This window comes from Streptomyces sp. CBMA123 (assembly GCF_014596465.1).
Classification (GTDB): Bacteria; Actinomycetota; Actinomycetes; order Streptomycetales; family Streptomycetaceae; genus Kitasatospora.
Genome location: NZ_MECK01000135.1, coordinates 1 through 54,538, shown reverse-complemented (window position 1 = coordinate 54,538; position 54,538 = coordinate 1). Strand labels below are relative to the sequence as shown.

59 protein-coding genes and 2 pseudogenes (1 of these 61 cut by a window edge) are annotated in these 54,538 nt (G+C 73.8%); 37 read left to right on the top strand and 24 right to left on the bottom strand.

Features of this window, described 5'->3' with window-relative positions; genetic code table 11:
- On the bottom strand, window positions 1-589 hold the 5' portion of the coding sequence (locus tag BG452_RS17420) for an FMN reductase (RefSeq protein WP_188305222.1). 38 nt of this gene lie to the left of the window's left edge; the window shows 589 of its 627 coding nt (coding positions 1-589); its start codon is at window positions 587-589; the stop codon falls past the left edge of the window.
- Entirely contained in the window at window positions 586-1,722 is a 1,137-nt protein-coding gene (locus tag BG452_RS17415; RefSeq protein ID WP_188305221.1) for an LLM class flavin-dependent oxidoreductase, read from the bottom strand. Before BG452_RS17415 ends, BG452_RS17420 begins: the two co-directional genes overlap by 4 nt.
- Window positions 1,723-1,869: 147 nt before the next feature.
- Between BG452_RS17415 and BG452_RS17410 the strand changes: the two genes are divergently transcribed.
- Window positions 1,870-2,631, top strand: a complete 762-nt coding sequence (locus tag BG452_RS17410; RefSeq protein ID WP_188305220.1) for a PP2C family protein-serine/threonine phosphatase — start codon at window positions 1,870-1,872, stop codon at window positions 2,629-2,631.
- A gap of 87 nt (window positions 2,632-2,718) precedes the next feature.
- On the opposite strand, the gene BG452_RS17405 is transcribed toward BG452_RS17410, so the two are convergent.
- Window positions 2,719-3,291 carry a DoxX family protein gene (locus tag BG452_RS17405; protein ID WP_188305219.1) on the bottom strand — a complete coding sequence of 191 codons (573 nt, stop codon included), beginning with the start codon at window positions 3,289-3,291 and terminating at the stop codon, window positions 2,719-2,721.
- A gap of 192 nt (window positions 3,292-3,483) precedes the next feature.
- Between BG452_RS17405 and BG452_RS17400 the strand changes: the two genes are divergently transcribed.
- Both BG452_RS17400 and BG452_RS17395 read left to right on the top strand, forming a co-directional pair.
- The gene (locus BG452_RS17400; protein ID WP_188305218.1) at window positions 3,484-4,080 is read left to right on the top strand and encodes a TIGR03086 family metal-binding protein; all 597 of its coding nucleotides are present in this window, start codon (window positions 3,484-3,486) and stop codon (window positions 4,078-4,080) included.
- A gap of 79 nt (window positions 4,081-4,159) precedes the next feature.
- On the top strand, window positions 4,160-4,618 hold the full coding sequence (locus BG452_RS17395) for a hemerythrin domain-containing protein (protein ID WP_188305217.1): 459 nt from the start codon (window positions 4,160-4,162) through the stop codon (window positions 4,616-4,618).
- A 115-nt stretch (window positions 4,619-4,733) separates the two neighbouring features.
- Here the strand turns inward: BG452_RS17395 and BG452_RS17390 are convergent, their stop codons facing one another.
- Together BG452_RS17390 and BG452_RS17385 are read right to left on the bottom strand one after the other, a co-directional pair.
- Window positions 4,734-5,522 (bottom strand): VOC family protein, encoded by a 789-nt coding sequence (locus BG452_RS17390; RefSeq protein WP_188305216.1) that lies wholly within the window; start codon window positions 5,520-5,522, stop codon window positions 4,734-4,736.
- 122 nt (window positions 5,523-5,644) lie between these two features.
- Window positions 5,645-6,226, bottom strand: a complete 582-nt coding sequence (locus BG452_RS17385; protein WP_188305215.1) for a Uma2 family endonuclease — start codon at window positions 6,224-6,226, stop codon at window positions 5,645-5,647.
- A 220-nt stretch (window positions 6,227-6,446) separates the two neighbouring features.
- Here BG452_RS17385 and BG452_RS17380 point away from each other — a divergent pair, with 220 nt between their 5' ends.
- From BG452_RS17380 to BG452_RS17365, 4 genes are all read left to right on the top strand, one after another.
- The gene (locus BG452_RS17380) at window positions 6,447-7,127 is read left to right on the top strand and encodes a TetR/AcrR family transcriptional regulator (RefSeq protein WP_188305214.1); all 681 of its coding nucleotides are present in this window, start codon (window positions 6,447-6,449) and stop codon (window positions 7,125-7,127) included.
- 163 nt (window positions 7,128-7,290) lie between these two features.
- Window positions 7,291-8,841, top strand: coding sequence for an MFS transporter (locus tag BG452_RS17375; RefSeq protein ID WP_188305213.1), 1,551 nt, complete (start codon window positions 7,291-7,293; stop codon window positions 8,839-8,841).
- Between the two features lie 256 nt (window positions 8,842-9,097).
- Window positions 9,098-10,711, top strand: coding sequence for a cytochrome b (locus tag BG452_RS17370; RefSeq protein WP_188305212.1), 1,614 nt, complete (start codon window positions 9,098-9,100; stop codon window positions 10,709-10,711).
- 27 nt (window positions 10,712-10,738) lie between these two features.
- Window positions 10,739-11,179 (top strand): PPOX class F420-dependent oxidoreductase, encoded by a 441-nt coding sequence (locus BG452_RS17365; RefSeq protein ID WP_188305211.1) that lies wholly within the window; start codon window positions 10,739-10,741, stop codon window positions 11,177-11,179.
- 105 nt (window positions 11,180-11,284) lie between these two features.
- On the opposite strand, the gene BG452_RS17360 is transcribed toward BG452_RS17365, so the two are convergent.
- Both BG452_RS17360 and BG452_RS17355 read right to left on the bottom strand, forming a co-directional pair.
- Complete coding sequence (locus BG452_RS17360) at window positions 11,285-11,488, bottom strand: hypothetical protein (RefSeq protein WP_188305210.1); 204 nt, start codon at window positions 11,486-11,488, stop codon at window positions 11,285-11,287.
- Window positions 11,485-11,754: a DUF1876 domain-containing protein gene (locus BG452_RS17355; RefSeq protein ID WP_188305209.1), complete on the bottom strand. Its 270-nt coding sequence runs from the start codon at window positions 11,752-11,754 to the stop codon at window positions 11,485-11,487. Before BG452_RS17355 ends, BG452_RS17360 begins: the two co-directional genes overlap by 4 nt.
- A 157-nt stretch (window positions 11,755-11,911) precedes the next feature.
- Between BG452_RS17355 and BG452_RS17350 the strand changes: the two genes are divergently transcribed.
- Genes BG452_RS17350 through BG452_RS17335 form a run of 4 tightly spaced genes read left to right on the top strand, consistent with a single transcriptional unit; the run spans window position 11,912 to window position 14,629 of the window.
- Window positions 11,912-12,751, top strand: a complete 840-nt coding sequence (locus tag BG452_RS17350) for a YndJ family protein (RefSeq protein ID WP_188305208.1) — start codon at window positions 11,912-11,914, stop codon at window positions 12,749-12,751.
- Window positions 12,748-13,260 (top strand): DUF1990 family protein, encoded by a 513-nt coding sequence (locus BG452_RS17345; RefSeq protein ID WP_188305207.1) that lies wholly within the window; start codon window positions 12,748-12,750, stop codon window positions 13,258-13,260. Before BG452_RS17350 ends, BG452_RS17345 begins: the two co-directional genes overlap by 4 nt.
- Before the next feature lie 50 nt (window positions 13,261-13,310).
- On the top strand, window positions 13,311-13,931 hold the full coding sequence (locus BG452_RS17340) for a hypothetical protein (protein WP_223242351.1): 621 nt from the start codon (window positions 13,311-13,313) through the stop codon (window positions 13,929-13,931).
- The gene (locus BG452_RS17335; RefSeq protein WP_317621096.1) at window positions 13,928-14,629 is read left to right on the top strand and encodes a hypothetical protein; all 702 of its coding nucleotides are present in this window, start codon (window positions 13,928-13,930) and stop codon (window positions 14,627-14,629) included. Before BG452_RS17340 ends, BG452_RS17335 begins: the two co-directional genes overlap by 4 nt.
- A gap of 16 nt (window positions 14,630-14,645) precedes the next feature.
- Here BG452_RS17335 and BG452_RS17330 read toward each other — a convergent pair whose 3' ends face one another.
- The 3 genes from BG452_RS17330 to BG452_RS17320 all read right to left on the bottom strand — a co-directional run bounded on the left by BG452_RS17330 (window position 14,646) and on the right by BG452_RS17320 (window position 16,635).
- Entirely contained in the window at window positions 14,646-15,398 is a 753-nt protein-coding gene (locus BG452_RS17330) for a zf-HC2 domain-containing protein (protein WP_317621095.1), read from the bottom strand.
- On the bottom strand, window positions 15,395-15,952 hold the full coding sequence (locus BG452_RS17325) for a sigma-70 family RNA polymerase sigma factor (protein WP_317621099.1): 558 nt from the start codon (window positions 15,950-15,952) through the stop codon (window positions 15,395-15,397). Before BG452_RS17325 ends, BG452_RS17330 begins: the two co-directional genes overlap by 4 nt.
- 74 nt (window positions 15,953-16,026) lie before the next feature.
- A complete protein-coding gene (locus BG452_RS17320; protein WP_188305205.1) occupies window positions 16,027-16,635 on the bottom strand; it encodes a hypothetical protein in 609 nt (202 codons plus the stop codon).
- A gap of 169 nt (window positions 16,636-16,804) precedes the next feature.
- Here BG452_RS17320 and BG452_RS17315 point away from each other — a divergent pair, with 169 nt between their 5' ends.
- Complete coding sequence (locus BG452_RS17315) at window positions 16,805-17,194, top strand: thioredoxin domain-containing protein (RefSeq protein WP_188305204.1); 390 nt, start codon at window positions 16,805-16,807, stop codon at window positions 17,192-17,194.
- A 172-nt stretch (window positions 17,195-17,366) separates the two neighbouring features.
- Here the strand turns inward: BG452_RS17315 and BG452_RS17310 are convergent, their stop codons facing one another.
- Complete coding sequence (locus tag BG452_RS17310) at window positions 17,367-18,329, bottom strand: helix-turn-helix transcriptional regulator (RefSeq protein WP_188305203.1); 963 nt, start codon at window positions 18,327-18,329, stop codon at window positions 17,367-17,369.
- Between the two features lie 102 nt (window positions 18,330-18,431).
- On the opposite strand from BG452_RS17310, the gene BG452_RS17305 reads away from it, so the two are divergent.
- The 5 genes from BG452_RS17305 (at window position 18,432) to BG452_RS17285 (ending at window position 23,091) form a co-directional block, all read left to right on the top strand.
- A complete protein-coding gene (locus BG452_RS17305; RefSeq protein ID WP_188305202.1) occupies window positions 18,432-19,166 on the top strand; it encodes an alpha/beta hydrolase in 735 nt (244 codons plus the stop codon).
- Between the two features lie 127 nt (window positions 19,167-19,293).
- Window positions 19,294-20,739, top strand: a complete 1,446-nt coding sequence (locus BG452_RS17300; RefSeq protein ID WP_188305201.1) for a dihydrolipoyl dehydrogenase family protein — start codon at window positions 19,294-19,296, stop codon at window positions 20,737-20,739.
- Window positions 20,740-20,874: 135 nt separating this feature from the next.
- Window positions 20,875-21,969: a WD40/YVTN/BNR-like repeat-containing protein gene (locus BG452_RS17295; RefSeq protein WP_188305200.1), complete on the top strand. Its 1,095-nt coding sequence runs from the start codon at window positions 20,875-20,877 to the stop codon at window positions 21,967-21,969.
- A gap of 141 nt (window positions 21,970-22,110) precedes the next feature.
- A complete protein-coding gene (locus BG452_RS17290; RefSeq protein ID WP_317621094.1) occupies window positions 22,111-22,866 on the top strand; it encodes a GNAT family N-acetyltransferase in 756 nt (251 codons plus the stop codon).
- Window positions 22,867-22,953: 87 nt separating this feature from the next.
- Window positions 22,954-23,091 (top strand): hypothetical protein, encoded by a 138-nt coding sequence (locus BG452_RS17285; protein WP_188305198.1) that lies wholly within the window; start codon window positions 22,954-22,956, stop codon window positions 23,089-23,091.
- A 17-nt stretch (window positions 23,092-23,108) separates the two neighbouring features.
- Here the strand turns inward: BG452_RS17285 and BG452_RS17280 are convergent, their stop codons facing one another.
- Entirely contained in the window at window positions 23,109-24,062 is a 954-nt protein-coding gene (locus tag BG452_RS17280; RefSeq protein ID WP_188305197.1) for a DUF4436 family protein, read from the bottom strand.
- 155 nt (window positions 24,063-24,217) lie between these two features.
- On the opposite strand from BG452_RS17280, the gene BG452_RS17275 reads away from it, so the two are divergent.
- Window positions 24,218-25,252: a LacI family DNA-binding transcriptional regulator gene (locus BG452_RS17275; protein ID WP_188305196.1), complete on the top strand. Its 1,035-nt coding sequence runs from the start codon at window positions 24,218-24,220 to the stop codon at window positions 25,250-25,252.
- 8 nt (window positions 25,253-25,260) lie between these two features.
- Here the strand turns inward: BG452_RS17275 and BG452_RS17270 are convergent, their stop codons facing one another.
- Window positions 25,261-26,298 (bottom strand): sphingomyelin phosphodiesterase, encoded by a 1,038-nt coding sequence (locus BG452_RS17270; protein WP_188305195.1) that lies wholly within the window; start codon window positions 26,296-26,298, stop codon window positions 25,261-25,263.
- Between the two features lie 232 nt (window positions 26,299-26,530).
- Window positions 26,531-27,049: a GNAT family N-acetyltransferase gene (locus BG452_RS17265; protein WP_188305194.1), complete on the bottom strand. Its 519-nt coding sequence runs from the start codon at window positions 27,047-27,049 to the stop codon at window positions 26,531-26,533.
- Window positions 27,050-27,323: 274 nt separating this feature from the next.
- Here BG452_RS17265 and BG452_RS17260 point away from each other — a divergent pair, with 274 nt between their 5' ends.
- Window positions 27,324-27,695: a YciI family protein gene (locus tag BG452_RS17260; protein ID WP_188305193.1), complete on the top strand. Its 372-nt coding sequence runs from the start codon at window positions 27,324-27,326 to the stop codon at window positions 27,693-27,695.
- A 73-nt stretch (window positions 27,696-27,768) separates the two neighbouring features.
- Entirely contained in the window at window positions 27,769-29,022 is a 1,254-nt protein-coding gene (locus BG452_RS17255; protein ID WP_188305192.1) for an RNA polymerase sigma factor, read from the top strand.
- 45 nt (window positions 29,023-29,067) lie between these two features.
- Here BG452_RS17255 and BG452_RS17250 read toward each other — a convergent pair whose 3' ends face one another.
- Window positions 29,068-29,535: a MarR family winged helix-turn-helix transcriptional regulator gene (locus tag BG452_RS17250; protein WP_188305229.1), complete on the bottom strand. Its 468-nt coding sequence runs from the start codon at window positions 29,533-29,535 to the stop codon at window positions 29,068-29,070.
- A gap of 139 nt (window positions 29,536-29,674) precedes the next feature.
- Here BG452_RS17250 and BG452_RS17245 point away from each other — a divergent pair, with 139 nt between their 5' ends.
- Window positions 29,675-30,457, top strand: coding sequence for a dioxygenase (locus tag BG452_RS17245; protein ID WP_188305191.1), 783 nt, complete (start codon window positions 29,675-29,677; stop codon window positions 30,455-30,457).
- 34 nt (window positions 30,458-30,491) lie between these two features.
- On the opposite strand, the gene BG452_RS17240 is transcribed toward BG452_RS17245, so the two are convergent.
- The 3 genes from BG452_RS17240 to BG452_RS17230 form a co-directional block, all read right to left on the bottom strand.
- The gene (locus BG452_RS17240) at window positions 30,492-31,139 is read right to left on the bottom strand and encodes an NAD(P)-dependent oxidoreductase (protein ID WP_188305190.1); all 648 of its coding nucleotides are present in this window, start codon (window positions 31,137-31,139) and stop codon (window positions 30,492-30,494) included.
- Between the two features lie 155 nt (window positions 31,140-31,294).
- Window positions 31,295-31,681 (bottom strand): VOC family protein, encoded by a 387-nt coding sequence (locus BG452_RS17235; RefSeq protein WP_188305189.1) that lies wholly within the window; start codon window positions 31,679-31,681, stop codon window positions 31,295-31,297.
- A gap of 4 nt (window positions 31,682-31,685) precedes the next feature.
- A complete protein-coding gene (locus tag BG452_RS17230; protein ID WP_317621093.1) occupies window positions 31,686-32,270 on the bottom strand; it encodes a GNAT family N-acetyltransferase in 585 nt (194 codons plus the stop codon).
- A gap of 104 nt (window positions 32,271-32,374) precedes the next feature.
- On the opposite strand from BG452_RS17230, the gene BG452_RS17225 reads away from it, so the two are divergent.
- The 3 genes from BG452_RS17225 to BG452_RS17215 are packed head-to-tail and all read left to right on the top strand — an operon-like array spanning window position 32,375 to window position 35,134.
- Window positions 32,375-33,142 carry an SDR family NAD(P)-dependent oxidoreductase gene (locus BG452_RS17225; protein ID WP_188305188.1) on the top strand — a complete coding sequence of 256 codons (768 nt, stop codon included), beginning with the start codon at window positions 32,375-32,377 and terminating at the stop codon, window positions 33,140-33,142.
- Window positions 33,143-33,181: 39 nt separating this feature from the next.
- A complete protein-coding gene (locus tag BG452_RS17220) occupies window positions 33,182-33,547 on the top strand; it encodes a MerR family transcriptional regulator (protein WP_188305187.1) in 366 nt (121 codons plus the stop codon).
- Window positions 33,548-33,598: 51 nt separating this feature from the next.
- Window positions 33,599-35,134: an AMP-binding protein gene (locus BG452_RS17215; RefSeq protein ID WP_188305186.1), complete on the top strand. Its 1,536-nt coding sequence runs from the start codon at window positions 33,599-33,601 to the stop codon at window positions 35,132-35,134.
- A 9-nt stretch (window positions 35,135-35,143) separates the two neighbouring features.
- Here BG452_RS17215 and BG452_RS17210 read toward each other — a convergent pair whose 3' ends face one another.
- The gene (locus tag BG452_RS17210) at window positions 35,144-35,971 is read right to left on the bottom strand and encodes a helix-turn-helix transcriptional regulator (protein ID WP_188305185.1); all 828 of its coding nucleotides are present in this window, start codon (window positions 35,969-35,971) and stop codon (window positions 35,144-35,146) included.
- A 179-nt stretch (window positions 35,972-36,150) separates the two neighbouring features.
- Between BG452_RS17210 and BG452_RS17205 the strand changes: the two genes are divergently transcribed.
- From BG452_RS17205 to BG452_RS17195, 3 genes are all read left to right on the top strand, one after another.
- On the top strand, window positions 36,151-37,002 hold the full coding sequence (locus tag BG452_RS17205; RefSeq protein WP_188305184.1) for a TIGR03084 family metal-binding protein: 852 nt from the start codon (window positions 36,151-36,153) through the stop codon (window positions 37,000-37,002).
- A gap of 65 nt (window positions 37,003-37,067) precedes the next feature.
- Window positions 37,068-37,625: a Uma2 family endonuclease gene (locus tag BG452_RS17200; RefSeq protein ID WP_188305183.1), complete on the top strand. Its 558-nt coding sequence runs from the start codon at window positions 37,068-37,070 to the stop codon at window positions 37,623-37,625.
- A 50-nt stretch (window positions 37,626-37,675) separates the two neighbouring features.
- Window positions 37,676-38,290, top strand: coding sequence for a hypothetical protein (locus BG452_RS17195; protein ID WP_223242340.1), 615 nt, complete (start codon window positions 37,676-37,678; stop codon window positions 38,288-38,290).
- Window positions 38,291-38,315: 25 nt separating this feature from the next.
- Here BG452_RS17195 and BG452_RS17190 read toward each other — a convergent pair whose 3' ends face one another.
- The 3 genes from BG452_RS17190 to BG452_RS17180 are packed head-to-tail and all read right to left on the bottom strand — an operon-like array spanning window position 38,316 to window position 44,138.
- A complete protein-coding gene (locus tag BG452_RS17190) occupies window positions 38,316-41,630 on the bottom strand; it encodes an error-prone DNA polymerase (protein WP_188305181.1) in 3,315 nt (1,104 codons plus the stop codon).
- Window positions 41,631-41,689: 59 nt separating this feature from the next.
- Window positions 41,690-43,396 carry a DNA polymerase Y family protein gene (locus BG452_RS17185; RefSeq protein ID WP_188305180.1) on the bottom strand — a complete coding sequence of 569 codons (1,707 nt, stop codon included), beginning with the start codon at window positions 43,394-43,396 and terminating at the stop codon, window positions 41,690-41,692.
- A gap of 1 nt (window position 43,397) precedes the next feature.
- The gene (locus BG452_RS17180; protein WP_188305179.1) at window positions 43,398-44,138 is read right to left on the bottom strand and encodes a hypothetical protein; all 741 of its coding nucleotides are present in this window, start codon (window positions 44,136-44,138) and stop codon (window positions 43,398-43,400) included.
- A 167-nt stretch (window positions 44,139-44,305) separates the two neighbouring features.
- Here BG452_RS17180 and BG452_RS17175 point away from each other — a divergent pair, with 167 nt between their 5' ends.
- The 8 genes and pseudogenes from BG452_RS17175 to BG452_RS47680 form a co-directional block, all read left to right on the top strand.
- Window positions 44,306-45,025, top strand: coding sequence for an ArsR/SmtB family transcription factor (locus BG452_RS17175; RefSeq protein WP_188305178.1), 720 nt, complete (start codon window positions 44,306-44,308; stop codon window positions 45,023-45,025).
- Complete coding sequence (locus tag BG452_RS17170) at window positions 45,022-45,759, top strand: SRPBCC domain-containing protein (RefSeq protein WP_188305177.1); 738 nt, start codon at window positions 45,022-45,024, stop codon at window positions 45,757-45,759. Before BG452_RS17175 ends, BG452_RS17170 begins: the two co-directional genes overlap by 4 nt.
- 154 nt (window positions 45,760-45,913) lie before the next feature.
- Window positions 45,914-46,486, top strand: a complete 573-nt coding sequence (locus tag BG452_RS17165; protein WP_188305176.1) for a dihydrofolate reductase family protein — start codon at window positions 45,914-45,916, stop codon at window positions 46,484-46,486.
- Between the two features lie 287 nt (window positions 46,487-46,773).
- Window positions 46,774-47,364: a DinB family protein gene (locus BG452_RS17160; protein ID WP_188305175.1), complete on the top strand. Its 591-nt coding sequence runs from the start codon at window positions 46,774-46,776 to the stop codon at window positions 47,362-47,364.
- Window positions 47,365-47,796: 432 nt separating this feature from the next.
- Window positions 47,797-48,435, top strand: a complete 639-nt coding sequence (locus BG452_RS17155) for a hypothetical protein (RefSeq protein WP_223242344.1) — start codon at window positions 47,797-47,799, stop codon at window positions 48,433-48,435.
- 176 nt (window positions 48,436-48,611) lie between these two features.
- Window positions 48,612-49,868, top strand: coding sequence for an SUKH-4 family immunity protein (locus BG452_RS17150; RefSeq protein ID WP_188305174.1), 1,257 nt, complete (start codon window positions 48,612-48,614; stop codon window positions 49,866-49,868).
- A 141-nt stretch (window positions 49,869-50,009) separates the two neighbouring features.
- Entirely contained in the window at window positions 50,010-50,402 is a 393-nt protein-coding gene (locus tag BG452_RS17145; protein ID WP_188305173.1) for a hypothetical protein, read from the top strand.
- Between the two features lie 115 nt (window positions 50,403-50,517).
- Window positions 50,518-50,590, top strand: a pseudogene (locus BG452_RS47680) (DNA-binding response regulator); the annotation flags it as partial.
- 110 nt (window positions 50,591-50,700) lie between these two features.
- Here BG452_RS47680 and BG452_RS17140 read toward each other — a convergent pair.
- Window positions 50,701-50,928: pseudogene (locus tag BG452_RS17140) on the bottom strand (DUF4440 domain-containing protein); the annotation flags it as partial.
- A 156-nt stretch (window positions 50,929-51,084) separates the two neighbouring features.
- Between BG452_RS17140 and BG452_RS17135 the strand changes: the two are divergent.
- Window positions 51,085-52,173, top strand: a complete 1,089-nt coding sequence (locus BG452_RS17135; RefSeq protein WP_188305172.1) for a DUF2332 domain-containing protein — start codon at window positions 51,085-51,087, stop codon at window positions 52,171-52,173.
- Between the two features lie 215 nt (window positions 52,174-52,388).
- Complete coding sequence (locus BG452_RS17130) at window positions 52,389-53,150, top strand: MerR family transcriptional regulator (RefSeq protein WP_188305171.1); 762 nt, start codon at window positions 52,389-52,391, stop codon at window positions 53,148-53,150.
- Window positions 53,151-53,356: 206 nt separating this feature from the next.
- Here the strand turns inward: BG452_RS17130 and BG452_RS17125 are convergent.
- Window positions 53,357-54,538 (bottom strand): ABC transporter permease (locus BG452_RS17125; RefSeq protein ID WP_223242338.1); only part of this gene is annotated, 1,182 nt, incomplete at its 5' end.

Here is a 54,538-nt window from a genome sequence, read left to right as displayed (position 1 = left end):
CCACCTGCTCCGGCACCGCCGCCCCCGCCACCGGGGCGCGCCCGGCCAGCAGGGTCGCCAGCTCGCCCCCCGCGCGGTCGATCCGGCCCGGCAGACCGTCGGTGAGGGCGTCCCCCGCCGTGCCCCAGTCGTCGGTGGCCGCGTACACGGCGGTCGGCAGCACCACCGCGCGCAGGTAGCTGAACAGCGGCCGTACGGCGTGCTCCAGGGCGAGCGAGTGCCGGGGCGTGCCGCCGGTGGCGGCGATCAGCACCGGCTTGCCGGTGAGCGCGTCGTGGTCGACCAGGTCGAAGAAGGACTTGAACAGGCCGCTGTAGGAGGCGGTGAAGATCGGTGTCACCGCGATCACCGCGTCCGCCCCCGTCACCGTCCCGAGCGCCTCGCGCAGCCCGGCGGCCGGGAAGCCGGTGACGAAGTTGTTGGCGATGTCCACCGCGAGGTCGCGCAGTTCGATCACCGTGACCTCGGCCTCCCGCCCCTCCCGGGCGAGCCGGCGCACGGTCGACTCGGCGAGCCGGTCGGCCAGCAGGCGCGTCGAGGACGGCTTGCTCAGGCCTGCGCTCACCACGGCCAGCTTGAACGCGGTCACTGGGAGACCTCCTCCTTCTCACGGGCGTCACCGGCGTCACGGGCGTCACCGGCGTCGCGGGCGTCACGGGCCGCGACCAGCGCGGCGTGGGTCGGCCCGTCCGGCACCTCGGCCGGCCGGCCCTTGGCGAACTCCGCGCGCAGCACCGGCACGACCTCCTCGCCGAGCAGGTCCAGCTGCTCCAGCACCGTCTTCAGCGGCAGGCCGGCGTGGTCCATCAGGAACAGCTGGCGCTGGTAGTCGCCGAAGGTCTCGCGGAAGGTCAGGGTCTTCTCGACGACCTCCTGCGGGCTGCCGACGGTCAGCGGGGTCTGCTCGGTGAACTCCTCCAGCGAGGGCCCGTGCCCGTACACCGGCGCGTTGTCGAAGTACGGACGGAACTCGCGCACCGCGTCCTGGGAGTTCCTGCGCATGAACAGCTGCCCGCCGAGGCCGACGACCGCCTGCTCGGGGGTGCCGTGGCCGTAGTGGGCGTAGCGCTCGCGGTACAGGTCGATCAGCTTCCGGAAGTGCTCCTTGGGCCAGAAGATGTTGTTCGCGAAGAAGCCGTCGCCGTAGTAGGCGGCCTGCTCGGCGATCTCCGGGCTGCGGATCGAGCCGTGCCAGACGAACGGCGGGACGTCGTCCAGCGGGCGCGGGGTGGAGGTGAAGGACTGCAGCGGCGTGCGGAAGCGGCCCTGCCAGTCGACCACGTCCTCGCGCCACAGCTGGTGCAGCAGCGCGTAGTTCTCGACCGCGAGCGGGATGCCCTGGCGGATGTCCTTGCCGAACCAGGGGTAGACCGGGCCGGTGTTGCCGCGGCCCATCATGAGGTCCACCCGGCCGTCGGCGAGGTGCTGGAGCATCGCGAAGTCCTCGGCGATCTTCACCGGGTCGTTGGTGGTGATCAGCGTGGTCGAGGTGGAGAGGATGATCCGGTCCGTCTGCGCGGCGATGTAGCCGAGCATGGTCGTGGGCGAGGACGGGACGAACGGCGGGTTGTGGTGCTCGCCGGTCGCGAAGACGTCCAGGCCGACCTCCTCGGCCTTGCGCGCGATGGCCACCATCGCCTTGATCCGCTCGTGCTCGGTCGGGGTGCGGCCGGTGGTCGGGTCGGGGGTGACATCGCCGACGCTGAAGATTCCGAACTGCATGCTGCTCACCACACTCCAGGAGGTCCCAGGTAGTCCAACTTTCAACCATCCTAGCACCCGGGTGCGGATCCTTATTCCCGCCGACAATGGAAGGCGTGGAAGGCGGGGCCCGACCACGGAAGCGGCCCCCCGGAAAGGCGGCCGACGATGGCGCCGTACATCGCGGTGAGCGCGCTGAGCCACGAGGGCCTGGTGCGGGAGCACAACGAGGACAGCCTCACGGTCGGTCCGTGGACACTCTGCGCGACCGTGACCACCAACCCGCAGACCCTGCTCTTCCCCCTCGGCCCGCCCTGCGTGGTCGCGGTCGCCGACGGCCTCGGCGGCCACCCCGGCGGCGAGGTGGCCAGCGCCCTGGTCGCCCGCCGGCTCGCCGCCACCGGGGCCGCGCTGGACGGCGAGGAGGCCGTCCGGGAGGAACTGCAGGAGTGCAACCGGGCGGTCTACGCGGCTACCGCCGGGGAGCCGGAACTCGCCGCGATGGGCACCACCATCGCCGGACTGGTGCTGCTGCCCGAGCAGGCGGTGGTCTTCAACGTCGGCGACAGCCGGGTCTACCGGGTCACCGCGGACGGACTGCGCCGGGTGAGCGTGGACGACAGCCCGCCGCTCCCGCCCGGCCGACGCACCACCTCGCTGGTCACCCAGACCCTGGGCGGCTCGCTCGGGCTCACCTTCGTCGAACCCCACGTGCGGACCGCGCCGCTCGCCCCCGGCGACCGCTACCTGGTGTGCAGCGACGGCCTGACCGACCCGGTGCCCGAGGAGGAACTGGCCGGACTGCTCGCCCAGCCGGACGAGCCCTCCGACCGGGCCGACGGGAAGGCCGCCTTCGAGCTGTGGAAGGCGGCCGTCGAGGCGGGCGGGCCGGACAACATCACCCTGGCCCTGGTGCGGATCGGCGCGTAGCCGGGCACGGCTCGCGCGGAAAAGCCCGAAAGCCATGCTGACGGATCGTCACCACGGCTTTCGGGGAGGCGAGTTTGGAGGCCCTGGCTACTTGCGCAGCAGCAGGATCACCCCGGCCGTCGCCAGGCCCACCAGCACGGCGGCCACGCCGTACGCCAGCCGGTGCGCCTTCAGCACCGGCAGGAAGCGGTCCACCGCGTAGCGGCCGGGGCCGGTGAGCGCGAGGGCGGCGGCGCCCGCGGTCAGCAGCAGCTCGTACTCGTTGCCCTTCGGGGCGAAGAAGCCGCCGCCCCAGGTGACGGCGATCGCGTTGACCATCGTGCCGACGATCGCGGCGCCCGCCAGCGGGGTCAACAGGCCGACGGCGAGGCCGAGTCCGCCCAGGATCTCGGTCAGGCCGGCGACCACGGCCATGGCGTTGCCCGCCGGATAGCCGCTCATGGTGAAGAAGTGACCGGTGCCGTCGATCCCGCCGCCCCCGAACCAGCCGAACAGCTTCTGACTGCCGTGCGCGGCCATGGTCAGGCCGAGCACCAGGCGCAGGAGCAGGAGTCCGGCGTCGTAGGCGTGCGGGGAGGTGGTCGCGGGCCCGGAACCGTCGCGGGCGGGGCGGACGGTGGGACTGGTGGCGGCGGTCGTGCTCGGGCTGCTGCTCGGCATGCGCGTCTCCATCGATCGGGGTCGGTCGTAGGGGTGTGGTTGGTGGTGCGGCCGGGCCGGGTGTGGTGTCCCGTGCCTGTTGTTCAAATTTGAACCGGCCACTCCACGACCGTACCTTGGAGTTCGAATTTGAACAACTGACGGACCGTGAGCGACTCGCGTGCCCCGCCGGGCCCGGGGCAGGGTGGAGACATGGCTCACCACAGGCAACACCAGCGGACCACCCGGCCCGGCACGCCCTACCCCGAGGCGCTCGCCGCCTTCGACGAGCGGGTCCGGCTGGTCCCGCCCGACCGGTGGGACGCCCCCACCCCGTGCGCCGACTGGTCGGTCCGCGACCTGGTCAACCACCTCACCGGCGAACAGCTCTGGGTGCCCGAGCTGCTGATGGGCGCCACCATCGCCGAGGTCGGCGGCCGCTTCGACGGCGACGTGCTCGGCGAGGACCCGGTCGCCGCCTGGACCTCCGCCGCCGAAGCCGCCCGGCAGGCCTGGGAGGTGCCCGGCGCCACCGAGCTCACCGTCCACCTCTCCTTCGCGGACACCTCCGGGCAGTACTACCTGGACCAGCTCACCACCGACCTGGTCGTCCACACCTGGGACCTCGCCCAGGGCATCGGGGCCCGCACCCGGCTCCCCGCCGACCTGGTGGACTTCGCCCTCGGCGAGTTCGGCGGCTACGGCGACCTCTCCGGCAGCGGACTCTTCGACCCGCCACTGCCGGTCCCCGCGGACGCGACCCCCCAGACCCGGCTGCTGGCCCTCACCGGGCGTCGCGACGAGGGCTGAACAGGGGTTCCGCACGGCGGCGCCGGATACTGGACAGTACGGGGGCCAGTCCTGATCCCGGACGAGAGGCGGGCGCGCCATGAACCGCAGGCCGGACATCCTCGGGGAGTTCACCGCCGACCACAAGGCCGTCACCGAGCTGCTCGACCGGGCCCAGGCGGCCCCGGCCGGCTCGGCCGAGCGCGGCGAGCTGGTGACCAAGCTGACCGACCTGCTGTTCACCCACTGCGCCGGCGAGGAGGAGCACCTCTTCCCGCTCGTCCAGCACGACGTGCCCGAGGGCGGCGCGCTGGTGTTCCGCAGCATCCACGACCACCTGGCGATCGGGCAGTACCTCGCCGACCTGCAAGGACTCGTCCCGGCCGACCCGGCCTTCGACACCCTGCTCAGCGGCCTCGCCGACACCCTCCGACGGCACCTGACCAGCGAGGAGCAGGTGCTCTTCCCCGCCGCCCGCAAGGCCCTGCCCGCGGCGGACCGCACGGCCCTGGGCGACCGGCTGCGGGCGGAACGGACGGAACTCGAGCGCCCGGAATGACTCCGCCCGGCTCAGGACTCCGGGCCGACCTCCCCGCTCAGGACTCCGGGCCGACCTCCCCGCTCAGGACTCCGGGCCGACCTCCCCGCTCAGGACTCCGGGCCGACCTCCCCGCTCAGGACTCCGGGCCGATCACCGCGAACCGGGCGCCGTCACGGTCCCGCAGCCGGGCCACCCGGCCGTACGGGGAGTCGAAGGCCGGGCCGACCACCGAACCGCCCAGCTCCACGGCCCGGGCCAGCGCCCGGTCGGTGTCCGGGACGGCGAAGGAGACCTCCCAGTGCGGTGGCATGCCCGCCGGGCCGCCGGACTGCTCCTTGGCCAGCGCGGCGACGCTGTGACCCTCGGTGCGCAGCACCACCCGGTCGTGCTCCCAGCGGACCTCGAAGCGCTCCGGATCCCGGCCGTCCCAGCGGAACACCTCGCCGTAGAACAGCGCCGCCGCGAACGGGTCCGGGGTGCGCAGCTCGATCCAGACCGGCGCGCCCGGCAGGTCCAGCTTCCGGGCGCGGCCCAGCGGGCCCTCCCAGATGCCGAACACCGCCCCCGCCGGATCCGCCGCGAAGGCCACCCGCCCGGCGTCGAAGGCCAGCGGGCCGACCGCCAGGGTCGCACCGCGCTCCCGCACCGCGTCGGCGACGGCGTCGGCGCTCTCCGTCCCGAAGTAGCTGGTCCAGGCCTGCGGCACCGCCCCGAGGCCCGCCACCCCCAGCCCGGCCACCGCCTCACCGCCGACCACCGCGTGCACGTACGGCCCGAAGCGCTCCGGCGCCGGCTCGAACTCCCAACCGAGCAGCGGGCCGTAGAACTCCTTGGCACCCTCCAGATCCCCGGCCATCAGGCTCACCCAGCACGGAACGGCCGCCACGCAGCGCACCCGGGCGGTCGTCTCCTCGCTGCCCATCGCGGACCTCCTCGCCCACCCCGGCCGCCGGGCCCCTCCCGACTCCCGCGACCCACCGGCCGCCCGGGACGCCCACAGCCTAGGGCGACGGAGGAACCCGCCCCGGGAAGACATGGCCGGGCTCAGCGCACCCAGTTCTTCAGCGGCTCGGTGTCCAGGACAATGCCGACCGGCTCGGGGAGGTGGACCGTCTTGCCGAAGGGGAGGACTTGGATGCTCTCGTACCGGACGCCGTCGGGCTGGCTGTGGACGACGACCTCGGCGGAGTCCCGGTCGATCAGCAGGTAGACGGGGATGCCGGTCTCGGCGTAGGCGCGGGGCTTCTCGATCCGGTCGCGACGTTCGGTGTCGGAGTCATATGAGGTCACCTCGACGACCATCAGGACCCCACCGGCATTCGCCCACTCACCCTGGCTGCCGAAAGTGCCACTGGGTGCAAGCGTGCCATCTGGGCGCGCATGGCCTCCACGGTAGGTCTGGACTTTCAGCCCTTGGTCGTAGAGCCACAACTCAGGACGCGACTGGATGCAGATCCGCATCAGCCACTCGATGATCAGGCCGTGGTCGCCGTCCGGCACGGGCTTGACCCCCAGCTTCCCGTTGATGAACTCCGGCCGGACGCCTTCGGCGGTCCGCGCCAGAGCGTGAGCGAGTTCCTCGAACTGCTCGGGCAGCATCTGCGGGCGGTCGGAGATCGCGGTCACGGGCTTTGCTCCTTCGCCTTGGCACCCACCCGCTCAACGAGCACGACGGCGGGTGGTCACGGGGGCACCAGGCCTTCGACGATAGCCGACCCGACCGACACCGCCCATGATGTGATGCAGGTCACAGTCGGGGAGGAAATTACGGGGACAGATTCCCCGTTTCCGAGTACGTTGGCAAAAGCGGGGAGAACTTCCCCGGTATCCTGGAGGAGCAGTCGTCATGACCACCGTCGCCGCCGAGTCGGCCCGTTCGCTGGGGAGTGTGCGTACGCCGAAGTTGCGTGCGGACGCGAGCCGGAACCGGGAGCGGATCGTACTGGCGGCCCGGGACGCGTTCGTCGAGCACGGTGCCGAGGTGCCGCTGGACGAGATCGCGAAGCGGGCGGGGGTCGGCAATGCCACGCTGTACCGGAACTTCCCGGACCGCGCGGCGCTGATCCAGGAGGTGGCGCTGCTCGTCAAGAACCGCATCCTGGCCCTCGCCGAAACGGCGACGGCCGAGGCGGACGCGGGCGAGGGCGGCGGTCCGTTCGAGGCTCTGGAGCGGTTCGTGCACGCGACCGTGGCGGAGAAGGTCGGCGGGCTCTGCGCCGTCTTCACCAGCACCGTCGACCGGGACGACCCGGAGTTGGCCGAGACGCGGGAGCGCCTGCGGTCCGCCGTGAGCGGACTGATGGAGCGCGCCCGGGCCACCGGCGAACTGCGGTCCGACGTCGACCACGGGGACCTGTTCGTCGCGATCAGCCAGCTGTCCCGGCCGCTGCCGGGCACCTCCTGCGGGCTGCTCGACGAGTTCGTCCACCGCCACCTCCAGCTGTTCCTGGACGGCCTGCGCACGCCGGCCCGTTCGTCGTTGCCCGGCCGGGCCGCGACCTTCGAGGACTTCCGCCCCCGGGACTGACCGACCACCTGGACCCGACACCACTGATCCGACCCACCAGCACCCCGCCTCCGCGCGGCTGACCGGCGCCGTTCCCGGACGCCTCCGCGCGCCCTCGCACCCGTACGGCAACCTGCCGGTCCCGTACGGCAGTCGACCGTTCTCGCACACCTCGCACCGTGAAATGGGTACCCCCATGTCTCAATCCGACGCCGCCCCGCAGGCGACGCTGCCCGATCCCCGGCGCTGGAAGGCGCTGATCTTCATCGGCCTCGCCCAGCTGATGGTCGTCCTCGACGCCACCATCGTGAACATCGCCCTGCCGTCGGCCCAGACGGACCTGGGCATATCCGACGGCAACCGCCAGTGGGTGATCACCGCCTACGCGCTGGCCTTCGGCGGGCTGCTGCTGTTCGGTGGCCGGATCGCGGACCTGTGGGGCCGCAAGCGGGCCTTCATCGTCGGCCTGACCGGCTTCGCCCTCGCCTCCGCGCTCGGCGGCGCCGCGGTCAACACCGCGATGCTGCTCGGTGCCCGCGCCCTGCAGGGCGTGTTCGGCGCCCTGCTCGCGCCGGCCGCGCTGTCGCTGCTCGCGGTGACCTTCACCGAGGCCAAGGAGCGGGCCAAGGCCTTCGGCATCTACGGTGCGATCGCCGGTGGCGGTGGCGCCATCGGTCTGATCCTCGGTGGCTTCCTGACCGAGTACATGAACTGGCGCTGGACCTTCTTCGTCAACATCCCGTTCGCCATCGCCGCCGCCATCGGCGCCGTCCTGGTGATCCGCGAGCCCGTCGGGGGCCGCAACCGCAACAAGCTGGACATCCCCGGCGTGCTGCTGGTGACCACCGGCCTGGTCTCGCTGGTGTACGGCTTCACCCGCGCCGAGTCCAGCGGCTGGACGGCCGGCAGCACCCTGGCGCTGTTCGCCGCGGCCGTCGTCCTGCTGGCCGCCTTCGTCCTGGTGGAGCTCAAGGTCAAGGCCCCGCTGCTGCCGCTGCGCGTGGTGCTGAACCGCAACCGCGGCGGGGTGTACCTGTCGCTGGGCATGGCCGTGATCGGCATGTTCGGTCTGTTCCTGTTCCTGACCTACTACCTGCAGGTCGTGCGCGGTTACAGCCCGGTGCTGACCGGTGTGGCATTCCTGCCGATGGTGGCGGGCATGATCACCGGCTCCACCCAGATCGGTGCCCGGCTGATGACCCGGGTCCCGGCGCGCTACCTGATGGCGCCCGGCTTCCTGACCGCCTCGATCGGCATGTTCCTGCTGACCCACATCGGCCTGGACACCTCGTACCCGGCGCTGATCCTGCCCGGCCTGGTCCTGATGGGCCTCGGCATGGGCACCGCGTTCATGCCGGCCATGAGCCTGGCCACCCACGGCGTCCAGCCGCGGGACGCGGGCGTGGCCTCGGCCATGGTCAACACCTCGCAGCAGGTCGGCGGCGCCATCGGCACCGCGCTGCTGAACACCATCGCGGCCAGCGCCACCACCAGCTGGCTGACCTCGCACGCCGCCGCCGTGGCCACCGCCGCCACGCCGGAGGCCGCCAAGGCCCTGCAGTTCCAGGGCATGGTGCACGGCTTCTCGACCGCGATCTGGGTGTCCTTCGGGATCCTGGTGACGGCCTCCGCAGTCGCCTTCACCTTCATCAACGCCGGCCGTCCGGGCGCGGCGGGTGCGGGCTCGGACGCGGGCGCGGCGAAGGCCGACGAGGTGCCGGTGCTGGTGCACTGACCGCACGGCCCCCACGGGGTGCCGCCCGTTTCCGGGATCACGAGGGTGCGTACGCGGCCCGTCCGGTGTCTTCCACGACACCGGGCGGGCCGCTCGCGTTGTGCCGCGGCTCGCACCACGGCAGTTCGCACCGCGGCGGCTCGCACCGCGGTGACCGCCACCCCTCCGATAGAAGTGGGGAGCACTCCCCGGTATGGTGATCCCAGCGTGAATCGGGGAACTATCCCCGTTTCCTTCGGACCCGAGGTGCGTGCACATGACGCGGAATCAGAACCCAGGGCGGGGGCGGCGGGCCGCCGACTGGGCGGACGGCCGGCTGGGGATCCAGACCCTGGCCAGGGCCAACCTGCGGAAGATCTTTCCGGACCACTGGTCCTTCATGCTGGGCGAGATCTGCCTCTACACCTTCGTGATCATCATCCTGACCGGCATCTGGCTGACCCTGTTCTTCAAGCCCGGCATGGGCGAGGTGGTCTACGCCGGCTCGTACGTCCCGCTCAAGGGCGTCCGGATGTCCGAGGCCTACGCCTCCACCGTGGACATCGGCTTCGAGGTCCGCGGCGGGCTGCTGATCCGGCAGATCCACCACTGGGCGGCGATCGTCTTCGTCGCGGCCATGTTCGTGCACATGATGCGGGTGTTCTTCACCGGCGCGTTCCGCAAGCCGCGCGAGGTCAACTGGGTCTTCGGCTTCCTGCTGCTGTTCCTCGGCATGCTGGACGGCTTCTTCGGCTACTCGCTCCCCGACGACCTGCTCTCCGGCACCGGCATCCGGTTCATCGAGGGCGTGGTGCTGGCGGTGCCGCTGGTCGGCACGTACGTCCAGATGTTCCTGTTCGGCGGGGAGTTCCCCGGGCACGACATCATCCCGAGGTTCTTCACCATCCACGTGCTGCTGGTGCCCGGCATCATGCTCGGCCTGCTGGTGGCCCACCTGATCCTGGTCTTCCACCACAAGCACACCCAGTGGGCCGGGCCCGGCCGCACCGAGAGGAACGTGGTCGGGATGCCGCTGATGCCGGTCTACCTGGCCAAGGCCGGCGGGTTCTTCTTCCTGGTGTTCGGGACCATCGCGCTGATGGCCGCGGTCGCCACCGTCAACCCGATCTGGGCGTACGGCCCGTACCGCCCGGACCAGGTCTCCACCGACGCCCAGCCGGACTGGTACATGGGCTTCGCCGAGGGCCTGATCCGGGTGATGCCCGGCTGGGAGATCGGCCTGTGGGGGCACACCCTCAACCTCGGGGTGCTGATCCCGTTCACGCTGTTCCCGGTGATCCTCGGCGCGATCGCGGTCCATCCCTTCATCGAGGCCTGGGTGACCCAGGACGGGCGGGAGCGCCACCTGCTCGACCGGCCGCGCGACGCCCCCGTGCGCACCGCCCTCGGGGCGGCCTGGATCAGCGTCTACCTGGTGATGCTCGCGGGCGGCGGCAACGACCTCATCGCCACCCATCTGCACCTGTCGCTCAACGCGATCACCTACGCGGTGCGGATCGGCTTCTTCGTCGTCCCGGTGGCCGTCTTCGTCGTCACCAAGCGCTGGTGCCTGGGCCTGCAGCGACGGGACCGCGACAAGGTGCTGCACGGGCGGGAGACCGGCGTCATCAGGCGGCTTCCACACGGCGAGTTCACCGAGGTGCACGCCGGGCTCGCGCCCGCCGAACTGCACCGGCTCACCGCCCACAAGCAGCCCCGCCCCCTCGAACTGCCGCCCGCGGTGGATGAGAATGGAGTGGCCCGGCCGGCGGGCGCGCTCACCCGCACCCGCGTACGGCTGTCCCACGGATTCCACGGCGAGCACGCCCGGATCGACCGGCCCACCGCCGAGGAGTACCGCGAGATCACCGAGGGCCACGGTCACCACTGACCCGCCCCCCGCCAGAGGGAGGAGATCATGCCCGACCGAACCGAGCAGCTCGCCGACAGCAGGTACCTCCTGCTGACCACCTTCGCCGACGACGGCAGCCGGCTGGACTCCCAGCTCTGGGTGGTGCCGGACGGCCCGGCGCTCGGCGTCTGGACCCCCGCCCACTCCGGCGAGGCCGAACGGATCCGCCGCCACCCCCGGGTGCTGATCGGCCCCTGCGACGCCCACGGGCGCCCGACCGGCCGCCGGCTCCCGGCCCGGGCACGGCTCTGCGACCCCGACGCGACGGCCCGCTACCGCACCTCGCTGATCAACAAGTACGGCCTGACCGCGTTGATCGTGCTGGCCCGCAGCCGGTTCCGGGTCGGACTGGCCGGGACGGTCGGGATCCGGATCACCCCGAACGAGCTGGAGCAGCGGCTGGTCGGGCCGGAGTGGCGGCCGCCGGGCACGTACTGCGTCAACTGACGTGCGCCGTGCGCCCGGGACCGTACGGCGGCCACCCGGGGCCGTACGGCGGGGAGCCGGGGCCGTACGGCGGAGAGCCGGGGCCGTACGGCGGGGACTGACGGATCAGTCCCCGTCGTCGGGCGCCCGGGCCAGGTCCCCGGGCTCGCAGGCCTCCCGGCCCGTCCCCACGTGCACGACCTTCACCGCCCGTTCGGGGCCGCCGGGGACGACCTGCTGCTCGTGCCCGCAGCGCGGGCAGATCAGCGGGATGCGCGGGCGGCTCGGATCCCGTCCGGCGTGGTCGCCGTCCGGACGCGGGGCGGTCACGAGAGCGGGTGGGTCGGGACCGGGCTGACGTCCTGGATCTCGGCGTGGGCCTTGGAGAGCAGCTGCGAGGCGAGGTCGTTGAGTGCGCGGGCGCCCGCGATCTCCTCGCCGACCCGCAGCTGTTCCGGGTCCGAGGGGTGGCGGCTGCTGTAGCCGTGGGCGCGCAGTTCACTCCCGTCACCGAGCCGGAGCAGGGCGGCCGCGGTCGTCCGCGGGCCGTCCTCGCGGAACTCCATGTCGATGTGCCAACCGACCAGAGTCTGCATGGCGGATCACCTCCATCGGTTACTCCTCCAGGGTGCGCCGCACCCAGCGTGAACACCAGGCCAGCCGGACCGGGGGAGAGTTGAACGCGTTCAAGTCGACGACGTAGAGTGGCGGACGTCAGGCAATTGAACGCGTTCAAGAGGAGGTGTGCCCGCCATGGGCAAGGGCACGACGGAACTGGTGAACCTCCTGGTCCTGCTCGGCATGGGCGCCGTCCTGCCGCTCGGCCTGGCACTCCTCGACGAACCCGGGCTCGCCCGGATCCGCCGGCTCTGGCCGCTCGCGGCCGTCCCCGGGGCGCTCTCGCTCTGGCTGCCGCGCGGCGCCCTCGCCACCGGCACCGCCGCCGTCTACGCCCTCGGCACGCTGGCCGTCGCCCTGCACGCACCACGACGACTGGCCCGGACCCGCTCCCTCGCCCCCGCCGAGATCGCCGTGCTCACCGCACTCGCCGCGCCCTCGGTGGCCGGGGTCGCGCTGGTCGCCGAACGCTCCGGCTACCCGCTGTTCGGCTTCGAACCGCACATCCTCGCGCTGACCGTCCCGCACTTCCACTACGCAGGATTCACCGCCGCGCTGATCGCCGGACTGGTCTGCCGCGCCGACCACGGCTCCCGGCCGGCCCGCTGCGCGGCGCTCAGCGTCCCCGCGGGCACCCTGCTGGTGCTCGCCGGGTACTTCCTCGGCAACTGGTGGCAGTTCGCCGGAGCCGTCGTCCTCAGCACCGGAATGTGGCTGGTCGGCCTGGTCAGCTGGCGCGAACTGCGCCCCCGCACGACCGACCGGACCACCGCCCGGCTGCTCGCCCTCTCCTCCGCCGTCCTGGCCCTCACCATGCTGCTCGCCCTGTGGTGGGCACTCGGCCGGGCCGCCGGACTCCCCCACCCCACCCTGGGCTGGATGGCCGCCACCCACGGCCTCGGCAACGCGCTCGGCTTCGCCCTCTGCGCGCTCCTCGCCTGGCGCCGGACCACCACCGCGAAGGACGTCCGATGAACGACTACAGCTACCCCGAACAGGGCGCCAGTCGCACCGGCGAACTACCCGCCGGGTACCGCCACCTGCGCCACCGGGCCCTCATCGGCCACGGACCCGCCGCCCTCGACGTCGCCGGGGCCGCCCTGCTCGGCTGGCGGATGCACCGCCTGGCCGGCGTCCGGATCGACGCGGAGGCCGAGGAGGCGGCCCCGGGCGTCGCCGTACACTGCGCGATCGGCGTCGGCCCGCTGCGGGCGGCCGCGCCCAACCGGGTGCTCGCCGCCGTCAACGGCCCGGACCGGTACGGCTTCACGTACGGGACCAGGCACGGGCACCTCAGCCGGGGCGAGGAGACCTTCCTGGTCGAACTAGCGCCCGACGGAGCGGTCTGGTTCAGCGTCACCGCGTTCAGCCGGCCGGTCGCCTGGTGGGCCCGGCTGGCCGGTCCGCTGTTCCCGCTCCTCCAGCACGCCTTCGCCCGGCGCTGCGGGCGGGTGCTGGCCTCGATCGCGGCGGACGCGGGGTAAATCCGCTGGTCGGCCAGGTGGGCCTGCGGCATCATCGCCGGGTGATAGCGATGCAGCCGGTCCTGGAGATCCGCACCCCCGACGACTTCACCCGGTGGCCCACGGGCACTCCCGGGCCGTGCGGATTCCTCGTGCTGGACGGGACGTTGACGCCGGAGGAAGTCGGCACGGCGGTCTGGCTGCTCGCCGACACCAATGACGTCGACCCGGACGAGGGCGAGGAACGCGGCCCGCGCCCGGACGACCCGCTGGGCGCCTTCCTGCACGGACTGCTCACCCTGGAGCACCTCTTCGCCCCCGGCGGCTTCCGGGTCACCGACTCCACCACCGGCGCCGTCTTCGAACCGGGCTGCTGCAACGGCCTGGAGGACTGGCGCGAGTGGCTGGACGTGCTCGACGGCTCGGTCGACACCTGGTTCGGACACGACCCCAGCGCACAGGCCACCCGCGTCGGCTCCGTGGCGCGGCTGACACCCGACCCCGACGCCGCCGACGGCCCGGTGATCGAACTCCCGGTGGACGAGCTGCGCCGGCTGCTCGCCGGGGCCGAACGGGATCTGCGGGACTTCGTCCGGCTGGCCGGGGGCTGGGCCGAGCGGCAACTGCCCGGGCACGCGGCCGCCGTCACCGCCGCGCTGACCCGGGCGCTGGCGCTGGAGCCCGCGCCGTGACCAGCTTCCTCACCCATCGGGCCCGCGTGCACGACACCACCCTCCCGGCGTACCGCCGCCACAGCGCGCTGCGGACCTGCGTGACCGAGTTCGCCCCGTACGGCTTCCGCGCCACCTACCACCACCTGACCCTGAGCGCCCGGATGCCCCGGCTGCTGGAGGCCGACCCGGAGTCGCTGGTGCGGGCGGTGGAGGAACTGCACGAGGCGCGGCAGCTGTGGCTGGCGCGGGCGGAGGAGTACGCGGCGCGGCGGCGGGCGGAGAAACGGGCCGGGCGGCGGTCGGTGGCGGAGCCGGCGTGGTGGAACCGGTCCTGGCAGCCCGACCATGTCTGGCTCCACGATCCCTTCCTGCACCCGACGTTGAGCCTGCCCGACTACGTCCGGCGGCAGAACGCGCTGATGGACGGGGCCGAGCTGCCGGGCTGCCCGGCCTGCGGGGAGGAGGGGCCCGTGGTGTGGGTGTCGACCGTCATCGACCGGGCCGGGCTGTGCCGCTCCTGCGCGCGGGTGCTGGTGCCCTGCCCGTGCGTGCGGAGGCACAGGTTCGAACCGGAGCCGCGGGTCGGCTGGAGCCGCACCTGGCGGCGCGAGCACATGACCGGCGACGGCGGGCCCAACCCGCACTGGCCGGCCCACCTGGGCACGGCCCGCATCGAGCGGCTGACGGTGCACGACGGGCCGTACCCGCGGTTGTGAGCCGAGCCGCGCCGCGTCAGGCCTGGTGCGCGGGGACGGACACCAGCAGGGCGTCGGTGTTCTGCACCCGCACCTCGAAGTGGTCGATGTCGCCCGGCTGGAGGGCCGCGCCGCCGGCGGTGTGCAGCGTGTCCCGGTCGTCCGGCCCGCCGTAGCCGTCCGCCGGGACGCTCCAGGTGGTGACCGTCTGGTGGTCGCCGCCGTGTGAGACGGCGACCAGACGGCAGGTCAACGGGCCCTGGACGCCGGAGAGTCGCAGGCTGACCTGGCTGCCCCAGGTCCTGCCGTCGACGCCGACGGTGGCCTTGGCGCCGGTGGCCGGGTCGGTGGCGCTGAACTGTGCGGCGACGGCGACCACGGCGGGCGTGGTGTCCGCGGTGAGCACCGCGGCCGTGACGGCCGGGCCCGCCGCGACCATCGCGGTCGCGGCCAGGGCCAGCACCAGCCGCCGGATCCGGCCGCGCCGCCGGCCGGCCGTGACCTCGGCGACCAGCCGGTCCAGGAGGTGCCCGTCCGGGGTCGGCGCGGGTTCGGCCGGATCCAGCCCGGCAGCCGTCGCGGACGCCGCGTACTCGGCCAACAGCGGTTCGACGAAGCCGAGTTGTGCCATCTGCTCGGTGCACTGCGGGCAGTCCGCGAGGTGCCGTTCGAAGACGGCGCGCTCGGCGGGTTCCAGCACGCCGAGGACGTACGCCCCGACGTCCAGGTGCCCGGGGCCCACCGGCGGGCCGGTGGGCGGGCCGGGGTCGGGGGCGGGCCGGTCGGTCACGATGTCACTCCCCGTTCCTCCAGCGCGAGCCTGAGCGAGCGCAGTGCGTAGAACACCCGCGACCGGACGGTCCCGGCCGGGATGCCGAGTTCGACGGCCGCCTCCTTGGCGGTGCGGCCCTTGAGGTAGGTCTCGACGATGACCTCCCGGTGGGCGGGCGAGAGGTCGGCGAGCGCGTCGGCGACGGTCATCATCCGCAGCGCCCGGTCGATCTCGTCCTCGGCGGGCAGCTGCTCCAGGACCGCCGCGTCCACCTCGCGCGGGCGGGCGCCGGCGCTGCGGTGGTCGTCGATGACGATCCGGCGGGCGACGGTGACCAGCCAGGGCCGCAGCGAGCCGGCCCGCGGGTCGAGCCGGTGGATGTTGCGCCAGGCCCGGACCAGCGTCTCCTGGACGACGTCCTCGGCACGCTGCCGGTCCCCCGCGACCAGGTGGAGCACGAAGCCGAAGAGCGGACCGGCGTGCTCGCGGTACAGGGCCCGCATCAGCTCCTCGTCCGCGACCCCCGTCCCGTGCGCGGCCTGGCCGCCGGCGGGGTGCTCCTCGGTCACCACTTCATGGTTGCGCACCCGGGCCTCCCGGTCGAGGGCGGTGGTCGGCGGCGGTCAGCGGCCGGCGACGGTCGGTGTCAGTAGCCCGGCGCCGGCGTGCTGGGCCGGGGCGTGGGGTTGGCGGGCGCCGGCGTACTGGGCGTCGAGCTGGTGCCCGGCATCGCCTTGCCGCCGGTCGGGGTCACCGCGAACCAGCTGCCGGCCACGCCCTCGCCCTTGGTGTCACCGGGCTTGGCGTCCGGCGAGTAGCGGTAGACCGGCCAGCCGTTGACGGTGACCTGCTTGGTGCCGTCGTCCCGGGTGAAGCTGCCGACCAGCTTGCTGTCGATGCCCTTGACGGTGACGTCGCCGTCGGCGTGCTCGGGCGGCCAGAGAGTGGCGCAGTTACCGTTGCAGTAGGAGTCCGAGGGGTTGCTCTGGTCCTGGTCGAAGCGGTAGAGCGTGAAGCCCGCGCCGTCGGTGACGATGGCGCCGAGCCGGGGATCGTGGGCGGTCTGCAGGGTGACGGCGGCCGGGGCGCCGGAACCGCTCGGCGGACTGGGCGGGCTCGACGTCCCGGCCCCGGAGGACCCGGAGCCGGAGGACCCGGAGCCCGAGGACCCGCAGCCGGCGACCAGGGCCGCCGCGGCCAGGCCGGAGGCGGCGAGCACGACGGCCCGGCGGGTGCGGGGTGCGGTGCTGCGCATGGCGAGCCTCCCGCGTCGGTGATACGGACGGACTGGACACCCCTCTGTACGGACGGTGGCGGCCGGCTGCTCAATCCGGGCCGGGCTCGGAATACCCCGGCGGGCATCACCGTTGTGGCGGGCACGTGGTCTGTACCGCCACCACCTTCGGAAGGGAAGGATCCGCGAGATGAGCAACATGGTCGAGCTGACCAAGGAGAACTTCGACGACATCGTCCCGGGCCCGGAGGGCAAGGACTTCGTCTTCATCGACTTCTGGGCCGGATGGTGCGGGCCGTGCCGCCAGTTCGCCCCGGTGTACGAGAAGGCCGCGGAGCGCCATCCGGACCTGGTCTTCGCCAAGGTCGACACCGAGGCCCAGCAGGAGCTGGCCGCCGCGTTCGGCATCCAGTCGATCCCGACGCTGGCGATCATCCGCGAGGGCGTGCTCGTCTTCTCGCAGGCCGGCGCGCTGCCGGAGCCGGTGTTCGAGGACCTGATCGGGCAGGCCCGCGAGCTGGACATGACCGAGGTCAAGCGCAAGGTGGCGGAGGAGCAGGCGGCCGAGGGCCAGGCCTGAGCGTCCCGCTCCGGGGCCCGGGGAGTCGCACCTCCCCGGGCCTCCGTCATGAGGTCTCCGTCATGGGGTCTCCGGCGCGAGGCCTCCGTCGTGGGACATCCGCCGTGGGACATCCGTCGTGGGACATCCGCCGTGGGACATCCGCCGTGGGATCCCCGCTCCGGGGCCGCCGTCAGGCCGGTTCCGCGCCCCAGTCGGCCAGCCGGGCCGCGAGCGCCCGCACCTGCGCCCGCAGTTCGGCGGGCTCGCGGACGGTGAACGGCCACCCCAGGCCGGCCAGCAGCACCGCGACGCCGTCCAGGTTCTGCGCCCGGGCGCGCAACAGCACCCGGTCCTCGGCGAGTTCGGTGAGCGTGCCGACGACGGGCGGCAGCCGGCGGCGGGCCTCGTCGAGGGAGACCCCCAGCTCCACCTCCACCCGGTGCCGCCAGGGCGCCCCGGCCAGCGACTCCACCACCCGCTGCACCGGGTCGAAGTCCTCGGGCGGCTCGAAGCCGTCCGCGCCCGGCGTGACCCGCTCGATCCGGTCCAGCCGGAAGGTGCGCAGCTCGCCGCTGCGGTGGTCGAGCCCGGTGGTGTACCAGCGGCAGGAGTGGAAGACCAGGCCGTACGGGTCGAACTCGCGCTCGCTGGGCCGGTCTTCGCGGTCCCGGTAGGCCAGCTTCACCCGGTGTCGGCGACGCGCCGCCCCGGCCAGGGTGAACAGCGCGGCGGAGGCCGGGCTGGGGCCGGCCGCGGGCGCGGCGGACAGCCCGAGGGTCTGCTCGACGGCCTCGATCCGCTCGCGCAGCGGCGGGGGGAGCACCCGCTGGATCTTGGCGAGCGCGGTCTCGGCGGCCCGCTCCCCCACCGACAGGCCCGAACTGCGCCCGGCCAGCAGGCCGAGCACCACCGAGGCGGCCTCGTCGGGGTTGAGCATCAGCGGCGGCAGCCGGAAGCCGGGCAGCAGGCGGTAGCCGCCGTAGCGGCCACGCTCGGCCCGTACCGGGATGCCCAGTTCGGCGAGGCGGGCGGTGTAGCGGCGGATGGTGCGCTCGTCCACGTCGAGCCGGGCGGCCAGCTCGGCGCCGGTCAGGCCGGGGCGGTCCTGGAGCAGCTCCAGGAGGGCGAGCACACGGCTGACCGGGTGTTCCACCGGGGCGCTCCTTCCGGGTCGGGTCATCCGGGCGGGTTCCGTCCGGATTCGATCCTAGGGTCGGTCCCGACGCAATCCCCATCGTGGAAGGAGCGGTGCACCATGAGCACGTTCGTACTGGTTCCCGGATTCTGGCTCGGCGCCTGGGCCTGGGACGAGGTGGCCGCGCCGCTGCGCGCGGCCGGGCACGGAGTCCACCCGGTGAGCCTGCCGGGCCTTGCCGAACGGGCGGGCGAGCAGGGTGAGTTCGGACTGGAGGAGCACATCGCCGACCTGGCGGAGCTGCTGGTCCGCGAGGACCTGTGGGACGTCGTGCTGGTCGCCCACAGCGGCGCCTGCGCCCCGGTGGGCGGGGTCGCGGACCGGATGCCGGAGCGGATCCGGCGGGTGGTCTACCTGGACAGCGGCCCGATGACCGACGGCACCTCGGTGTACGACAGGTGGCAGCCCGACTTCCGGGCGGAGGCCGACGCCACCGTGGTCGACGGACGCCTCCCGATGCCCTCCTGGACGTACCTGGCCGAGCACGGCTCCAGCACCGAGGGCCTGGACCCGGCCGCGCTGGTGCGGATCCGCGCCCGACTCACCCCGCAACCGGCCGGCACCTACCGGGACGCGCTGCGGCTCACCGGCGCCGGGGCGGCGCTGCCGCAGGCGCTGGTCTCCTGCTCCTTCCCGCTGGAACAGGTGCGGGCGCTGATCGCGGCCGGCCACCCGTGGTTCGCCGGACTCGACGGGCCCGGCTGGGAGTTGCGCGAACTGCCCACCGGGCACTGGCCGATGTTCTCCCGGCCGGCCGACACAGCGGCGCTGCTGGCGCAGCTCGCGGCAATCTGACCCGGTCCGCGTGTTCGCCCGCGCGGGGGCCCCGCCACGTCGCAGGATGGGGCCCATGCCGGCGGCCGTCGAAACCGCCCCAGCACGGACAGAGCACGCGGGACCGCGAGACCACGGAGGACGGGACATGACCAGCAGCACCGCCGAGGAGTACGACGTCATCGTCCTGGGCGCCGGCCCGACAGGCGAGAACGTGGCCGACCGGACCGTCGCCGCGGGCCTGCGCACGGTGATCGTGGAGGCCGAACTGGTGGGCGGCGAGTGCTCGTACTGGGCCTGCATGCCGAGCAAGGCGCTGCTGCGCCCGGTCGCCGCGCTGGACGACGCCCGCGCGGTGGGCGGCGCCCGGGAGGCGGTCGGCGACGGACGGCTGGACCCGGCGGCGGTGCTGGCCCGGCGGGACTCCTTCACCTCGCACTGGAAGGACGACGGCCAGGTGCAGTGGCTGCGGGACACCGGCATCGAGCTGGTCCGCGGCCACGGCCGGCTGGCCGGTGAGCGGACCGTCACCGTGGAGGCGGAGGACGGCACCGAGCGGGTGCTCACCGCCCGGCACGCCGTCGCCGTGTGCACCGGCAGCCGGCCGGTGCTGCCGGCCGAAGTGGCCGGGCTGGCGGAGGCGCACCCGTGGACCAACCGGGAGGCGACCGGCTCGCCGACCGTCCCCGGGCGGCTGGTCGTGGTCGGCGGCGGGGTGGTCGGGGTGGAGATGGCCACCGCCTGGCGGGCGCTCGGCTCCGAGGTGGTGCTGCTGGTGCGCGGCGACGCGCTGCTGCCGCGGATGGAGCCCTTCGCGGGCGAGCTGGTCGCCGACGGGCTGCGGGAGGCCGGGGTGGACCTGCGCTTCGGCACGGAGGTGACCGCGCTGGAGCGGACCGGGGCCGATCGACCGGTGGTGCTGACGCTCTCCGGCGGCGAGCGGCTGACCGCCGACGAGGTGCTGTACGCGACCGGACGGGCCCCGCGCACCGCCGACATCGGGCTGGAGCAGGTCGGGCTGCGGCCGGGCGGCTGGCTGGACGTGGACGACAGCTGCACCGTGCTGGGTGTGGACGGCGAGTGGCTGTACGCCGCCGGGGACGTCAACCACCGGGCACTGCTCACCCACCAGGGCAAGTACCAGGCCCGGATCACCGGGGCGGCGATCGCCGCCCGCGCCCAGGGGCGCGCGCTGGACACCTCGCGCTGGGGCGCGCACTCCGCGTCCGCCGACCTGGCCGGCGCGCCCCAGGTGGTGTTCACGCACCCGGAGGTCGCGGCCGTCGGCCTGACCCTCGCCGAGGCCGAACGGCTCGGACTGCGGGTCAAGGCCGTCGACCACGAGATCGGCGACGTCGCCGGGGCCTCGCTCTACGCCGACGGCTACCGCGGCCGGGCCCGGGTCGTCTTCGACCTGGACCGGGAGGTGATCGTCGGCGCCTGCCTGGTCGGCCCGGCCGTCGCCGAACTGCTGCACTCGGCCACCGTCGCGGTCGTCGGCGAGGTGCCGATCGACCGGCTCTGGCACGCCGTCCCCGCCTACCCGACGATCAGCGAGGTCTGGCTGCGCCTGCTGGAGGGCTGCCGGGGGTGAGCCGCCCCCTCCCCGGGGCGCGGCGCGGCGGGATGTGACCACCGGCGAACGGCGGGACACTGGCGAGGGGCGCGTCCGCCGCGCCCCGGGGGGCCGTCCCGGGGGGGCCGCGCTCGTGATCAGGTGGTGTGAGGCATGACCGAGGTGCTGTTGGCCGTCGGAACCGAGAAGGGCCTCTTTCTCGGCCGCAGCCGCGACCGGCTGGACTGGAAGTTCAGCGGGCCGCACTTCCCGATGAACGCGATCTACTCCGTCTCCATCGACCGCCGTGAGGAGCGGACCAGACTGCTGGTCGGCGCCGACAGCAGCCACTGGGGCCCTTCGGTGTGGCGCTCCGACGACCTCGGCGCCAGCTGGTTCGAACCACCACAGCCGGCGATCCGCTTCCCCGCGTCCACCGGCGCCTCGCTCACCCGGGTCTGGCAGCTCCAGCCCGCCGGGCCGGAAGCCCCCGGGGTGGTGTACGCGGGCACCGAACCCGCCGCGCTGTTCCGCTCCACCGACGGCGGCGAGACCTTCGCGCTGGTCGAGGCGCTCTGGAACCACCCCCAGCGGTCCGAGTGGGGCGCCGGCTACGGCGGCCAGGGCCTGCACACCATCCTCACCGACCCGCGCGACCCGCAGCGGCTGCTGGTCGCCGTCTCCAGCGGCGGCGTCTACCGCAGCAAGGACGGCGGCGACACCTGGGCGCCCTCCAACACCGGCCTGCGCGCCGAGTTCCTCCCGGAGGAGAGCCAGTACCCCGAGTTCGGCCAGTGCGTCCACAAGATCGCCCCGGACCCGGTCCACCCCGACCGGCTCTACCTGCAGAACCACGGCGGCGTCTACCGCAGCGACGACTGGGGCGAGAACTGGCGCTCCGTGGCGGACGGGCTGCCCGCCGAGTTCGGCTTCGCCGTCGCCGCCCACCCCCGCCGGGGCGACACCGCCTACCTGTTCCCGCTCGGCGGCTCGGACGACCGGATCCCGCCCGGCCGCCGCTGCCGGGTCTTCCGCACCACGGACGGCGGCACCAGCTGGCAGCAGCTGGCCAACGGCCTGCCGGGCGAGGACCACTACGGCATCGTGCTGCGCGACGCCCTGCGCACCGACGACGCCGACCCGGCCGGGATCTACTTCGGCAACCGGACCGGCGACGTGTACGGCAGCCGCGACGAGGGCGAGAACTGGTCGCTGCTGGTCTCCCACCTGCCGGACGTGCTCTGCGTCCGGGCGGCGGTGGTGAGTTGAGCGCCACCGGGCGCTGAACCCCGGCGCGGGACGCACCACCCCACCGCACGAGGACCCGCCGGTCGAAAACCTGTTGCCCGGACGCTCCGGTACTGGTGAGCATGGGCCGTCGGCGAACGATCTCGCGAAATGGGGTGGGCCGTGCCCGAAACGGACTGGGTGGTCAGGCACGACGACGGCGGCGTACCGGTGCTGCGGTACCAGCCGGGCGAGCGGGAGGGGCGGCCCTGGGCCGACCTGCTGGAGGTGCTGGACGACTCGGCGGACGCCGCCGAGTACATCCGCACCGAGCTGCCCGGCTGGGTGGTCTCCGGCAGCCCCGAGCTCGGACAGCGGCTGCTGGCGCTGGGCGCGACGCCGCTGCGCCACGCCCACACCCTCCGGCGGGACCTGCGCGCCGACCCGCCGCCCGCCGAGTGGGCCGGGGCGCCGCTGCGCGAGGGCCTGCGGGCGGTGCCCTGCGACCGCTCGCCCGAGGAGATGCTGGAGTCCTGGCGGGCCGCCTTCCACCCGACCCACGTGGACCACTTCCCCGGTGACGACGCCCGGGCCCTGGCCGAGCGGATCGGCCCGCTGCTGGCCGGGAAGGTCATCGGCCCGGTGCTGCCCTCCAGCCTGCTCGCCGTGGACGCAGAGGACCGGGTGGTCGGCGCCGCCGTGCTGACCGACCGCGACGGCCTGCCCTGGGTCGCCGACGTGTTCCGCCACCCGCGGCGCGGCTACCGCGGCCTCGGCGCCGACCTGCTGCGCCGGGCGGTCGCGGACGCCGCCGGGCGCGGGCTGGCCGACCTGCACCTGGTGGTCTCCGAGGGCAACCCGGCCCGCCGGCTGTACGAGGGGCTGGGGTTCCGGCTGCGGGAGACCTCGCTGACCGTGATCGTGCCGGACGCCGTCTAGGCTCACGGACCCAGAAACCGGGGCTAAACCGGCCTCGGGCGAGGCCGCGCACGTTCAGATCCTCCAGGTACACCGCGGGTCTCCGGCGTGGAGACCACGGCCAGCCGGCCGGCCGACCTGACCGCCGTGGACGCGCTCGCGCAGACCCTGCTGGTGCTGCGCGGGCCGCGCGCGGAGCGGGCCCTGCGGCTCGCCGCAGAGGCCTGCGCGGACCACGCGGACTGAGGCTTCGGGCCGGGCCGCTACGCGGTGGGCCGGTGGGCGCCCTCGACGCGGGCGCCGCGCACCACGACCATGGTCAGGCCCACCGCGACCAGCAGCTCCGCCCAGAAGAACGCCGCGTAGTCCAGCAGTGTGCCGATCGGCGGGCTGCCGGGGGCGGCGTTGCGCATGCCGACCAGGGCGAACAGGGTGGCCGCCATCCAGCTCAGCGCGGGCCAGACGATGCCGCGCCGCTGCCGGACGATCAGCCAGGCCGCCAGCAGCACGGCCAGGGCCAGCGCCCACATCGCGGCCATCATGAACCAGGCCAGGATGAAGGTGCTGCGCGAGCGGCCGATCCGCTCGGTGACGGCGAGGCCGAGGCCCTCGGCCTCCTCCTCGGCCGGGGTGAAGGCGAAGAACGGGTCGGCCTCCTGGATCCCGATCACCACCGGGGCCGGCTTCCCCCCGACGGTGGCCCGGAAGCCGATCCGGGTGCGGTAGCCGTCGAAGGGGTAGTCGGTGACCCGCCCGCCGAACAGGCTGAACGACACCAGGCTGGAGGCGATCGGCTGGCCGGCCGGGTACTTGAGCACGGTCTGTTCCAGCGAGGTGGTCTCCAGCACCACGTCCTTCGCCGGGATCAGCTGGAGTCCGGGCGTCCCGAGCGCTCCGCGCGGCTGGACCAGGACCTTGGCGCCGACCGTCTGGGCGGCCGCGTCCACCCGCTGGAGCACCACGTCGACCTCCAGGAAGTCCGTTCCGGAGGAACTGCCCACCACCTGGGCGTGGCCGCGGCTGGAGCGCTCGTTGAAGTAGAGCAGCAGGCCCGCGGTCACGGACAGCACGATCGCCACCACCACGGCGTACGCCCGCCAGGGCCGGACCTTCGGCCGGGTGGCGCTCGTGGCACGCACCCGGGCGTGGATGCGGACCCGCGGCCGGGTGGACGGGCGCGGCGGCCGGACGGCCCTGCGGTGCGGCGGCGTACTCATCGGCCTGCTCCCGCGGTCGGTGGCGGCACCCGCTGCCGCCCGTCCCGCAAGCGTCGGCACGGCACCACCTGCCCTGCAACCGGGGCGGGCCGGTCGGGGCCGCCCTCGGATGCGGGAAACGCGCTGGTCGGAGCCGCTGTGTAGGCTCATCCGTCATGGCGAGGGTGACACGGGACGATGTGGCGCGGGTGGCGGGGACGTCCACGGCGGTCGTGAGTTATGTGATCAACGACGGGCCGCGTCCGGTGGCGCCGGCGACCCGGGCTCGGGTGCTCGCGGCGGTGGAGGAGCTCGGCTACCGGCCCAACCGGGTCGCCCAGGCGATGGCCCGGCGGCGGACCGACCTGCTCGGGATGGTCGTGCCGGACGCCCGTCAGCCCTTCTTCGCCGGGCTGGCCCACGCCGTGGAGCAGGCCGCCACCGAGCACGGCCGACTGCTGCTGATCGGCAACTCCGACTACGCCGACGAACGTGAGGCGCACTACATCCGGGCCTTCCTCGGGATGCAGGTGGACGGCCTGATCCTGGTCACCCAGGACCCGGCCGCCCCCGGGCTGACCGGCTTCGACTCGGCCGACGGCACCCCCGTCGTGCTGCTGCACCACCGTACGGAGAGCGCCGACGGCGTGGCCGTGGTGGCGGACGACGAGGGCGGCGCCCGCGAGGTGGTCCGTCACCTGCTCGGCCACGGCCACCCCGAGGTGCACTGCTTCGGCGGCACCCTGGCGCTCAGCCCGCTCGACCCGGTCACCGGGCGGACGGCCGGCTGGGCCGAGGCGCTGGCCGGGGCGGGGCTGTCCACCGACGGGCGGCTCACCCCGGCGCCCTTCGACCGGGTCCGGGCGCACGCCGAGGCGCTCCTCCTGCTGGGCCGGCCCGACCGGCCGTCCGCCGTGTTCTGTGCCACGGACGACCAGGCGATCGGCCTGCTGCGGGCCGCCGACGACCTGGGCATCCGGGTGCCGGAGGACCTCGCGGTGGCGGGTTTCGACGACATCGCCGAGGCGGTGATCGCCGGACCGGCGCTGACCACCGTCACCACCGCGCAGGACGAGATGGCCCGGGCCGCGGTGGACCTGGTGCTCGGCGGGGCGGAGCGCCGCGCCGCCGGGGCCCGGACCTTCCCGGCCCGGCTGGTGGTGCGGCGCTCCTGCGGCTGCCCGGCCGAGACCGCGGCCCAACGGCCCTGAGCCGTAGGTCAGTTCAGCTGGAAACTGGCCTCGACCGGGTAGTGGTCGCTGGGCGCGTTGGTGTCCGGCTGCCCGGGCGCCCAGCCGGCCTGCGGGTCGAAGTCGATCGTCACGTTGGACATCGAGGCGGGCACCGGGCGGCCCGGGGCGTTGAGGTAGCCGATGTAGTCGAGGTCGTCCCGGTAGTCGGTCGGGAAGGTCTCCACGCCCGCCATGTACTGGCACCAGGAGGAGACCGGGCAGTCCATGGTGGTGCGGGCCTGGTTCGGGTCGGTGGCCGGGGTGCCGAGCACGCCGTTGACCGCGTTCTGGGCGTTGGCGTAGTCGCCGCGGCCCTGGCCGTGGAAGTACTCGACGTTGAGGTCGCCGCCGATCAGCACCGGGGCACTGCTGCCGGCGATGCCGTCGACCCAGGCGCGGATCTCGGCGAGCTGGCCGAGCCGGGTGGACTGGGTGGTGTCGGTGGAGGTGTCGGCCTCGTCGGCCTGCAGGTGGGTGCCGACCACCCAGGCGGTGCTGCCGTTCTTGTTCACCCGCACCAGCGCCGCGCCCTTGTTGGCGTGGTAGTCCCAGGTGCCGTAGGTGGAGTTGCTGAAGACGTGGGCGTACTGGGCGGTGATCGGGTACTTGGAGAGGATCATCGTGCCGCCGTTGATGACGAACCACGAGCTGGAGCAGTTGCCGCTGACACCCGTCCAGCCGCCGCCGGAGCAGGTCTGGCCGACCACCGGGGTGCGGTAGGGGTAGAGGTCGGCGAGCTTGGTGTTGATGTCGGCGGTCGAGCTGTTGTTGAACTGCTCGTCCAGGACGACCACGTCGGCGTTGTGCCGGCGGACGATCTGCTCGACCACCGGGGTGCGGCGGGCGGCCTGCTCGTTCTGGGTGCTGTCGACGATGGCGGTGCCGAGGTCGACGTTGAACGCGAAGACGGAGAGCGTGGTGGGGCCCGCCGCGGTGGCGGCGGAGGCGCTCGGGGCGATGCCGCCGAGCAGCAGTGCGGCGGCGGCCGCCGTGGTGAGGGCGGTGGCCGTACGACGCGAGAGCATGGGCGTTCTCCTGGGGATCCGTCAATCCGGTGGGGCCCGGACCGGCCGGGGTGACCGGCCGCCGGGGATTGGCGGGGGAACGCTAGCTACTGCTCGGTACTTCGGGAAGAACGCCAGCCGACCAGTTCCGATCGCTCCTGTGGCGGTGAGGTGTCTGTACAGGTCAGGGCGCTTGGCTGACAAGATGTCTGTACACCCTTGCACCGGACCCCTGGGCCCGGGCGACCCTCCGTCAGCCGTCCGACAGTTCGTCCGCGAGCAGATCCATCAGCAGGTTGTCGTGCCAGCTGCCGTCCGAACCGCGCTCGTACTGGCGCATGGTGCCGACCGGGCGGAAGCCCACCTTGGTGTAGCAGCGGATCGCGGCGAGGTTGTCCACGGCCGGGTCGATCACCAGCCGGTGGTAGTGGCGGTCGTGCACCAGGTGCCGGGCCATGGTGCGCACCGCGTCGGTGCCCAGACCCAGGCCGTGCACCGAAGGGTCCAGGAAGAGGTCCATCCCGGCGTGGCGGTACTCGTCGTCGTTCTCCGCGTACCACTGGACGGCGCCGACCACCCGGCCGCCCACGTCGATCGCGAAGGTCTCGGTGTCGGGCGATTCCAAGTCCCGCGCGACCTCGTCGACCAGGTCGTCACCGCCGCGCCAGCGGGCGAACACCTCGGGCGTGCTGCGGATCGCCACCAGCGTCGGGATGTCGTCGGCGGTGGCCGGGCGGAGGGTGACCAGGGTGCCGTGCAGAATCGTCCCCATATGGGGCATGTTGACACGGAAAGCCGCCCCGGTCGAGCGGTTTCGTCACCGCCGGGGCGGGGCGGCCGGGGCGGGCGTTCAGGGCCGCTCGGGAGAGCGGGGCGGGCCGTCCGGCGAGGTTTGGACCATTCGATCACGGACGGAGCAACCCGCGGCCCCCGGTCCGGGAACCGGCGGAAAGATTCTCCGCGACGGGTGTCGATCCGGCGCCGGCCCGATCGACGCAGGGGTGAGCGGCGGGGAGAGGCCCCGCCCGCACGACCGAGGAGCCACCATGCCGCGCTTCATGACGCTGATCCGCATCGACGAGAACGCCCGGGACGACTGGGAGCCCGACCCCGGGTTCGAGCAGCGGATGGGTGCGCTGTTCGAGGAGATCACCCGGGCCGGGGTGATGCTGGGGACCGCCGGGCTGACCCCGACCGCCCAGGGCACCCGGCTGACCTGGAACGACGGGAAGATCGGCTACACCGACGGGCCGTTCACCGAGACCAAGGAGGTCGTCGGCGGCTACGCGATCCTGCAGTGCAAGGACAAGGCGGAGGCGCTGGAGTGGACCCGCCGCTTCCTGCGGACCCACCCGACCCACTGGCCGGTCGAGGCGGAGGTCCGGCAGATCGAGGAGATGCCGCAGCCCCCGCAGTAACGGCCGTGGCGCCCGCACCCGCCCCGGTCGCCTCCCACCCGGTTGCCTCCCGATCCGTCGGCTGCTCTGATGGGTGGCCGTGACGGAGAGGGAGGCGACGGACGTCGTCGAGGCGGTGTTCCGGATCGAGTCCGCGCGGATCATCGCCGTGGCCGCGCGGATCGTCCGGGACGTCGGCCTGGCCGAGGAACTGGCGCAGGACGCGCTGGTGGCCGCGCTGGAGCAGTGGCCGCGCGACGGCGTCCCGGACAACCCGGGCGCCTGGCTGACGGCCACCGCCAAGCGGCGGGCGATCGACCTGGTGCGCCGCCGGGAGGTCTACGCCCGCAAACTCGCCGAGGTGGGGCGGTCGTTGGAGGACGCAGCACCGGAGCCGGAGGAACCGTCCGACCCGGAGTCCATCGACGACGACCTGCTGCGGCTGATCTTCACCGCCTGCCACCCGGTGCTCTCCGCGCGGGCCCGGATCGCGCTCACCCTGCGGCTGCTGGGCGGGCTGACCACCCCGGAGATCGCCCGCGCCTTCCTGGTACCGGAGTCGACGGTGGCGCAGCGGATCGTCCGGGCGAAGCGGACGCTGGCCACCGCGCGGGTGCCGTTCGAGGTGCCGTACGGGGAGGACCGGGCGCAGCGGCTGGCCTCGGTGCTGGAGGTCGTCTACCTGATCTTCAACGAGGGTTACTCGGCCACCGCCGGGGACGACCTGCTCCGCCCGCAGCTGTGCGAGGACGCGCTGCGACTGGCCCGGGTGCTGGCCGCGCTGGTGCCCGACGAGCCGGAGGCCCACGGGCTGGCCGCACTGCTGGAGTTCCAGGCCTCCCGGACGGCCGCCCGCACCGGGCCGGACGGGCGCCCGGTGCTGCTGGCCGAGCAGAACCGGGCGCGCTGGGACGGGCTGCTGATCCGGCGCGGCTTCGAGGCGTTCCAACGGGCGGGCGCCGGGCCGTACTCGGTGCAGGCCGCGATCGCCGCCTGCCACGCCAAGGCGCGGCGGTACGAGGACACCGACTGGGCGACGATCGCCGCGCTGTACGGGCGGCTGCTGGTGCTGACGCCCTCGCCGGTGGTGGCGCTGAACCGCGCGGTGGCCGTCTCGATGGCCCAGGGCCCGGCCGCCGCCCTGGAGTTGGTGGACGAGCTGGCGGCGGAGCCGGCCCTGCGCGGCTACCACCTGCTGCCGAGCGTGCGGGGTGATCTGCTGGCCCGGCTGGGGCGGAGGGCGCAGGCGCGGGCGGAGTTCGAGCGGGCGGCGGAGCTGACCCGCAACGAGCGGGAGCGGGAGCTGCTGCGGGAGCGGGCCGCCGCGTTGGGGGATTCAGAGCCTTAGGGGGTTTCGGGCCTCAGGGGGTTTCGGCCTTAGGGGGTTTCGGCCTTAGGGGGTTTCGTCCTGGCGCAGGCGGGCGCTGACCGCGCCGAGGCTCTCGGCGAGGACGGCGAGCTGTTCGCGGCTGAGTACGTCGATCAGCAGCTCGCGCACCAGGGCGACGTGCCCGGGGGCGGCCTGGCGCAGGGTCTCCCGGCCTTGGTCGGTGAGTTCCGCGATGACGCCGCGCACGTCGCTGGGGCAGGAGCGGCGGCCGACCAGGCCCATCCGCTCCAGCTGGGTGACCTGGTAGGTGAGGCCGCTCTTGGAGGTGACCAGCTTGTCGGCGAGTTCGGTCATCCGCAGCGAGTCGCCGGGGGCGGCGGAGAGGTGGACCAGGATCTCGTACTGCTGGTGCGAGAGGCCGGAGTCGTCCTTGAGCTGGCGTTCCAGCCGCCGGTTGAGCAGGTTGCTCGCGACGACGAAGCCCCGCCAGGCGGCCATCTCGTCCTGGTCGAGCCAGCGGGGTTCGTTCAGTGAGGACATGGGGTGAAGCCTACTCCTGTTGTTCAAATTCGAACGAAGGTGTACCGTCCCGAGATAGAGGTTCAAATTTGAACTACTCCCTCGATCCCTTCAGCTCGATCCCTTGAACTTGGTCCTTGAGGAGGACGCCATGAGCACCGCGGCCCCCGAGCGCATGCCCGCCCTGTACCTGTCGCACGGCGCGCCGCCGCTCGCCGACGACCCGATCTGGCCGGGCCAGCTGGCCGCCTGGTCCGCCGGCCTGCCGCGGCCCAAGGCCGTCCTGATGGTCTCCGCCCACTGGGAGGAGGCCCCGCTGGCCGTCGGCGCCGTCACCACCGTCCCGCTGGTCTACGACTTCTGGGGCTTCCCCGAGCACTACTACACGGTCCGGTACGACGCCCCCGGGGCGCCGGAGCTGGCCGAGCGCGTGCGCAAGCTGCTGCGCGCCCCCGGCACGCCCGTCCAGGACATCCCCGACCGCGGGCTCGACCACGGCGCCTACGTGCCGCTGGTGGAGATGTTCCCGGAGGCCGACGTCCCGGTGCTGCAGATCTCCATGCCCACCCTGGACCCCCAGCGCCTGCTGGAGATCGGCCGCCGGCTCGCCCCACTGCGCGACGAGGGCGTGCTGATCATCGGCAGCGGCTTCTTCACCCACAACCTGCGGGCGCTCAGCAGCGACGGCCGGATCACCTCGGTGATGGCCGAGTTCGACGACTGGGGCAGGCGCGCCCTGGACGCCCACGACCTGGACGCGCTGCTCGACTTCGAGCACAAGGCCCCGGCCGGACGCCTCGCCCACCCGCGCACCGAGCACTTCGCCCCGCTGTTCGTGACCCTCGGCGCCGGCGAGGCCGACCTCGGCAGCCAGCGCAGCGTGATCGACGGGTTCTGGATGGGGCTGGCCAAGCGGTCGATCCAGCTGGGCTGAACGGGGCCCCGGGCCCGGGCCCGGCCCACGGCGGTCACAGGGCGCAGCAGGTGAAGCGCTCGCCGATGTGCTCGGGCTGCTCGATCTCGTCCACCAGGGCGACCGCGTAGTCCGGCACCGAGATCCGGCTGCGCCCCTCGGCGTCGGTGAGCAGCTGTTCCAGGCCCGTCCGGTAGCGGCCGGTCCGCTCCCCCGGGCCGATCTCGGCGGCCGGGCTGAGCACCGTCCAGCGGACGTCGGAGACCGTCCGGTAGTAGTCCAGGGCCGCGCCGTGGGCGTGCATGATCTGCAGGACCGGCTCCGGCAGGCCCGGGGCGTCCCAGACCCGTACGCCCGGCGCGGTCTCCAGGCTGCCCGCGCCGCCGACCGCGACCAGCCGGGGCGCGCCGTCGGCGAGCGTCCGCAGGCCCTCGACCAGCGAGCGGGCGGCGGGTTCGATCAGCGCCAGGTGGCCCGTGCCGTCGCCGCCGCCGACGGCGCTCACCAGGACGTCCCGGCCGGCCGCCACCCGGGCCACGTCCGCCGGATCCAGCACGTCGCCGCGTTCCACGGCCGCGGCCCCGCCCCGGTAGTGGTCCGGCCGGCGGACCACGGCGGTGACCTCGTGCCCGCGGGCCGCCGCCTCCGCGACGACGGCGCTGCCGATGGTGCCGTTGGCGCCGATCACGGCGATGCTGGCCATGGAGTACCTGCCTGGTGCTCGGAGGGGTGGCCTCGTTGGTGTCAGACAGGGTCGATTATCCGGCGGACGCCCGGTGACGGCCCGGCGCCGTCGGCCCCGGGGCTTCAGGCGGCGCCGGGCGTTCAGGCGGCCCGGGGCTCAGACGGCCCGGTGGCTCAGGCGGCGCCGGTGGCGCTGCGCTCGGCCTGGCTGCGCTCGACGCACAGCTCGTTGCCCTCCGGGTCCGCCATGGTGACCCAGCCGGTGCCGTCCGGGCGGCGCTGGTCGGACAGCACGGTGGCGCCCAGGGCGAGCAGGCGCTCGACCTCCTCGTCGCGGCTGCGGTCCTGCGGCTGGAGGTCGAGGTGGATCCGGTTCTTCACCGACTTGCCCTCGGGCACCCGGATGAAGAGCAGATCGGCACCGGCGGAGTTCACCGCCACCTCCTCGTCGCCCGGGTTGTCGTCCTCGGCCACGGTGCCGTCCAGCACCTGTGCCCAGAAGCCCGCGAGCGCGTGCGGGTCGGCGCAGTCGATCGTCACGTGTCGTACCAGAGAAGCCATGCGCTCACTCTGACCCGTGCCGTCCGGCCGCGTCCAGTCGTTTCCGGGAGTGCCGGTGACCGTCCATCGGATACGGCGGGAAGGCCGGGAGGATCTCCGTGAAGGCGTAGCCGCTCTTCTCCGCGACCCGGCAGGAGGCGTCGTTGTCGCCCTCGTGCAGCAGGTCGATCCGGAGCAGGCCGTCCCCGGCGAAGACGTCGAAGGCCCAGACGGTGAGCCCCTCCACGGCGCGCGGGGCCACGCCCCGGCCGCGCGCCGCGGCCACCGTCCAGTAGCCCACCTCGGCCCGCTCCCCGCCCGGGGCGCCGCGCTTGAGCACCACGTTGCCGACCAGTTCGCCGGCTTCCAGGACGGCGAAGGCGAAGCGGGTGCCCGCCCTCCGGCCCTCGTACTGCACGGCCAGCCACTGCGCGGCCTTCTCCGGGTCGTCCGGCCAGGTCCGGGTGAAGCGGCGCAGCGTCTCGTCCCGGTAGGCCTCGATCAGGGCCGGGGCGTCGGCGTCCTCGAAGGGGCGCAGCAGCAGGCCGTCCGCCGTCGGACGGGTGGACGTCGAGCGCATGGTCGTCGGACGGGTGCTCAGGTGGCTCACGGGCGGTCTCCCCCTCTGGTCGTTGCGATCCCTACGGACGACCGGCGGCACCCCGCGGTTGCGACTTGACCCTGACGCTGGCGGCAGGGTCGGAGGGTGTGCGCATGAGCAACGAGAACGAAGCGGGAATCGGCCGGGTCGTGGTGGTCACCGGGGCGGGAACGGGGATCGGACGGGAGACGGCACGGGCCTTCGCCGCCGGTGGCGCCCGGGTGGTGGCGGTCGGGCGCCGGCCCGGGCCGCTGGCGGAGACGGCCTCGGCCCACCCAGGACTCATCGAGCCGCTGGTCGCCGACATCACCGGGCCGGACGCCCCCGAGCGGATCGTCGGAACGGCCGTGGAGCGGCACGGGCGGCTCGACGTCCTGGTCAACAACGCCGGCATCGTGCACGGCGACCAGCACCTGGGCGGCTTCCACCGGGCCGGCATCGAGGCACTGCTGTCCACCAACCTGGTCGCCCCGGTGCTACTCGGGCAGGCCGCGGTGCCGGCGCTGGCCGAGAGCCGGGGCGTGGTGGTCAACGTCAGCACCGCCGTCGGGCAGCGCGGCTGGCCCACCAACTCGGTGTATGCGGCGGGCAAGGCCGCACTGGAGACGATCACCCGCAGCTGGGCGGTGGAACTCGCCCCGCGCGGCATCCGGGTGGTGGCGGTGGCGCCCGGCGCGATCGACACGCCCATCGGCGAGCACTCCGGCTTCAGCCCCGAGCAGTCGGCGGCGATCCTCGAGTGGCAGTTGCGGATCACCCCGCTGGGCCGGATCGGCCGGCCCGCCGAGGTGGCCTGGGCGATCACCCAACTCGCCGCGCCGCAGGCCTCGTTCGTGACCGGCGTAGTCTTGTCGGTGGACGGGGGCGCGCTGGTGGCCTGAGCGGCCTGGCGGCTTGAACGACGGACGAGACGGGCAGCGGTGCGGATCGGGGAACTGGCACGGCGGACGGGCAGCACCGCCCGGGCACTGCGGCACTACGAGCAGGCCGGGCTGATCGCCTCCGAGCGGGCGGCCAACGGCTACCGGGAGTACGCGGACCCGGCGGTCGTGCGGGTGCGCAACATCCGTGCCCTGGTGGCCGCCGGGCTCACCCTGGAGGACATCCAGCCACTGCTCGGCTGCCTGGACGGGGACGTGCTCTCCCGGCGGCCCTCCGAAGGGGTGCTGGAGATCATCCGGGAGCGGCTGGCCGTCCTGGAGCGCCGGATCGCCGCCCAGACCGAGACCCGGGACCGGCTGGCGGCCACCCTGGCGGCGTCCGAGCGGATCCGCTCGGACGGGTGACACCCCCGATCGGGGGTGTGCAGCGCCACTGCCGGAGAGGACAGTGGGCGCATGCAGATTCCACTCTCCGTGATGGACTTCCTCGACCGGGCCGAGCTGGTCTACGGCGACCGGATCGGGATCGTCGACGAGCCGGTGCAGCCGGCCGAATCCTGGGGCGAGCTCGGCTACCGGCGGGTCGCCGAACTCGCCCGCGCCCAGGCGGCCGGGCTGGACCGGCTCGGCGTCGGGCCGGGCGAGCGGGTCGCGATCGTCTCGCACAACTCGGCCCGGCTGCTCACCTCCTTCTTCGGGGTGAGCGGCCACGGCCGGGTACTGGTGCCGGTCAACTTCCGGCTGCGGGCCGAGGAGGTCGCGTACATCGTCGAGCAGAGCGGCGCCTCCGTGCTGCTGGTCGACCCCGAACTCGCCGACGCGCTGCACGGAGTGGTGGCCAAGCACACGTTCGTACTCGGCGCGGACAGCGACGCCCTGCTGTACGACTTCGCCAACCCGCCCCGCCGGTACGCGATCTCCGAGAACGACACCGCCACCATCAACTACACCAGCGGAACCACCGCCCGCCCCAAGGGCGTTCAGCTCACCCACCGCAACCTGTGGCTGAACGCCACGCTGATGGGCCTGCACTACGGCGCCAACGACCGGGACGTGTACCTCCACACCCTGCCGATGTTCCACGCCAACGGCTGGGGCCTGCCGTTCTCGCTCACCGGGCTCGGCGCCCGGCACATCGTGCTGCGCAAGGTCGACGGCGCGGAGATCCTGCGCCGGGTCGAACGGCACGGGGTGACCTTCCTGTCCGGCGCGCCCGCCGTGGTGCAGATGGTGCTGGACGCGGCCGCCGACTGGGACGGCCCGGTGCCCGGCCGGGACCGGGTGCGGATGATCGTGGCCGGCGCGCCGCCGCCGACCTCCGTGGTGCAGCAGGTGGAGGAGCAGCTGGGCTGGGAGTTCATGCAGCTCTACGGTCTGACCGAGACCGCCCCGATCGTCACCGTCAACCGCTCCCGCGCCGAGTGGGACGCCCTGCCGGCCGCCGAACGGGCCGAGAAACTGGTGCAGGCCGGCGCCCCGGCGCTCGGCACCCAGCTGCGGGTGGACGCCACCGGCGAGGTGCTGGTGCGCTCCAACACCGTCCTGGACGGCTACTGGCAGCAGCCGGAGGCGACCGCCGAGGCGCTGCGCGACGAGTGGTTCCACACCGGCGACGGCGGCACCCTCACCGACGGCCAACTGACCATCTCCGACCGGAAGAAGGACGTCATCATCAGCGGCGGGGAGAACGTCTCCTCGATCGAGGTGGAGGACTGCCTGTACAGCCACCCGGCGGTGGCCGAGGTCGCGGTGATCGGGGTGCCGCACGAGAAGTGGGGTGAGACGGTCAAGGCGCTGGTGGTGCTCCGGGAGGGCCAGGAGGCCGTCACCGAAGCCGAGTTGATCGCGCACTGCAAGCAGCGGCTGGCCGGCTACAAGTCGCCCACCTCGGTGGAGCTCCGGGAGGAGCTGCCGCGCACGGCCACCGGGAAGCTACAGAAGTTCCGGCTGCGCGAGCCGTACTGGAGCGGGCGGGAGCGGCAGGTCAACTGACCTCGGGGCTCAACCGACCAGGCCCGACTCCTTGGCGGTGAGGGCGAGTTCGGTCCGGTTGCGGACACCGAGCTTGTGCATCGCGGACTTCAGGTAGCCGGTCACGGTGTTGCGGGTCAGGCCCAGGTGGGCGGCGATCTCCGGGTTGGTCCGGCCGGTCGCCGCCCAGCGCAGCACCTCGTGCTCGCGGCGGGTCAACGGCCTTGCCGGGGGCGCCGGTCGGGGCCGCTCGGCCGAGCCCGGTCGGGGCTGCTCGACCGACCCCGGCCGGGGATCCTCCCGGCTCCAGGCGGCTGCCCCGACGAGCGCCCGGGTGGCCGCCGCCGCCAGCCTGCCGACAGCGGAGATCCGGACGTCCCCGAACGGCACCACCGCGCGCAGCGAGGCGTACACCACGCCGTACACGGTGTCGCCGTCCAGCAGCGGGACGGTGAGCATCGCGTACAGGTCGTCGGCGGCCACGGCCGCGTCGTAGTGGTGCGAAATGGTCGTCGCCGCACGGTAGTCGGGCACCCAGGTGGGCGCGCGCTCGGCCAGCGCCCGGCCGCCGAGGCCCAGGCCGGCCGGGACGGGCACGTCGTGCAGCAGGTCCGCCCGGGTGCCGGCCCAGTGCCGCAGCACCATGCCCTCGCTGCCGGGGCGGCTCCCGGGCAGCGGCTCGGGCACCCCGACCAGACCGACGTCGACGCCGCACTCGTCCACCACCCGGCGGGCGAGGTCGCCGAGCACGGCGCACCGCACCAGTTCGGCGGCGCGGACGGCGAGTTCGGGGTCGTCGGGCCGCACGGCGTCGTCGACGGATCGCGCGGCGGTGGGGGTGTCCGCAGCCCTGGTCATCGCGGAATTGTCACACGTGGTGCGACCGGTGGCGAGAGTCCTGACGTGCGTGTTTCGTGGAGTGGCGGGCGCCGGAAGCCCGCCGGGCGTAGGGTGCGGCCGTGCGCTACCGGCGGGTAGCAACTGCCACGGTTCCTGTTCAACCGCATCGTGTCCAACCGCAGTCGGAGGGGAAGCCGATGACCGACCCGAACGCCCCGGGCGACGTCCCGCCCGCACCCCACGTGTCGCCCGTCCTGCACGGCCTGCTGGCCGACCTGCGGGCCGAGAGCGCCGTCCTGGACGCACTGGTGGCCGAACTGCCGGCCGCGGGATGGGCCTCGGCCACCCCGGCCGAGGGCTGGACGGTCGCGCACCAGATCGCCCACCTGGCCTGGACCGACGACTGGACGGCGCTGGCCGCCCGCGCCCCGGAGGACTTCACCGCCTCGCTCGGCGGCCGCTTCACCGAACTGCTGGCCGCCGGGGCCGACCCGGTCGAGGAGGGCGCCCGGGAGGGCGCCGCCGCCGAACCCGCCGCCCTGCTCGCCCGCTGGCGGGCCGGCCGGGAGGAGGTGCTCGCCGCGCTGGCCGCCGCCCCCGCCGACACCCGGCTGCCCTGGTTCGGCCCGCCGATGAAGCCCGCCTCGATGGCGACCGCCCGGCTGATGGAGACCTGGGCGCACGGCCAGGACGTCGCCGACGCGCTCGGCGTGCCCCGGGAACCCACCGACCGCCTGCGGCACATCGTCCACCTCGGCCTGCGCACCCTCGGCTTCGCCTTCACCGCCCACGGCCTGCCCGCCCCCGAGACCCCGGTCCGGCTCGAACTGACCGCGCCGGACGGCGACTCCTGGACCTTCGGCCCGGCCGACGCGACGGACCTGGTGACCGGCCCGGCACTGGACTTCTGCCTGCTGGTCACCCAGCGCCGCCACCGCGACGACCTGGCCCTGGCCGCCACCGGCCCGGTCGCCACCGCCTGGCTGCCGATCGCCCAGATCTTCGCCGGTCCCCCCGGCAAGGGACGGCAGCCGGCCGCCGGCGGCTGAGCCGCCCTGGGCGGGTCTTTGCATAGACTGCGAGTCGGCCGAACGCACAGACCGGAGGAAGCGCCATGAGCTTCTACGAGCAGCACCGCGAATACGTCGAGGAGGTGCTGCGCACGGCCCCCGAAGGCGTCCGCGTCGAATGGTCCGGCGACACGCTGATCATGCAGGCGGTCCCCTCCAACATCCACCAGTTGAACATCGCACTCGTCCAGCGGCAGTTCGAGCGCCATGTCCCGGACGGCTACGTTTACAGCGGTTACAGCGCGCTGACCACCCCCGACGTGACGAAGGAACGCAACCCCGATCTGACCTACCTTCCGATCGCCGCCCTGACCCGGGGTGGCAACACCACCCCCGCCGAGGAGGCCCTCGTCGTGGTCGAGGTGGTCTCGCCGTCCGACTCGGGGAACGACTGGGTGGACAAGCTCCGCGACTACGCGGTGATGGGCATCCCGCTCTACCTGATCGTCGATCCACGGGAGGGCACGGTCACGCTGTTCTCCGAACCGAACCACGACCGCTACCACGTGCGGCACGACCGGAAGTTCGGCGACAGCATGCGCATCCCCGACCCGTTCGACTTCGACCTGGACCTGAGCGGGCTCGTGCGCTACCCCGAATGAGCGGCACCGGCGGTGAGCGAACTGTCGGACCGTCGGGGAGAATGGCGGGCATGAACGACCTGCTCAGTCGCCTGCCCGCCGTCACCGACCTGCGTGACCGCTGCCGCGCCCTCGCCATGCTCGACGCGATCCTCAGCCCGGAGGACTGGGATTCGCGGTACCACTCCTTCGACTCCCACTGGGACGAGGGCGAGGAACTGGCGTCGATGCGCAACGGCCAGGGTGACGACTGGTGCGTGATCTTCTCCCCCGTCGGCGCCTACGGACGGGCCTTCGACCACGAGGCGCCCAACGCCCCGGAGCTGCTCGCGGCCGTACCCGAGGAGTTCCGCCGCTTCGCCGAGGAGCCCGCCCTCGGGGACGAGGACGGCCCGACGGTCACCCGCTGCTTCTGGCGCGGCCAGGGTGACGACGCCTGGCGGGGCGCGGCGGCCGAGCACGGCGCGGAGCACCTGGTCGAGCTGCTCGCCGACGGCTCGGCCGAGGCCTACCTGGCCTGGGCCCAGGACTACTTCGAGCCGGAGCAGGAGCTGGACCTCGCCGCGATCGGGCACGTCCTGGCGCTGCGCCCGCTCACCCCGGCCGTGATCGCGGCGCTCAACGCGGAGACGGACCTGGACGAACTGGCCGAGGACCTCGCGGAGATCGGCTATCCGGTGGCCTGAGCCGGTGCCGCGCCGGCGGTCACCCTCAGAGGCCGATCCGGAGCGGGGTGAGCCGGGTGGCGATCAGGTTGGTGGCGCCGCGGTCGCGTTCGATGTGGCCGTGCACCAGCAGGCCAGCCCGGTCCAGGGCGGTGCGGCGCTGGGACTCCCAGACCGGGCGGTTGCAGATCACGTTGATCAGTCCGGTCTCGTCCTCCAGGCTGAGGAAGAGCACCCCGCCGGCCGTCGGCGGGCGCTGCCGGTGGGTGACCAGGCCGCCGACCACCACCGCCGTTCCCGGTGGCACGTCCGGGAGTCGGGCGGCGCTGAGGGCGCCGCCGCGGTCCAGGTGGGCGCGCAGGTGCTGGAGCGGGTGGCTGGTGGCGGAGGTGCCGGTGGCCCACAGGTCGGCGATGGTCTCCTCGATCGGGCTCAGGCCGGGCAGCTCCGGCGCCTCGGTGCCGGGCGTGGTGCCGGGGAGCAGGTCGGCCGAGATCCCGGCGAACGCGCCTGCTGCCCACAGCGCCTGACGCCTCGTCAGGCCGAAGCAGTCGAAGGCCCCGGCGGTGGCCAGCGCCTCCAGGGCGGGTGCGGGCAGGCCGGTGCGGCGGGCGAAGTCCTCCAGGTCGGCGTAGGGCTGCCCGGCCGCGATCGCCTCGGCCTGCGGGGTGCCGATGCCGCGCACCGTCTCCAGGCCGAGCCGGATGGCCGGCTGCGGTCGGCCGGCGGTCAGCGGGGGCGCGGGCGTCGGGCCCCGGTAGGGCTCCAGGGTGGGGCGCGGCCCGCTGGCGTTGACGTCCACCCCGCGCACCCGGACGCCGTGCCGCCGTACGTCCGCGACCAGGCTGAGCGGCGAGTAGAAGCCCATCGGCTGGTTGGCCAGCAGGGCGCAGGTGAAGGCCGCCGGGAAGTGGTGCTTGAGCCAGGCGCTGGCGTACACCAGGTAGGCGAAGCTGATCGCGTGGCTCTCCGGGAAGCCGTAGTTGGAGAAGGCCTCGATCTTGCCGTAGACGTCCTCGGCGACCTCGGGCGGGATGCCGCGCTCGGCCATCCCGGTGAGCAGCCTCGTCCGCAGCCGGGCGACCCGTTCGTGGGAGCGTTTGGCGCCCATCGCCTGGCGCAGCCGGTCGGCCTCGGAGGGGGTGAACCCGGCGCAGTCGATGGCGAGTTGCATCATCTGCTCCTGGAACAGCGGCACCCCGAGGGTCTTGCCGAGGGCGTTCTCCATCAGCGGGTGCGGGCAGCCGGGCGGCTCCACCCCGGCGCGGCGGCGCAGGTACGGGTGGACGGAGCCGCCCTGGATCGGGCCGGGGCGGATCAGCGCGACCTCGACCACCAGGTCGTAGAAGTGGTCCGGCTTGAGCCGGGGCAGGGTGGCCATCTGCGCCCGGGACTCGACCTGGAACACGCCCACGGTGTCGGCGCGGCGCAGCATCGCGTAGACGCCCTTGTCGTCGTCCGGGATGCCGGCCAGGTCGTAGCGCAGGCCGTGGTGTTCGGCGATCAGGTCGCAGGCGTCGTGGAGTGCGGCGAGCATGCCGAGGCCGAGCAGGTCGATCTTCACCAGTCCGGCGCCGGCGGTGGACTCCTTGTCCCACTGCAGGACGGAGCGCCCCGGCATCCGGGCCCACTCGGTAGGGCAGATCTCCCCGATCGGCTCCCTGGTGAGCACCATGCCGCCCGAGTGGATGCCCAGGTGGCGGGGCAGGCCGTGGAGTTGGGCGGCGAGCGAGAGCACGTCGGCGGGGATGACGGCGTCCGCGCCGGGGGCGGAGCGGAAGTCGGTCTGCCGGCTGAAGGCGTCCACCTGGCCCTGGGGGTACCCGAGCACCCGGGCGGCGTCGCGGATCGCCAGCCGGGGGCGGTAGGTGATCACATTGGCGACCTGGGCGGCGTGCTCGCGCCCGTAGCGGCGGTAGACGTACTGGATGACCTCCTCGCGGCGGCGGTTCTCGATGTCCAGGTCGATGTCGGGCGGGCCGTCCCGGGCGGTGGAGAGGAAGCGCTCGAACAGCAGCTTGTAGTGGATCGGGTCGACGGCGGTGATCCCGAGGGCGTAGCAGACCGCCGAGTTGGCGGCCGAGCCACGGCCCTGGCACCAGATGTCCTGGCTCCGGCAGAAGTCCACGATGTCGTGCACGATCAGGAAGTAGCCGGCCAGCGCCAGGTCCTCGATCACGTCCAGTTCCTTGGCGAGCTGGCGGCGGGCGGCGGCGTTGCCGGGGCCGAAGCGGGCTGGGCCGCCGGCCGCGACCAGGGCGCGCAGGTGGCCGATCTCGGTCCCGCCCTCGGGGACGGGGTAGCCGGGCAGTTCCGGGTCCAGCCTGGCGAAGTCGAAGGCACAGGCCCGGCCGAGTTCGGCGGTGGCCCGCTGCACGCCGGGGAAGCGGGCCAGCCGGGCGGCCATCTCGCGGCCCGAGCGCAGGTGCGCGGTGCCGGACGCCCGCGTCCAGCCGGCCGCCTCCTGGAGGGTGCGGCGCTCCTGCAGGGCGGCCAGGCTCTGGGCGAGGCGGCCCTGGGCGGGGCCGGCGTGGTGGGCGTTGGTGGAGGCGACGGTGGGGATCCCGAGTCCGGCGGCGAGCGCGGCGAGGGCGTCGTTGCGCCGGTCGTCGCCGGGCAGCCACTGGTCGATCAGCTCGACGTACACGTTCTCGCGGCCGAACGCCTCGGTGAGAGTGAGGAGTCGCCGCTCCGCGTCACCGGTCGCCAGGCCCGCCGGGACCCGGCCGAGGCGGCAGCCGGTGAGCACCGCCCAGTGGCCGTCGTGCGCCCCGGCGAGCGTCGCGAGGTCGTACGCCGGGCGGCCCTTGGCACCGCCGGCCAGTTGGGCGGCGGCGATCGCGGCGGAGAGGCGGCGGTAGCCGGCCGGGTCGCGGGCGAGGACCAGGAGGTGTTCGGTGGAGTCTTCTTGACGGAGTGTCAGTTCGGCACCGAAGGCGGTGGCCACGCCCGTCCCCCGGGCCGCCTCGGCGAGCCGGACAGCGCCGTAGAGGCCGTCGTGGTCGGTGATCGCCAGGGTCTCCACGCCCAGCCGGGCCGCCTCGGCGACCAGGTCCTCCGGGTCGCTGGCGCCGTCCAGGAAGCTGAAGGCGGAGTGGACGTGCAGTTCGGCCCAGGGTTCGCCGTTCTCCGCCTTCGCGACGGGGGGTTCCTCGGCGGTGGGCTGCTCGGCGGTGGGCTGCTCGGCGGTGGGCTTCTCTGCGGTGGGCTGCTCGGCAGATGGCCTCCCGGCGGTCGGCTGCTCGGCAGAGGGCTTCTCGGCAGGGCGGCGCAGCGGGACGACCGTGCGGTCCGGCCCGGCGCCGGTCAGCCGGCGGTGCAGTTCGCTCCAGGGGAGGGTGGGGTGGCTGGTGAAGCCCATCGGGGTTGCCTTCGTCGGTCTCGTACTGGTCCTGCTCCCCCCGGGGCCCGGATCGCCGGTCAGTCGTAGCCGGCTTCCAGGTACCACCCACCCCCCTCCACGGTGAGCAGCAGCGCCCGGCCGCCGTCCACCAGCACCTGGAACCGCGCCCGGCGGCGGGCGAGCGACTGGTCCCACCAGTACTCGACCGCCGGCCAGGGCCCGGTCCAGCCCGCCACCCGCTCCTCGCGCCCCCCGACCACGACCAGCGCCGGCCGGGCCGACACCCCCGCCCGGCCGTCCACCGTGACCGGCCGGCCGGCCTCGTCCAGCACCCGCACCGGTGCCGGCTCGCGCAGCACCACGGACGGCCAGAGGTCCGCCGAGCGCTCCGCCAGCCGCCCCGGCCAGGGCGCGTCCGCCGGGGCCGCCGCCTCGTACGGCTCGCCCCACGGCACCCGGACCTGCTGCTCGCCCGGCCCGCGCCCGCCGGCCGGCTCGATCCGGCGCAGCCCGGCATGCCCCAGCACCGCCTGCACCCGGGCCACCGCCCGCTCCACCCTGTCGTCCGCGACCGCCTGACCCCACAGGGCGAGCTGGCGCCCCTGGTCCGGGGAGAGGCCGTCGGGGGCGAGCCGGAGCAGGGCGAAGCCCTCGCCGCCGTCGGTGAAGGTGCCCGCGCCCTGCCAGGCCTGGAGCTGCCAGCGGACCCGTTCGGCCAGCGCCGTCGCGGACAGCCGACCCTCGTGCCGCCACAGCCGCGAGACCGTCCGGCCGTCCGCGCAGGCCACCTCGACGGCCACCCGGCGGCAAATCAGCCCCGCCCCGGCCAGCCGCTGGTGCAGCTGCTCGGCCAGTGTGCGGGCGACGAACACCAGCGGCTCGGCCAGCGGCTCCGGCGGGTCGAAGCGCTGCTCGACGGCGAGGTCGGGCTCCTCGTCGCGCGGCACCAGCGGGCGCGGCTGCAGGCCCCGGGCCAGCCGGTGCGCGAGCGTCCCGGTCGGGCCGAAGCGGTCCGCGACCGCCTCGGGCGGCAGCGCGGCGAAGGCCCCGACGGTGGGCAGGCCGAGCCGCCCGAGCAGTTCGGCCAGCGGCTCGTCGCCCAGCGTGCCCACCGGGTAGGGGGCGAGGAACTCCGCCGTACGCCCGGCGGGCACCAGTACCCCGGCGCGGGCGGCGAGCACGGCGGCGAACAGGCCGTCGGCGACGCCGATCCGGGCGTGGGGGGTGGTGGGCGCTCCGGCTGGCGCCGGCCGGTCAGTGGTGGGCGCTCCGGCAGGCGCCGGCCGGTCAGTGGCGGGCGCTCCGGCAGGCGCCGGCCGGTCAGTGGTGGTTGCGCTGGGCACCGTCACCGCGCCGGGGACGGCGTCCGGGACGGGCGGTCGCCCGAGGGCGTCCGCCACCGCCGTACCGATCAGGGCCGCCAGCGCCTCCTCGCCGCCGAAGTAGCGGCCCGGGCCCTTCACCGGGATGGCGCACAGGCCCGGGCGGATCACCTCCACCCGGGGCGTGAACGCCTCCACCGCCGCGACCACCGGCTCGAAGCGGCGGGTCTCCGCCTCCGGGTCGCGGTCGCGCAGCTCCAGCTCCGGGCAGAGCCGCTGGGCCAGCTTGAGCCGCTGCCCCTGCCGGACCCCGGCCGCCCGGGCGCCCGCCGAGCAGGCGAGGATCCGGCCGCCCTCGGTCACCGCCACCGGGTCGTCACCGGTGACGGCCACCACCGGCCAGTCCGGGCACCAGACCACCAGCACCCGGGGGGTCCGGTCGTCGTCGGTCGTCGTCGCCACGTCACACCACCGCCGCCACGAGCGGTGCCGCCGGGCCGGTGACGGAATGCGACTGCTCCCGGACCGGGCGCACCGCGCCGTGCTCGTCCGGCAGCCAGAGCCGGGCCGTCCGGCCGCGCACCGCCGAGCCCCGACCCTCGGCCACCACCTCCACCTGCCGCCCGGCGAGCTGCCCGTAGCCGTCCCCCAGTCCGAACCAGCGCCCGGACCGCACCCCCAGCCGCAGCACCGCGCCCGGCCACGGCCCGGCCACCAGCAGCACGCAGCCGCTGCGCCGCAGTACGGCGGCCAGCCGGGTGGCCAGCTTGGGCGGCACCGGTCCGTCCGGGCGCAGCATGATCAGTTCGACCGCGCCGGCCAGCACCGACACCACCTCGGGCCAGTGCCGCCCCGGGTCGTCCGCGACCAGCAGACGGCGCAGGTCCAGCCCGTAGCCCTCGGCGGCGGCGAGCCCCAGGTCCGGCAGTCCGACCGCCGCCGCCCAGCCGCCGCCGGCGTCCCGGACCCCGGCGGCCAGTGCCAGCAGCAGTCCGGCGTCCCCGCCCGCCACCGACACCGCCGTGCCGCGCCGCAGTCCGCCGTCCGGCAGCACTTCCCGCAGTGCGGGCGGCACCGGTACCAGCCCGCGTCCGGTCGCCGGCCGCCCGTCCTCGGGCGCGGCAGCCGGGAACGCCACCGGCCGCAGCGCGGGGCGTTCGGGCTGCTCGGCGGCAGATTCGAAAACAGATTCGAAAACGGACACAGCCCCAGGATCGAACATCCGTTCGCAAAGATTCAAGTCCACTCCTCGCCCCCACCCGTCACACTCCGTGTCGGATGCGCCGAACGCCTGAACTCCCTTGGGCCGACCGGGCTACCGACAACCCTTTTTTCCTTGACAAATTTTTTTGTCGGTTGGAGGCTGGAACGGTGCTGGACGTCGCTGTGATCGAAGAACCCGCCGCCGCCGAGGCCTCCCTGGACCCGATCCGGTCCCGGATCCTCGCCGCCCTCGCCGAACCCGGCTCGGCCGCCATGCTGGCCACCCGCCTGGGGCTGCCCCGGCAGAAGGTCAACTACCACCTCAAGGAACTGGAACGGCACGGACTCGTCGAACTCGCCGAGGAACGCCGCAAGGGCAACGTCACCGAACGGGTGTACCGCGCCACCGCCTGCTCCTACGTGATCTCCCCCAGCGTCCTGGCCGCCGTCAGCCCGGACCCCTCACGCGCGCCCGACCAGCTCTCCGCCCGCTGGCTGCTGGCCCTGGGCTCCCGGCTGGTGCAGGAGGTCGGGGCCCTGCTGACCGGCGCCTCCCGGGCCGGACGGCGGGTCGCCACCTTCGGCATCGACGCCCAGGTACGGTTCGCCTCCGCGGCCGACCGGACGGCCTTCGCCGAGGAACTGGCCCAGAGCGTGGCCACCCTGGTCAGCCGCTACCACGACGAGTCCGCCCCCGGGGGCCGCAGCCACCGGGTGGTCGTCGGACTGCACCAGATCCCCGCGGCGAGTCCCTCGGCGATCCCCGCGGCACCGCACCCCGGCGCCGAGACCCGGCCCCAGGACAATGCGGCCGGGCCCAAGGACGCCGCGGCCCGACCCAAGGCCGGTGGGGTCGCAGCCACGCCCGAGCAGGAGGACCGGACATGACCCACCCGTTCGAGATCGAGCTGGAGACCACTCTCCCGGCCACCCCGGACCAGGTCTGGGAGGCGATCGCCACCGGACCGGGGATCGACTCCTGGTTCATGGGGCGCAACGAACTCGACCCGCGCGAGGGCGGAACCGCCACCATGGAGACCGGGGGCCACCGCGCGGAAGCCGCCGTCACCGCCTACGAACCCGGCAAGCGCCTGGCCACCCGCACGACCACCACCGAGGACGGCCGGTTCATGGCCTTCGAGTACCTGGTCGAGGGACGGGACGGCGGCAGCACCGTGCTCCGCGTCGTCCACAGCGGCCTGCTCGGCGACGACTGGCAGGACGAGTACGACGCGCTGCGCCGCGGCTGGCCGTTCCACCTGCACACGCTCCGCCAGTACCTCGTCCACTTCCCGGGACGCACCGGCGCTCCCGTCTTCGCCGTGGCCCCGGCAGCCGGCCGACCGGACCCGGAGGTCCGGAGCACCCTCGCCCACGCCCTGGCACTGCGACTCCCGGTCACCGTCGGCGCACGGGCCCACGCCGAACCGGCCGGGCTGCCGCCGCTGGACGGCGAGGTGGTCTGGGCGGACGACGAGCGCTTCGAACTGCGCACCACCGACGGGCTCTACACCTTCCACCACGGTGCAGGAACGGTGCTGATGTTCCATCACCTCTTCGGAGAGGGGACGGACGGGGCCGAGGCCGCGTGGCAGCGGTGGCTGGCCGGGCTCCTCGGCTGACGCCCACGCATTCCCCGCCGTCCTGACATCTCCGCTGTTGTCCAGACCTCCGCAGAGCCGCAGCCCCGCCCGAACCACAGACCCGCCCGAACCACAGACCAGCAGGCTCACAGACCCACCAGAACCGCAGACCACGAGAACCGAGGAACCACTCATGCGCACCCTGATCAGCACCGCCTTCATGTCGCTCGACGGCGTCGTCGAGGCCCCCGGCGGCGAACCCGGCTACCGGAACTCCGGATGGACCTTCAAGGACATCGAGTTCCTCCCCGAGGCGTACGAGATCAAGGGCCGGGAGCAGGAGGAGGCCACCGCCATGCTGATGGGCCGGGTCAGCTACCAGGCGTTCAGCCCGGTGTGGCCGGACATGCCGGAGTTCACCCGCTACAAGATGCTGCCGAAGTACGTCGTCTCCACCACCCTCACCGAGGACGACCTCGTCCCGAACTGGGGCGAGACCACCATCCTGCGCTCGGTCGACCAGGTCGCCGCCCTGAAGGAGACCGAGGGCGGCCCGATCATCCTCCACGGCAGTGCGGCCCTGAACCACAGCCTCTCGGACGCCGGCCTGATCGACCGCTACCACCTGCTCGTCTACCCCCTGCTGCTCGGCGCCGGCAAGCGCCTGTTCAGCGCCACGGACAAGGACGCCCAGAAGCTGAAGCTGGTCGAGCACGAGGCCTACGGCAACGGCCTGCAGAAGCAGGTCTTCGACATCGTCCGCTGACCGGGGGCTTTCGCTCCGCTCCCCCGGCGGCCTTCGGCCCGTTGCGAACGGGCCTGTCGCGAACGGGCCGGTCGTGAACGGCCTGTCGCGAACGGGCCGGTCGTGAACGGGCCTGTCGCGAACGGGCCGGTCGTGAACGGGCCTGTCGCGAACGGGCCGGTCGTGAACGGCCGGTCACGCACGGGCCTGTCGCGGACCGTCGGGGGCGCGGACCCCCGACGTCGCCCGGCGCTCCGTCAGGACACCAAACCAGTGGACAGGTCCACACAGGTCAACAGACTGGTCCCATGACAGTGAACGACGACAAGAACGACCTGCGGATCTACGTCCAGGACGCCCGCGACGCCCTGCTGTGGAAGCTGGACGGCCTCTCCGAGTACGACCTCCGACGGCCGCTCACCCCCACCGGGACCAACCTGCTGGGCCTGGTCAAGCACGTCACCGGGGCCGAGGCGCTGTACCTCGGCGAGACCTTCGGACGTCCCTTCCCCGAACCGACCCCGCTGTGGATCATCGGCACCGCCGAACCCAACGGCGACCTCTGGGCCCGGGCGGACGAGAGCACCGAGGAGATCCTCGGCCGCTACCGCCGGGTCTGGGCCCACTCGGACGCCACCATCGAGGCGCTGCCGCTGGACACCGTCGGCCGGCTCCCCTTCGGCGACCGCGTGGAACAGACCCTGCACCGGGTACTCGTCCACGTGATCGCCGAGACCCACCGGCACACCGGTCACGCCGACCTGGTCCGCGAACTCATCGACGGCGCCACCGGGCAACGCTCCGACGGCGCCAACACGGCCACCGGCGACGCGAATTGGTGGCGGGCCCACTACGACCGGGTGGAACGGGCCGCCCGGGAGGCGACCGGGCGGGCCTGACGGGTGCGGCGGAGATGACGGGGTGCGGTGGAGATGGCGGGTGTGGTGGGCGTGGGAGGTGCGGTGGGCGTGGCGGGTGTGGGGCAGGGAGCCAGGACGGCCGTCCGGTGCGAGCAGTGCGGGAGCGCCGCCGTTCGGAGCGTCGGGCAGTTCCTCCACCGTGGGCGGGAGTTGTGGTGGGACGCCGAGTGCCACTGCCCGTCCTGCGATCTGAACACCTGCGAGCACTCGGGTCCGGGGGCAACGCCGGAGGACGTTCGCACGGCACTCCTGGCCGCCCACGGGCCGACCCGACTGCGGCTCTCCGGGCCGCTCGGCGATCCGGTAGCGGCACTGCGGGCGCTGCGCGAGGGATCCGGGGGCTCACTCCGGGCGGCGCGCGAACTGCTCGATGAGCTGCGGGAGTTCGGGCTGAGCGGGACGGCCGTCGAGATGGCGTGGTGGCGGGTGCGGCTGGGCGAGCGGGGTGTCGCGGCGGAGGTCGAGGAAGGTTTCGGGCGGGCGTACCGGTACGTGGGGCCGCCGGAGCTGCGGGAGGCTGCGGTACGGGAGTTCTCAGCGGCGCGGGGCTCGGCGGCAGGGGGGTCGGCGGCGTCGAATGGCGGGACGCCGGGCGGTCTGCCGGTCCGGACGGCGGGCGAGTTCGCCGGCTGGGCGGGCGTGCGGACGGCGGCCGAGCTCGCGGAGCCGTTCACCTTCGTGGTCGACCTGGGCGGGGTGCTGCGGCTCGCTCCGCGTCGCAGTGAGCATGTGGCCTGCGCGGGCGGGGAGTCGGTGTCGAGCGCCGGGGAGGTCGGGTTCCGGCGAGCGGGCGGCGGGGCCTGGGAGGTCTGGACGGTCAGCAACCTGTCCACCGGCTACTGCCCCGACGTCACCTCCTGGCCGGCCGTCGCCGCCGCCCTCGACCGGCTCGGGCTGCCGCACCCGGGCGGCTTCACCCACGCGGTGGTGTTCCGCCGCTGCCCGGGGTGCGGGCGCTGCGGCATCGTCCGGGAGGGGCACTACGTCTGCGTGTTCTGCGACGGGGACCTGCCGGAGCGGTGGAACGTGGACGACCCGGTGCCGGCGTAGGACCGGTCGGGGGCGTCACCCGGCCCAGCGGGGACGTCGCCCGGCCCAGCGGGGACGTCGCCCGGCCCGTCCGGCGGCCGCCGGCCCGGGGAAACCCCGGTGGCACTGTCGGATCGGCCCGCTAGGGTCAGGGGGTCAGGGAACGGTGAAGGGCGGGGCACGTGGGGTGTGTGCGAGTGGCCGGAGTTCCGGGCGGGGTGGTGCACGAGGGGAGCCGGGAGTTCCTGGTGCGGGAGGGGTTGCCCGCGACCGGGGCGTTCCTGGACTTCGGGGTGCTCGGCGACGGCTCGCTGAAGGCCTTCCCCAGCGCCGGAGCGGAGCGGCTCTTCGTCCTCGGGGAGACGGACTACCGCACGCCCTTCGCCGCCCTCGGCAACCTGGTGCTGCTGGACGGGACTACCGGCGAGGTGTTCCTCGGCAACGGCGGCCCCCGGCGGGATCCGCTGGCCTCCGACCTCACCGCGCTGGCCGCGCTGATCCGCGAGGTGGAGGCGGTGAGCGAGGCAGCCCGACGCCCGGACGCGCTCGACGGGCGGCGCGGGCCGGCGGTGGTGGCCGAGGTGCTGGCCAGGGCCGAGCAGCGGATGCGGGACATCGATCCCACGCTGTTCGGGCGCGCTGCCACGCCTGGCGCCGACCCCGACGCCGAGCCTGATGCCGGACACGACGCCACGCCCGATGCCACGCCGGGCGCCGTGCACGATGCCACGCCGGGCGCCGTGCACGATGCCACGCCGGGCGCCGTGCCGGCGCACTGGGGGACGGCACTGCTGGTGCGGGCGCTGGCCTGGGGTGCGCTGCCCGGCGGGCCGGACGGGCCCGCGTACGAGATCGGCGCGGAGCTGGTGGCCGAGCTCGCGTCGCTGACCGACGAGGACGGCGGTGCGGGCCTGGTGCACCGGTTCCGGCCGGAAGGGCTGCCCGCCGCCCTGGTGCACGAACCCACCCGACGGCTGCTGACCGAGGTCGGGCTGCCGCTCGGCGGGGCGATGTTCGGGGCGTGCGAGGAACCGCTGGTCACCATGGCGGAGGCCTACCCCGAGTACTTCGACGGCGAGGAGGAACGCCCCTACCAGCGGGACTACCTCGCGCTCGGCGACTGGCCGACCGACCTCACCATCGCCCTGGACGGCGCCACCGGCCGGCTCGAACTGCCCGACTGGTACGACGACGGCCAGCCCGAGGCCTACCTGAACCGCGACCTGTCCGCCCTGCTCTACGCCCTGTGGACGTACGAGCGGCTGCGCGCCGAGTGGGAGCGCTGGGAGTACGGCCGGGGCCGGGACACCTGGGCCGTGTTCGACCCGCAGTCGCTGCTGAGCACCGTGGTGGACCGGCTGGTCGAGGGCGTCGACCCGGACGCCTTCGCCTCGCCCGGCCGCTCCTGGCGGCTGCTCGCCGAGGACGGACACCTGGGCGGGCTGCTGGGGTGATCCGGGCCGGGGACGGGGTTACGCCGGGGTCGCGCCGGGCCGGGGACGGGGTTGCGCCGGGGTCGCGCCGGGCCGGGGACGGGGCTGTGTCGGGGTGTGATCCACGCCCGGCCGGGGCGGCCACGCCGGTACGCTGCCCCGGTGACGAACATCCGTACGGCGGCCGGGCGAAGACGGGCGACGCTCCTCGGCATCAGCGCCGCCCTCTCCCTCGCGTCGGCGGGCGGGCTGTACACCCTGCTGTACGTACGGTCGCTGGACTACGGGGAGCGCTGCGAGCGCGGCCTGGTCCCGGGCAGTGGGCGGCTGCTGGAGACGGGGGCTTCCTGGCTGCCGCCGGACGCCTGGTGCCGCTTCGAGGACCGGAGCCTGTCCACCACCCCGTTCTGGGCGCTGCTGCTGTTCTACGCGCTGCTGACCGTGGTGGTCTGGTCGGTCACCTCGCTGCTGCACACCCTCCGTCCGCGCCCCGACCCGGGGCTGGACTGGCAGCCGGGGCACGGCGTCGGTCCGGGGCGGCAGCCGGGGCGGTAGGGGCGCCTTCCGGTGGTGTGGCGGCCGAGGCGACCGAGGTGGCCCCGGCGGCCGAGGTGGCGCGGCGGCCGGAGCCGGTGTTCGAACGTACGGTGCAGGTCAATAGGGTGCCCCCGTGCGTGTATTGCTGGTGGAAGACGATGAGCCGGTCGCCGAATCGCTGCGGCGCGGGCTGCTGCGGGACGGACCTTCTCGCCCCGGGGCCTCTTCGCCGGGAAGTGCTCGAAGTAGCTCGACGAGCCCGGCCCGGTCGGTGCGGATCACCGACGAGGCGGTGGGTAAGCGGCACCGCGTCCGGGGCGTAGCGGTCGGCGACCTTCTCGGCGTCGCCGGTCTGCAGCGCCGCGTTCCACTGATCGAAGAGCGCGGCGATCTCACGCTCGGAGGCCTTGCCGCGCCGGTTCTGCTCCTCCTCCGCCTGAGCCGCCCCGACCCCGGCGGTGACGGTCCCGACGGTGAAGGTCCCGGCGGCGGCCAGCACGGCGGCGGTGCCGAGCGCGGCACGGGTACGGAGCTTGGACTTCATCGGTCCTCCTACCACGGGGAGTTGTGCACTCTTCCGGCACTTCGTCCGCCGACGGACCCACTCTCCCGGGCAGCGGGGTTAGCACCCGTACAGCGGATGGCAAAAGGCATGGCCAAGGCCGAGCCAAATTCGGTTGGCAGAAAGGAAGTACGGAACATGGACAGCACTACGGGGAGCCGCTACCTGGCATTCGCGGAACGGGAGGCGCGCGGCAACTCGCCGATGTACCGGGAGCTGGCCGAACGGACCGCCGGGGATCGGGAGTTGATCGACCTGCTGGACGAACTTCCGACCGCGAAGCGGCAGCCGAACCTGCTGTTCGGTGCGGTACGGCACCTCGGCGGACCGGTGACGAACGGCTGGCCCGCCTTCCGCGACTGGACGGTGACGCGGTGGGCCGGGGTCTCGGCGACGATGCTGGAGCGGCGCACCCAGACCAATGAGGCGGGCCGCTGCGCCACCCTACTGCCGCTGCTGGCCTCGCTGCCGCAGCCGCTGGCGCTGATCGAGGTGGGCGCGTCGGCGGGGCTCTGCCTGTACCCCGACCGGTATCGGTACCGGTACCACCACGGGCGCCCGGGTGGGGCCGATAGCGGTGGCGCGGTCGATTCCGGCGGCGTGGTCGATTCCGGCAGTGCGGGCGGGGAGTTCAGGGCGGGCGATTCCGGCGGTGTGGTCGGCGAATTCGGGGCCGAGGGGAGCCCGGTGACCCTGGACTGTTCGGTGAGCGGGCCGGTGCCGATGCTCGGCACCCTGCGGGAACGGCTGCCCGAGGTCGTGTGGCGGGCCGGGATCGACCTCAACCCGCTGGACGTCCGTTCCGAGGACGACATGCGGTGGCTGGAGTCACTGGTGTGGCCGGAGCAGACCCACCGTCTGGAGCGACTGCGCGGCGCCGTCCGGATCGCCCGGGCCGAACCTCCGCTGCTGGTGCGCGGCGATCTCAACGAGACCGTGAGGGAGTTGGTGGCGCAGGCGCCGGCGGGCTCGACGCCGGTGGTGTTCCACAGCGCGGTGCTCGCGTACCTGTCGCCGGAGGCACGGGAGGAGTTCGCGGCGACCATGCGGGAGCTGCCCGCCCGCTGGATCTCCAACGAGGCGGTCTCCGTCCTGCCGACCGTCGCCGAACGCCTCCCCCGCCCGGTCCCCGCCGGCTCCGGGTTGTTCGCCCTCGCCTTGGACGAGCGGCCGGTTGCCTTCACCGGGCCGCACGGGCAGTCGCTGGAGTGGTTCGCCGAGGGGTGAGCCGGCGTAGGGCGCGCGCGAGGGCCGGCCCTCGGGCCGCCCGGGCTTGAAGCTGTCGCAGCGGCAGCTTCTACCGTCGTGACCGGGGCCGGAGGAACCGGCCCCGGTCCGAGCGAACGTGCACACGTCGATGGACGGGGGACCAGACCCTGGAGACGGGGAACGGGCGACCAAACCCTGAAGACGGGAGACGGGAGACGGGAGTGGGGACGGCAATGGCCTGGCCGATCGCAGAGGTCGCCCGGATGTCGGGCGTGACCGCCCGGACCCTGCGGCACTACGACGAGATCGGGCTGCTGCCTCCCGCCCGGATCGGCTCCAACGGGCACCGCTACTACGAGGAGCGACAGTTGCTGCGGCTGCAGCAGATCCTCGTCCTGCGGGCCCTGGGCGTGGGGCTGACCGAGATCTCCCGGATCATCGGCGACCAGGTGGACGAGCTGGAGGCCCTGCGGGGCCACCACCACCGGCTGGTCGCCGAGCGCGACCGGCTCGACGCCCTCGCGACCACCGTCTCGCGCACGATCGCCGACCTGGAACGCTCCCGGAAGGACGGCACGCCCATGACCGCCATCAACCGACCCGAGAACCTGTTCGAGGGCCTCCAGCCCGCCGACATCGACGCCAGCCTGCGCGACTTCCCCGAGCACGCCGAGGCGGCCCGGCACGCGACCGCCGCGATGACCCCGGCCGAGATCGAGGCCGGCCAGCGCGAGCGGACCGCACGGATGGTCCGCCTGGCCGAGTTGCTGGCGGCCGGCCACCCGGCCGACGCCGAGCCCACCCAGTGCATGATCGACGAGGAGTACCGGATGCTCAGCGGGCTCCGCACGGTCTCGCCGGAGGAGTACCTCGCCATCGCGCGCTCGTGCACGGAGAACGAGCAGTGGCACGCCGCATACGAGGCCATCACCCCGGGGCTGGCCGCCTACCAGCGCGCCGCCATGGAGGCGTACGCGGCGGCACGGCTCTCCTGAGCCAGGGGCTGGGCTCGGCCGACGGCTGAGCCCGACGGCTGCTCGGCTTGGCGGTCGGCGGCTCGGCGGGAGGCTGGGCCCGAGGGCGGCTCGGGCCCGACAGCGGCTCGGGCCTGGCAGCGGCTCGGGCCTGACGGTCTCCGCGCCCGAGCCGCGCTCCCCGGCCGCAGCGCCGGGCCCGGAGACCGGCGCCCTCTCCCCCGCCGTCACTCCGTCCGCAGCGCCGTGACCGTCCGGGTCCGGGCGGCCCAGGTGGCCGGTAGGAGGGCGCCGAGCAGCGCCAACACCAGGCCACCGAGTATCAGTGGGCCCACCACCGACGGGGCGAACACGGTGAGGTCCTGGTCCGGCACCCCGATCCCGGCGGCGCGGGCCATCGCGGGCATCACCAGGTGGTGCACGGCGATCCCGATCGGGACCCCGATCAGCCCGGCCAGCAAGCCGCTGCCGCAGACCGAGGTGAGCACCATGCCGATGGTCTGCCGGGGCGACATCCCGAGTGCCTTGATCACCCCGAGGTCGTGCACCCGTTCCCGGGTGTCCAGCAGCACCGTGTTGAGCACCCCGAGCCCGGCGACCACGGAGAGCAGCAGGGTGAGCGTGCCCGCCAGGGTGTTCATCGCCAGCACCACGATGTTGAGGTGCTCCTCTCCGGGGTCGGCGCTCAGCCCCATCGGCTCCACCGCCGCGTCCAGCCCGTCGGCGTAGGCCTTGACGTCGGTGCCCGAGGTGAGGTCGATGTGGAAGGAGAGCGCTTCGGCGTGGATCGCGCCGCCGAGCGGATCCAGCGAGGCCCGGTCCAGGAACACCAGGTCCTCGGTGGTCAGGACCTCCCCGCTGATCCGCGCCGGAGTGCTGCGACCGTGGTCGGTGAGGGTGACGGTGTCACCGACCTTCAGCTGGTTGGCCCGTAGGAAGGCCGCGCCGACCGCCACCTCGCCGGGGCCGTGGAACCAGCTGCCCTTGACCAGTTGGAAGCCGGCCCAGGAGGCGTCACCGGTGAAGGCGACCACCTGGGACCGCCCGGTGTTCCCCGCCACGGTGACCGGGGTCGGCACGCTGCTGTACCAGGCCCGGGTGCCGGGACGGGACTCGATCGCCTTCCGCACGGCCGCCTCGTCCACGTGGTCGACGGGCTTGGAGCCGTCGAACGGGGCCTGGACCACGACCTTGCCCCCGCGATCGGCCGTCAGGCCCTGCTGGAGCGAACCCAGGGAGAGCGTCAGACCGACGCAGAGGGTGACCCCGACCGTACCGAGCACCACTGCGGCGGCGGTGGTCGCCGAGCGGCCGGGCCGGTTCAGCGGGGACGCCAGCCCGAGGCTGAACGCGCGCGACACCGGCAACCGACCGATCAGGTTCTGCAACCGGGCCGGCAGACCCGCCGC

Coding starts and splice junctions, on each gene's coding strand:
- BG452_RS17415 (WP_188305221.1), bottom strand. CDS start 1,722: ATGCAGTTCGGAATCTTCAGCGTCGGCGATGTCACCCCCGACCCGACC.
- BG452_RS17410 (WP_188305220.1), top strand. CDS start 1,870: ATGGCGCCGTACATCGCGGTGAGCGCGCTGAGCCACGAGGGCCTGGTG.
- BG452_RS17405 (WP_188305219.1), bottom strand. CDS start 3,291: ATGCCGAGCAGCAGCCCGAGCACGACCGCCGCCACCAGTCCCACCGTC.
- BG452_RS17400 (WP_188305218.1), top strand. CDS start 3,484: ATGGCTCACCACAGGCAACACCAGCGGACCACCCGGCCCGGCACGCCC.
- BG452_RS17395 (WP_188305217.1), top strand. CDS start 4,160: ATGAACCGCAGGCCGGACATCCTCGGGGAGTTCACCGCCGACCACAAG.
- BG452_RS17390 (WP_188305216.1), bottom strand. CDS start 5,522: ATGGGCAGCGAGGAGACGACCGCCCGGGTGCGCTGCGTGGCGGCCGTT.
- BG452_RS17380 (WP_188305214.1), top strand. CDS start 6,447: ATGACCACCGTCGCCGCCGAGTCGGCCCGTTCGCTGGGGAGTGTGCGT.
- BG452_RS17375 (WP_188305213.1), top strand. CDS start 7,291: ATGGGTACCCCCATGTCTCAATCCGACGCCGCCCCGCAGGCGACGCTG.
- BG452_RS17370 (WP_188305212.1), top strand. CDS start 9,098: ATGACGCGGAATCAGAACCCAGGGCGGGGGCGGCGGGCCGCCGACTGG.
- BG452_RS17365 (WP_188305211.1), top strand. CDS start 10,739: ATGCCCGACCGAACCGAGCAGCTCGCCGACAGCAGGTACCTCCTGCTG.
- BG452_RS17355 (WP_188305209.1), bottom strand. CDS start 11,754: ATGCAGACTCTGGTCGGTTGGCACATCGACATGGAGTTCCGCGAGGAC.
- BG452_RS17350 (WP_188305208.1), top strand. CDS start 11,912: ATGGGCAAGGGCACGACGGAACTGGTGAACCTCCTGGTCCTGCTCGGC.
- BG452_RS17345 (WP_188305207.1), top strand. CDS start 12,748: ATGAACGACTACAGCTACCCCGAACAGGGCGCCAGTCGCACCGGCGAA.
- BG452_RS17340 (WP_223242351.1), top strand. CDS start 13,311: ATGCAGCCGGTCCTGGAGATCCGCACCCCCGACGACTTCACCCGGTGG.
- BG452_RS17320 (WP_188305205.1), bottom strand. CDS start 16,635: ATGCGCAGCACCGCACCCCGCACCCGCCGGGCCGTCGTGCTCGCCGCC.
- BG452_RS17315 (WP_188305204.1), top strand. CDS start 16,805: ATGAGCAACATGGTCGAGCTGACCAAGGAGAACTTCGACGACATCGTC.
- BG452_RS17305 (WP_188305202.1), top strand. CDS start 18,432: ATGAGCACGTTCGTACTGGTTCCCGGATTCTGGCTCGGCGCCTGGGCC.
- BG452_RS17300 (WP_188305201.1), top strand. CDS start 19,294: ATGACCAGCAGCACCGCCGAGGAGTACGACGTCATCGTCCTGGGCGCC.
- BG452_RS17295 (WP_188305200.1), top strand. CDS start 20,875: ATGACCGAGGTGCTGTTGGCCGTCGGAACCGAGAAGGGCCTCTTTCTC.
- BG452_RS17280 (WP_188305197.1), bottom strand. CDS start 24,062: ATGAGTACGCCGCCGCACCGCAGGGCCGTCCGGCCGCCGCGCCCGTCC.
- BG452_RS17275 (WP_188305196.1), top strand. CDS start 24,218: ATGGCGAGGGTGACACGGGACGATGTGGCGCGGGTGGCGGGGACGTCC.
- BG452_RS17270 (WP_188305195.1), bottom strand. CDS start 26,298: ATGCTCTCGCGTCGTACGGCCACCGCCCTCACCACGGCGGCCGCCGCC.
- BG452_RS17265 (WP_188305194.1), bottom strand. CDS start 27,049: ATGGGGACGATTCTGCACGGCACCCTGGTCACCCTCCGCCCGGCCACC.
- BG452_RS17260 (WP_188305193.1), top strand. CDS start 27,324: ATGCCGCGCTTCATGACGCTGATCCGCATCGACGAGAACGCCCGGGAC.
- BG452_RS17245 (WP_188305191.1), top strand. CDS start 29,675: ATGAGCACCGCGGCCCCCGAGCGCATGCCCGCCCTGTACCTGTCGCAC.
- BG452_RS17240 (WP_188305190.1), bottom strand. CDS start 31,139: ATGGCCAGCATCGCCGTGATCGGCGCCAACGGCACCATCGGCAGCGCC.
- BG452_RS17235 (WP_188305189.1), bottom strand. CDS start 31,681: ATGGCTTCTCTGGTACGACACGTGACGATCGACTGCGCCGACCCGCAC.
- BG452_RS17225 (WP_188305188.1), top strand. CDS start 32,375: ATGAGCAACGAGAACGAAGCGGGAATCGGCCGGGTCGTGGTGGTCACC.
- BG452_RS17215 (WP_188305186.1), top strand. CDS start 33,599: ATGCAGATTCCACTCTCCGTGATGGACTTCCTCGACCGGGCCGAGCTG.
- BG452_RS17210 (WP_188305185.1), bottom strand. CDS start 35,971: ATGACCAGGGCTGCGGACACCCCCACCGCCGCGCGATCCGTCGACGAC.
- BG452_RS17205 (WP_188305184.1), top strand. CDS start 36,151: ATGACCGACCCGAACGCCCCGGGCGACGTCCCGCCCGCACCCCACGTG.
- BG452_RS17200 (WP_188305183.1), top strand. CDS start 37,068: ATGAGCTTCTACGAGCAGCACCGCGAATACGTCGAGGAGGTGCTGCGC.
- BG452_RS17195 (WP_223242340.1), top strand. CDS start 37,676: ATGAACGACCTGCTCAGTCGCCTGCCCGCCGTCACCGACCTGCGTGAC.
- BG452_RS17190 (WP_188305181.1), bottom strand. CDS start 41,630: ATGGGCTTCACCAGCCACCCCACCCTCCCCTGGAGCGAACTGCACCGC.
- BG452_RS17170 (WP_188305177.1), top strand. CDS start 45,022: ATGACCCACCCGTTCGAGATCGAGCTGGAGACCACTCTCCCGGCCACC.
- BG452_RS17165 (WP_188305176.1), top strand. CDS start 45,914: ATGCGCACCCTGATCAGCACCGCCTTCATGTCGCTCGACGGCGTCGTC.
- BG452_RS17160 (WP_188305175.1), top strand. CDS start 46,774: ATGACAGTGAACGACGACAAGAACGACCTGCGGATCTACGTCCAGGAC.
- BG452_RS17155 (WP_223242344.1), top strand. CDS start 47,797: ATGGCGTGGTGGCGGGTGCGGCTGGGCGAGCGGGGTGTCGCGGCGGAG.
- BG452_RS17135 (WP_188305172.1), top strand. CDS start 51,085: ATGGACAGCACTACGGGGAGCCGCTACCTGGCATTCGCGGAACGGGAG.
- BG452_RS17130 (WP_188305171.1), top strand. CDS start 52,389: ATGGCCTGGCCGATCGCAGAGGTCGCCCGGATGTCGGGCGTGACCGCC.